The 57671-nt window shown below is 68.6% G+C and carries 46 protein-coding genes, 4 tRNA genes and 1 pseudogene (1 of these 51 only partly in view); 28 read left to right on the top strand and 23 right to left on the bottom strand.

Annotated features, from left to right (window positions below):
- Nucleotides 1–674 carry the 5' portion of a helix-turn-helix transcriptional regulator gene (locus tag AB0H62_RS21000; RefSeq protein ID WP_360587553.1) on the bottom strand. The gene continues 187 nt to the left of window position 1, outside the view, so 674 of the gene's 861 nt are visible here — the first part of the coding sequence; it begins with the start codon at nucleotides 672–674; its stop codon lies beyond the left edge, outside the window.
- Nucleotides 675–2125: 1451 nt separating this feature from the next.
- Here AB0H62_RS21000 and AB0H62_RS20995 point away from each other — a divergent pair.
- The gene (locus AB0H62_RS20995) at nucleotides 2126–2377 is read left to right on the top strand and encodes a hypothetical protein (RefSeq protein WP_220241405.1); all 252 of its coding nucleotides are present in this window, start codon (nucleotides 2126–2128) and stop codon (nucleotides 2375–2377) included.
- A gap of 306 nt (nucleotides 2378–2683) precedes the next feature.
- Here AB0H62_RS20995 and AB0H62_RS20990 read toward each other — a convergent pair whose 3' ends face one another.
- Nucleotides 2684–3352 carry a prepilin peptidase gene (locus AB0H62_RS20990; RefSeq protein ID WP_255638088.1) on the bottom strand — a complete coding sequence of 223 codons (669 nt, stop codon included), beginning with the start codon at nucleotides 3350–3352 and terminating at the stop codon, nucleotides 2684–2686.
- 203 nt (nucleotides 3353–3555) lie between these two features.
- Here AB0H62_RS20990 and AB0H62_RS20985 point away from each other — a divergent pair, with 203 nt between their 5' ends.
- The 18 genes from AB0H62_RS20985 to AB0H62_RS20900 all read left to right on the top strand — a co-directional run bounded on the left by AB0H62_RS20985 (nucleotide 3556) and on the right by AB0H62_RS20900 (nucleotide 22749).
- Entirely contained in the window at nucleotides 3556–4134 is a 579-nt protein-coding gene (locus AB0H62_RS20985; protein WP_255638087.1) for a hypothetical protein, read from the top strand.
- Between the two features lie 1089 nt (nucleotides 4135–5223).
- A complete protein-coding gene (locus AB0H62_RS20980) occupies nucleotides 5224–5928 on the top strand; it encodes a hypothetical protein (RefSeq protein WP_255638086.1) in 705 nt (234 codons plus the stop codon).
- Entirely contained in the window at nucleotides 5928–6851 is a 924-nt protein-coding gene (locus AB0H62_RS20975) for a carbon monoxide dehydrogenase maturation protein (RefSeq protein WP_220241404.1), read from the top strand. The genes AB0H62_RS20980 and AB0H62_RS20975 overlap by 1 nt, the downstream gene beginning before the upstream one ends.
- Nucleotides 6848–8218, top strand: coding sequence for an ATPase, T2SS/T4P/T4SS family (locus tag AB0H62_RS20970; RefSeq protein WP_220241403.1), 1371 nt, complete (start codon nucleotides 6848–6850; stop codon nucleotides 8216–8218). Before AB0H62_RS20975 ends, AB0H62_RS20970 begins: the two co-directional genes overlap by 4 nt.
- Nucleotides 8215–9126, top strand: a complete 912-nt coding sequence (locus AB0H62_RS20965) for a type II secretion system F family protein (protein ID WP_220241402.1) — start codon at nucleotides 8215–8217, stop codon at nucleotides 9124–9126. The genes AB0H62_RS20970 and AB0H62_RS20965 overlap by 4 nt, the downstream gene beginning before the upstream one ends.
- Nucleotides 9123–10013 carry a type II secretion system F family protein gene (locus AB0H62_RS20960; protein ID WP_220241401.1) on the top strand — a complete coding sequence of 297 codons (891 nt, stop codon included), beginning with the start codon at nucleotides 9123–9125 and terminating at the stop codon, nucleotides 10011–10013. Before AB0H62_RS20965 ends, AB0H62_RS20960 begins: the two co-directional genes overlap by 4 nt.
- Before the next feature lie 56 nt (nucleotides 10014–10069).
- A complete protein-coding gene (locus AB0H62_RS20955; protein WP_220241400.1) occupies nucleotides 10070–10264 on the top strand; it encodes a hypothetical protein in 195 nt (64 codons plus the stop codon).
- 17 nt (nucleotides 10265–10281) lie between these two features.
- Complete coding sequence (locus tag AB0H62_RS20950; protein ID WP_220241399.1) at nucleotides 10282–10692, top strand: TadE family protein; 411 nt, start codon at nucleotides 10282–10284, stop codon at nucleotides 10690–10692.
- Nucleotides 10693–10743: 51 nt separating this feature from the next.
- A complete protein-coding gene (locus AB0H62_RS20945) occupies nucleotides 10744–11691 on the top strand; it encodes a hypothetical protein (RefSeq protein ID WP_360587548.1) in 948 nt (315 codons plus the stop codon).
- Between the two features lie 59 nt (nucleotides 11692–11750).
- A complete protein-coding gene (locus AB0H62_RS20940) occupies nucleotides 11751–12152 on the top strand; it encodes a TadE/TadG family type IV pilus assembly protein (RefSeq protein ID WP_360587546.1) in 402 nt (133 codons plus the stop codon).
- Nucleotides 12149–12595 carry a pilus assembly protein TadG-related protein gene (locus AB0H62_RS20935; protein ID WP_220241396.1) on the top strand — a complete coding sequence of 149 codons (447 nt, stop codon included), beginning with the start codon at nucleotides 12149–12151 and terminating at the stop codon, nucleotides 12593–12595. Before AB0H62_RS20940 ends, AB0H62_RS20935 begins: the two co-directional genes overlap by 4 nt.
- A 41-nt stretch (nucleotides 12596–12636) precedes the next feature.
- Nucleotides 12637–13017, top strand: a complete 381-nt coding sequence (locus AB0H62_RS20930; protein ID WP_255638085.1) for a hypothetical protein — start codon at nucleotides 12637–12639, stop codon at nucleotides 13015–13017.
- Between the two features lie 53 nt (nucleotides 13018–13070).
- A complete protein-coding gene (locus AB0H62_RS20925) occupies nucleotides 13071–15926 on the top strand; it encodes a BTAD domain-containing putative transcriptional regulator (RefSeq protein ID WP_255638084.1) in 2856 nt (951 codons plus the stop codon).
- A gap of 1157 nt (nucleotides 15927–17083) precedes the next feature.
- Nucleotides 17084–18340 carry an AAA family ATPase gene (locus AB0H62_RS20920; RefSeq protein WP_220241394.1) on the top strand — a complete coding sequence of 419 codons (1257 nt, stop codon included), beginning with the start codon at nucleotides 17084–17086 and terminating at the stop codon, nucleotides 18338–18340.
- A gap of 45 nt (nucleotides 18341–18385) precedes the next feature.
- Nucleotides 18386–20143 (top strand): VWA domain-containing protein, encoded by a 1758-nt coding sequence (locus AB0H62_RS20915; protein WP_360587543.1) that lies wholly within the window; start codon nucleotides 18386–18388, stop codon nucleotides 20141–20143.
- Between the two features lie 528 nt (nucleotides 20144–20671).
- On the top strand, nucleotides 20672–21583 hold the full coding sequence (locus tag AB0H62_RS20910) for a hypothetical protein (protein WP_360587541.1): 912 nt from the start codon (nucleotides 20672–20674) through the stop codon (nucleotides 21581–21583).
- A 36-nt stretch (nucleotides 21584–21619) separates the two neighbouring features.
- The gene (locus AB0H62_RS20905) at nucleotides 21620–21781 is read left to right on the top strand and encodes a hypothetical protein (RefSeq protein ID WP_220241391.1); all 162 of its coding nucleotides are present in this window, start codon (nucleotides 21620–21622) and stop codon (nucleotides 21779–21781) included.
- Between the two features lie 530 nt (nucleotides 21782–22311).
- Nucleotides 22312–22749: a DUF4262 domain-containing protein gene (locus tag AB0H62_RS20900; RefSeq protein ID WP_255638082.1), complete on the top strand. Its 438-nt coding sequence runs from the start codon at nucleotides 22312–22314 to the stop codon at nucleotides 22747–22749.
- Between the two features lie 195 nt (nucleotides 22750–22944).
- On the opposite strand, the gene AB0H62_RS20895 is transcribed toward AB0H62_RS20900, so the two are convergent.
- The 9 genes from AB0H62_RS20895 to AB0H62_RS20855 all read right to left on the bottom strand — a co-directional run bounded on the left by AB0H62_RS20895 (nucleotide 22945) and on the right by AB0H62_RS20855 (nucleotide 35810).
- Nucleotides 22945–23781 carry a hypothetical protein gene (locus AB0H62_RS20895; protein ID WP_220241389.1) on the bottom strand — a complete coding sequence of 279 codons (837 nt, stop codon included), beginning with the start codon at nucleotides 23779–23781 and terminating at the stop codon, nucleotides 22945–22947.
- Nucleotides 23782–23993: 212 nt separating this feature from the next.
- Nucleotides 23994–24968, bottom strand: coding sequence for a C40 family peptidase (locus AB0H62_RS20890; RefSeq protein WP_220241388.1), 975 nt, complete (start codon nucleotides 24966–24968; stop codon nucleotides 23994–23996).
- A gap of 66 nt (nucleotides 24969–25034) precedes the next feature.
- Nucleotides 25035–26126 (bottom strand): replication-relaxation family protein, encoded by a 1092-nt coding sequence (locus tag AB0H62_RS20885; protein ID WP_220241387.1) that lies wholly within the window; start codon nucleotides 26124–26126, stop codon nucleotides 25035–25037.
- A gap of 34 nt (nucleotides 26127–26160) precedes the next feature.
- Nucleotides 26161–28740, bottom strand: coding sequence for a type IV secretion system DNA-binding domain-containing protein (locus AB0H62_RS20880; RefSeq protein WP_220241386.1), 2580 nt, complete (start codon nucleotides 28738–28740; stop codon nucleotides 26161–26163).
- A gap of 62 nt (nucleotides 28741–28802) precedes the next feature.
- Nucleotides 28803–30722 (bottom strand): DUF87 domain-containing protein, encoded by a 1920-nt coding sequence (locus AB0H62_RS20875; RefSeq protein WP_220241385.1) that lies wholly within the window; start codon nucleotides 30720–30722, stop codon nucleotides 28803–28805.
- A 7-nt stretch (nucleotides 30723–30729) separates the two neighbouring features.
- On the bottom strand, nucleotides 30730–31944 hold the full coding sequence (locus AB0H62_RS20870; RefSeq protein ID WP_220241384.1) for a PrgI family protein: 1215 nt from the start codon (nucleotides 31942–31944) through the stop codon (nucleotides 30730–30732).
- A 12-nt stretch (nucleotides 31945–31956) separates the two neighbouring features.
- The gene (locus AB0H62_RS20865; protein WP_255638081.1) at nucleotides 31957–34281 is read right to left on the bottom strand and encodes a hypothetical protein; all 2325 of its coding nucleotides are present in this window, start codon (nucleotides 34279–34281) and stop codon (nucleotides 31957–31959) included.
- A 3-nt stretch (nucleotides 34282–34284) separates the two neighbouring features.
- Nucleotides 34285–34608 carry a pilin gene (locus AB0H62_RS20860; RefSeq protein ID WP_255638080.1) on the bottom strand — a complete coding sequence of 108 codons (324 nt, stop codon included), beginning with the start codon at nucleotides 34606–34608 and terminating at the stop codon, nucleotides 34285–34287.
- 203 nt (nucleotides 34609–34811) lie between these two features.
- A complete protein-coding gene (locus AB0H62_RS20855) occupies nucleotides 34812–35810 on the bottom strand; it encodes a sigma-70 family RNA polymerase sigma factor (protein WP_255638079.1) in 999 nt (332 codons plus the stop codon).
- A 659-nt stretch (nucleotides 35811–36469) separates the two neighbouring features.
- Between AB0H62_RS20855 and AB0H62_RS20850 the strand changes: the two genes are divergently transcribed.
- Complete coding sequence (locus tag AB0H62_RS20850; RefSeq protein ID WP_255638078.1) at nucleotides 36470–37069, top strand: hypothetical protein; 600 nt, start codon at nucleotides 36470–36472, stop codon at nucleotides 37067–37069.
- A complete protein-coding gene (locus AB0H62_RS20845) occupies nucleotides 37066–38196 on the top strand; it encodes a DNA methyltransferase (protein ID WP_255638077.1) in 1131 nt (376 codons plus the stop codon). Before AB0H62_RS20850 ends, AB0H62_RS20845 begins: the two co-directional genes overlap by 4 nt.
- 200 nt (nucleotides 38197–38396) lie before the next feature.
- Here AB0H62_RS20845 and AB0H62_RS20840 read toward each other — a convergent pair whose 3' ends face one another.
- The 5 genes from AB0H62_RS20840 to AB0H62_RS20820 all read right to left on the bottom strand — a co-directional run bounded on the left by AB0H62_RS20840 (nucleotide 38397) and on the right by AB0H62_RS20820 (nucleotide 43527).
- Nucleotides 38397–39005 (bottom strand): DUF6192 family protein, encoded by a 609-nt coding sequence (locus AB0H62_RS20840; RefSeq protein ID WP_220241382.1) that lies wholly within the window; start codon nucleotides 39003–39005, stop codon nucleotides 38397–38399.
- A gap of 818 nt (nucleotides 39006–39823) precedes the next feature.
- Nucleotides 39824–40987: a hypothetical protein gene (locus AB0H62_RS20835; RefSeq protein WP_220241381.1), complete on the bottom strand. Its 1164-nt coding sequence runs from the start codon at nucleotides 40985–40987 to the stop codon at nucleotides 39824–39826.
- Nucleotides 40980–41225, bottom strand: a complete 246-nt coding sequence (locus tag AB0H62_RS20830; RefSeq protein WP_220241380.1) for a hypothetical protein — start codon at nucleotides 41223–41225, stop codon at nucleotides 40980–40982. The genes AB0H62_RS20835 and AB0H62_RS20830 overlap by 8 nt, the downstream gene beginning before the upstream one ends.
- Nucleotides 41226–41383: 158 nt before the next feature.
- Nucleotides 41384–42085: a hypothetical protein gene (locus AB0H62_RS20825; RefSeq protein ID WP_220241379.1), complete on the bottom strand. Its 702-nt coding sequence runs from the start codon at nucleotides 42083–42085 to the stop codon at nucleotides 41384–41386.
- Nucleotides 42086–42516: 431 nt separating this feature from the next.
- Nucleotides 42517–43527, bottom strand: coding sequence for a hypothetical protein (locus AB0H62_RS20820; protein WP_220241378.1), 1011 nt, complete (start codon nucleotides 43525–43527; stop codon nucleotides 42517–42519).
- A gap of 1217 nt (nucleotides 43528–44744) precedes the next feature.
- Between AB0H62_RS20820 and AB0H62_RS20815 the strand changes: the two genes are divergently transcribed.
- Together AB0H62_RS20815 and AB0H62_RS20810 are read left to right on the top strand one after the other, a co-directional pair.
- Nucleotides 44745–45755, top strand: a complete 1011-nt coding sequence (locus AB0H62_RS20815; protein ID WP_220241377.1) for a hypothetical protein — start codon at nucleotides 44745–44747, stop codon at nucleotides 45753–45755.
- 223 nt (nucleotides 45756–45978) lie between these two features.
- Nucleotides 45979–46275, top strand: coding sequence for a hypothetical protein (locus AB0H62_RS20810; RefSeq protein WP_220241376.1), 297 nt, complete (start codon nucleotides 45979–45981; stop codon nucleotides 46273–46275).
- A gap of 905 nt (nucleotides 46276–47180) precedes the next feature.
- Here the strand turns inward: AB0H62_RS20810 and AB0H62_RS20805 are convergent.
- Nucleotides 47181–48983 (bottom strand): UvrD-helicase domain-containing protein, encoded by a 1803-nt coding sequence (locus AB0H62_RS20805; RefSeq protein WP_220241374.1) that lies wholly within the window; start codon nucleotides 48981–48983, stop codon nucleotides 47181–47183.
- Complete coding sequence (locus AB0H62_RS20800; protein WP_360587532.1) at nucleotides 48980–50893, bottom strand: AAA family ATPase; 1914 nt, start codon at nucleotides 50891–50893, stop codon at nucleotides 48980–48982. The genes AB0H62_RS20805 and AB0H62_RS20800 overlap by 4 nt, the downstream gene beginning before the upstream one ends.
- A gap of 345 nt (nucleotides 50894–51238) precedes the next feature.
- Between AB0H62_RS20800 and AB0H62_RS20795 the strand changes: the two genes are divergently transcribed.
- Nucleotides 51239–51448: a hypothetical protein gene (locus AB0H62_RS20795; protein WP_304504335.1), complete on the top strand. Its 210-nt coding sequence runs from the start codon at nucleotides 51239–51241 to the stop codon at nucleotides 51446–51448.
- A gap of 2 nt (nucleotides 51449–51450) precedes the next feature.
- On the opposite strand, the pseudogene AB0H62_RS20790 reads toward AB0H62_RS20795, so the two are convergent.
- Nucleotides 51451–51738: pseudogene (locus tag AB0H62_RS20790) on the bottom strand (Lsr2 family protein); the annotation flags it as partial.
- Between the two features lie 227 nt (nucleotides 51739–51965).
- On the opposite strand from AB0H62_RS20790, the gene AB0H62_RS20785 reads away from it, so the two are divergent.
- A complete protein-coding gene (locus AB0H62_RS20785) occupies nucleotides 51966–52307 on the top strand; it encodes a helix-turn-helix domain-containing protein (protein WP_220241371.1) in 342 nt (113 codons plus the stop codon).
- A 153-nt stretch (nucleotides 52308–52460) separates the two neighbouring features.
- Nucleotides 52461–53672, top strand: coding sequence for an integrase (locus AB0H62_RS20780; RefSeq protein WP_220247784.1), 1212 nt, complete (start codon nucleotides 52461–52463; stop codon nucleotides 53670–53672).
- Nucleotides 53673–53721: 49 nt separating this feature from the next.
- Here AB0H62_RS20780 and AB0H62_RS20775 read toward each other — a convergent pair.
- From AB0H62_RS20775 to AB0H62_RS20760, 4 genes are all read right to left on the bottom strand, one after another.
- Nucleotides 53722–53796, bottom strand: a tRNA-Val gene (locus AB0H62_RS20775).
- Nucleotide 53797: 1 nt separating this feature from the next.
- Nucleotides 53798–53868, bottom strand: a tRNA-Cys gene (locus tag AB0H62_RS20770).
- A gap of 26 nt (nucleotides 53869–53894) precedes the next feature.
- A tRNA-Gly gene (locus tag AB0H62_RS20765) sits at nucleotides 53895–53967 on the bottom strand.
- Nucleotides 53968–54094: 127 nt separating this feature from the next.
- Nucleotides 54095–54520, bottom strand: a complete 426-nt coding sequence (locus tag AB0H62_RS20760) for an SsgA family sporulation/cell division regulator (protein ID WP_005159130.1) — start codon at nucleotides 54518–54520, stop codon at nucleotides 54095–54097.
- A 385-nt stretch (nucleotides 54521–54905) separates the two neighbouring features.
- Between AB0H62_RS20760 and AB0H62_RS20755 the strand changes: the two genes are divergently transcribed.
- Nucleotides 54906–54980 (top strand) — tRNA-Val (locus tag AB0H62_RS20755).
- Between the two features lie 994 nt (nucleotides 54981–55974).
- Entirely contained in the window at nucleotides 55975–57561 is a 1587-nt protein-coding gene (locus AB0H62_RS20750; RefSeq protein ID WP_220247783.1) for a sugar transferase, read from the top strand.
- The last annotated feature ends 110 nt before the right edge of the window (nucleotides 57562–57671 follow it).

The following is a 57671-nucleotide window of genomic DNA, read 5'->3' as shown; positions in this document are numbered from 1 at the left end:
TCGATCAGCGTGAATGCACCCTCCAACGCGGGATGCCAACCGCTGGTGAACGGCACCACCCGCACGTCGACATGTGGCCAGCTCGCGACCTTCAACAGGTAGTCCAGCTGCTCCACCATCATGTCCTTGGTCCCGATCACCTGCCGCAGGGCGGCCTCGCCAACCAGCACGACCAGGTTCGCGGGATTGGGCCTATCGATGCTCACGACTTCTCGGCGACCGAGGCGAGTTGCAACGCGGAGACTGACCTCGTCGGACGGCACCGTGCCACCGGACATGATCGCGCGGGTGTAATCCGGACTCTGCACCAGGCCGGGGATCAGCAGCGGCGCAACCTCGGTGATGGTGCCGGCCGCTGCTTCGAACTCGAGCAGGGCGGCGGTCTGTTGCCGTTGCTCTGGCAACGAGATCGCGAGCCACTGCGGGGCGTCAACATCGGCGAGCATGCCCATGATCTCGTCGTATAGGCCGTTGTTGACGCCGTAGTGACCCAAGATTCGGGCGACCGTCTCGGCCTTCGGGCCTCGCTCGCCGGTCTCGTAGCGAAGCAATGTGCGGGGATCGATGCCCAGGTCAGCCGCCGCAGCTCGGAGCGATTGGCGGCGATCTGTTCGCAGCTTCCTCAGCTTGGCGCCGACTGCTTTGGACTTGATTGTCGCCGTGTTGCCAGGCATGCAACACAGGATAGGGCAGTGGCGCCGTGAAGCGCACATCACCCGAACAGGTCATTGCCCTCCAATGTTTCCGGTGTTGACATTGATGCTGTCAACAAAGCAACGTTGGCAACGTTCGACGAAGGTGGACGGAACCGCGTAAGGGGTGGCCATGACCGGAGATGCCGTACACGACGCGGTGGCACCGGTCCTCCGTCCCGCGACGAGCCGCCGGCCCGCAGATGCGGCAGCCGGTTCCGGAGCGGATTCACCTCCTTCGAGTTCGCCCGGGCGACGCCTACCCGCAGAGGCGCCCGGGTTCATGAGGCGAGTGGCGGGGCGTGGAGACCAGCCCGTCGGCGGACCCCGGAGGCTGTGGTGCTCCGCTCCGCCGCTCGCTTCCCTCGGACGCGGCGGACCAGGCGGCGCATCCCCGGCCGCTGCCAGGTCCGTCGCCCTCAGTGCAGGAGGGGATTGATGAACGACGACCTCAACGCGCAGCAGACGAGGTGGCCAGGGCTGTGGAGCGGCAGGTTCCTCCACCTGGTTTTGCCTGGCAACGAAGAGCGGCTGTGCGGCGGCGGGCGGTTCTTTGGCCTATCGGAGTGCGGTGTCGCCTGCGTTCGAACCCGTTCCGCGCGCCCCGCGCTGGAGTACTGCCCGCAGTGCTTTCCTCTGTCATTGCAGGAGAGCGGCCTTGACCTTGAAGGTCCGATGCCGTTGTTGCCGAGGCGGGTTCCCGGTCGGGTGCCACCACCGGTTCCGAACCGACGCAACCCGAACAGCCCGTGGTTTTCGTCATTCGAGCCCCGCGTCGCCTCGGTAGTCCCGAACTTTGACGATGGGCGCCGGGCCGTGGCCACTCCGGTGGATGCACACTCAACGACGGTGGCGGTTCGAAAGCCAGGACTCGTGTCGAGCGCGAGCAACGATGAGGGACCAGTGATGCGCGCGAGGTCGGGCTCGTTGCTTCGGCGTGACGCCGAAGTGGGCGGTGACGGCGGGCAAGCGCGGTCGGCGCGGGCTCGGAAGGTGCGCAACCGGCATGGTGTTCTGGCTGTGTTGATCAGGGCTGGTTGGAAGGCTGGGCGACGCGCATGGGCCGTGTCGTGCCGTGACCGTGACGGACGACGCTCGTGCGTGCGGGTATCGATAGATGAACGAGGTCCGCGTTTGACGTTCGACGCGTCTGGTGCCGCGATTCTTCGCCCGTCGGAAGTGGGTCAGCTGCGTGCGCTGCTGCGAACGGCAATCGAGATACACGCGCGGCTGGACAGGTCAACACACGGGGGCGAGGTTACGCCTCGTAGCCATCCTGGGCCGTCGTCTGTTCCACTCCACGTGTACTCCGGTAGTCCACAGGGGACTGAACCGGCCAGTCGTGAGACTGTGCTGCTCGACAAGGAGTTTGGCGTGGCGCTCAGCGGTCAGCACGCGTCCGTCCGGTCCCGCCTGGTGGTCGGAGAAGCAGCGTGAACATAGAAGAAACAGAAATCGATGTGCCGTCCCAGCGCGCCCTGCGCCGAGTCGAGCGCGGAACTCTGCGTCGGTACGACGAGTTCTTCATCGCCGACGGAGGACAGGCGGTGGCGGACTGGGTTGCTCAGGCGTGCTCAAAGCTGATGGCGTCTGGTCACCTCGCCTCCGAACCGACGACCCAGCGACTTGAGCTCACGGCGTCTGGTGTTGAAGCGTCGGACAAGATTCGTCACCGGCGCGCGTGAGTGTGGGCCCTGCGCGGCCGGACTGCGTCGACCAGGTGACGCGATCAGATACGAAAACGATTTCCACCATGACACAACCGGCACAAAAGCGGCACAAAATCAGCACACCGCTGTGCTCGCCGTTCAGTTCCTTCACGGAGCTCGGCACCTCATCGTGGAGGTATGCGAGTCGAGTCATCTGTTCGAGCTGCCGATCCCGTCGGGGGGCCGGTAGGTCTGCGCTCGACATCGCGCGCTGGGGTGGCGCCCCTCCCTATTCGCGCCACCCCAGCCCTGGAAATCTCGGCGGGGCCCGTCGTCCCTGAGTTACGCGGCCGCCACAACCATCACGAGGGCTCCTGCGTAGAGACACGGCCCAAAGGGCACCAGAACCACACCCGCTGCGTTGCGTTGCCTGACTCCCGGGACGGCGACGAGGACGAGCGCCAGGACCGAGGCCGTCAGGAGAGCACCGCCGACGAACGGCCATCCGAGCCATCCCGTCACCAGCCCGACCACCGCAGCTGCGCTGATGTCCCCGGCTCCCACTTCTCCGGCAGTCACGAGGGCCAGGACGAGAAACAGGCCAGCGGCCGCTGCGAGTGCAGCGACGGCGCGGACACCAGGCGCGGAGTCGTTCCGTACGACACACAAGATCGAGAACCCGAGCAGAGCGCCGCCCAGCTGTGGCCACAACAGCGCGCGTGGCAACCGATGCTCGCACGAGTCGATGACTGCGAGCGGGACCGCCAGCACCGCCACGTATCCGTCGACCACGGGTTCGCCGCCGGCGCGAACGCGCCAGGCCACGAGTCCCAGCACAACAGCCGTGATCAGTGCCCCCAGCCACCACGACCTGGCGGCAACGTGGCCGGGCGGTACGAACCGGCGTGTGAGCAGGCTTCCTGCTGCCCCCAGTACGAGACCAACGACGACGGCGCCCAGCGTCGACCACCCACGGATTTGCGCGAACTGCACGGTGACCTCGGTTCTCACTTGATCAAGATGTACACAACAACCGCCGTTCGCGCTTCGCACATGGTCGTGCCCAGCCCATCGGGTGAACTTCACCGACGAGTTCACGAGTGCCGACCTCAAAACGGGAAAGTCGACCTTGCACGAATGCCAAGCCCGACGTGTTCCATCCGGGGAACGCGTGCACGTGCGGGCAACGGATACCAGCGACCTGGGGGCCAGCGATGACGCGTCTTTCGAGCAAGGGCATGCGCACGGCCGCGCTGGTCACGGTGATCGGGATCGGCCTGGGTGCGACCGCGTGCGGTTCTGGTGGAGCCTCAGCTCCCGCTTCCGCCAGGCCAAGCGTGCCAGCGTCGACCCCGAGCCGCGCAACTACGTCTCCTGCAGAAGCCGCGGCGCAAAACGCCACCACGGCGTACTTGGCGATGTGGGACGATGTCGCGGCGGTGGCGGCGACGTCTGACTGGCAGTCGTCGCGATTGGCTGATCACACGACGGGCGACGCGCTTTCGGTGCTGTCGCGCCAGATGTACGCCGACCACGCGAACCGCCTGATCACCAAGGGGCATCCTGTCGGTGTGCCGGTTGTTCAGTCTGTGGATTCGCAGAGCGCACCGAAGACCGTCATGATCCGTGACTGCTCAGACGCGAGCGGCTGGTTGAAGTACCGGACCGACACGGGCAAGCCAGCCGACAGTGAGCCCGGCGGCAAGCACCTGATCAACGCCGAGGTCAAACTGGGCATCGACGGATCCTGGCGGGTGACTCGGTTCGCGGTAGCGGGAACCGGATCATGCTGAGCGTCGAGCGAGCTGCTACAGCGGCGATGTTGACCTGCTCCGCAATGCTCGCGTGCGTGGGGCCTGCGTTTGCGGGCGACTGGTTCGGAGACGTCGATTGTGGTCAGGCGGCCTACGCGGGTTGTGCACTCGGTGCAGGGCAAGGCGGACGCGATGTTTCTCCAGCGCCGGGGCCAGGTGCACCGAGGTCGCCGCATGAACCCGAAGGACCAGCGCTTTCGGCACCGCCAGGCGACACCAAGGTCGGGCAAGACGATCGCGCGCGGTGCTCGTACGTGCGCAGCGACTATCAACTTCCGTCGGGCGTGAAGACCGCTAGCTACAGCTCGGGCGCGGGCGGCGTGAGTCTTGTGTCGTTGCGCTCGGCTGAACAGGGCCACGTGGTATCAGCGCAGGCCGAGAACGGGGGCGGCGCGTGGTACGTCTATCGCTGCTCGGGCACTGGGGCACGGGACGCGTTGTTCCGCGCGCCAGTGTGGATTCCGGATGGGCAAGCCCCAGGTGCGGCGCCGGTGCCGTCGCCGGAGGAGCTGGCGGCGCAGGCGCGGGCGCAGCTGCGGTTGCCGAGTCCGCTGATCGCATCGAGTCCGGCGGGGACGCAGTTGGTGCGGTTGCCAACGTGGTTGTGGCTCGATCGGGATGGGTGGTTGTCGAGGACGGCGACTGCGGCGGTGCCGGCGGTCTCGGTGACCGCGACAGCGACGCCGGTGTCGGTGGTGTGGTCGATGGGCGACGGCAGCACGGTGACGTGCACCGGGCCGGGCACGCCATTCACTAGTAGAGGTGATCCGAGGGCGGCGTCGCCGGACTGCGGTCACACGTACCAGCGGTCCTCGGCGGGAGCTCCGGGGGAACAATTTCGGGTGACTGCCACGGTTTCGTGGCGGATCGCGTGGGCCGGTGCGGGGGCGTCGGGGACATTCCCGGACCTGACGACCAGCGCGTCGGCGGCGTTGCGAGTCGCTGAAGCTCAAGCGCTGGGAACCGGCTAGGGCCGGAGAGTTCTCAATCGAATAGTCGTTCTTTTCCCCTCCTGACTGCGTTTTCGCGAATTCGTGGTGCAGGTGATCTATGCCTGGAGGTTGCATCATGACCAGCACGGATACCCCCACCCGGGGGCGCTCGTCGTCGAACGAGCTCCGAACGGTGTCGTGGCTTGACTCGTCGGGATCGCGCCGAGTTCCGGCGGCTCGACGCGGCCGGCGGCGACTGCCGCACCTGGTGGCCGGGGTGCTGCTGGTCGTGGTGTGCGTCGGCGGGTCGCTGTGGTGGGCCGGCAACAACGCCCACCGCGAGCCAGTGCTGGCTGTGGCGCGTCCGGTGGCGCTGGGGCACGTGCTGGTGCCGACGGACTTGCGTAGCGTCGACGTCTCGCCCGCGGCGGGGGTCATGGTCATCCCCGCGGGTCAGGCGTCCAGCGTCGTGGGTCGCCCGATGGCAACCAGCCTCGGCTCCGGCGCGCTGCTGACTCCGGACGCCGTCGGCGCTGCGGCGATTCCTGTGGGGCGTGCTGTGGTGGCGGTTGGGCTGGAGCCGGGCCAGTTCCCGCCGGAGCTCGCGGCTGGTGCCGCGGTCGCGGTGGTCGTCACGGCGGCCGGAACGCCAGGCGCCGGGGACCAGGCAACGGCGCCGGGCACATCGTGGTTGGCGACCATTCTCGGTGTCGCGCCTGCGGGCGCGGATTCGAGCTGCGTGGTGTCGCTTGAGCTCGACACTGCGAGCGCGGCGCAGCTGGCGCAGGCCTCGGCCGCGCAGTTGGCGTTGGTGCTTCAGCCTGCGGGTGGTGGTCGCTGATGCTGATCGCGTTGTGTTCGGTGAAGGGTTCGCCCGGCGTGACCACGCTGGCCATGGGCTTGGCCGCGCGGTGGCCGCACCCAGAGGCCACCTGCCGGCTGGTTGCTGAGGTCGACCCGTCCGGTGGCGACCTCGCGCTGCGGTTCGGGCTGCCGACCGCGCCGGGGTTGGTGAGCTTGGCGGCGGTCGTGCGTCGCGTGCAGGACCCGGCGGCGGTGTGGGAGCACACCCAGCCCCTGCCGGCCGGACCGCGGGTGCTGGTCGCCCCGCCCGGCGGGCCGCATGCGCGCGCTGCGTTGCACACGATGGTCACCGCGCACACCGGCCCGGTGCTGCACGTGCTCGCGCGGGTTCCGGGCGTGGTGGTGCTGGCCGATTGCGGCCGGGTTGACCGCGGCTCGCCGGCCGAGGCGATCGCCCGTCGGGCAGACGCCCTGATTCTGATGTGCCGGACTCGTGTCGAGGACCTCGCTCATGCCGCGGCGCGGCTGCCGGAACTGGCCGGCTGGACGGCGCGGCCCGGGCTGTTGCTGACCGGCCAGGGCTACGCGACCGCGGAGGTTGAGCGCGAGCTTGGCGTGTCGGCGATCGGGCGTATCCCGGATGACCCGGTCGGTGCCGCCGCGTTCAGCGGCCGGCGAACTTCCCGCGTCCGCCGACGCGGCTCCGGTGGGTTCGAGCAGTCGGTCACCGCGCTTGCCCGTGTTTTGGCTGCGACGGCGGCGCCACGGTCGCCGGCCGTCGCGGCGGTGGGCGTGCCGGGGGTGCCGGCGCAGCAGGTCCGTCTGCCCGGCGGGGAGGTGGTTCAGCTGCGTGAACCGCCGCTGGACCGACTCCGCCCGGTGCCGACGCCGCCAGCCTGGCCAACCACGCTGGAGAACAACGGTCATCACCTTCGGCTTGTCGGAACGGATCCGGCATGACCGCCATCGACCCGGCCCGCGTCAGCGCACAGCCAGCTGAGAGCGGCGCCGAGCAGCGCCTGCGGACACGACTGCGGACCGCACTGACCGCGAACCTCCCAGCGCGCATCGAGGGCGAGACTGCCAACGGCGCCCCGGTGAGCTCGGCGCGGCGGCGGGAGATCGGCCGCGAGGTGCTCGAGGCTGAAATGGTCGCGCACAGCGAAGCCGAGCTGCTCGCCGGCCGCGCGCTACCGACTGCCGCGACCGAGCAGGGTCTGGTCGAGCAGGTGTTGGATGAGGTGTTCGGCCTGGGCGGGTTGCAGCCGTTGCTGGCCGATCCGACGGTCGAGACCATCGTGGTCAACCGCTTCGACCGGGTGTTTCTCCAGCACACCGACGGCCGCCGTACCCAGGCCTCACCGGTTGCAGGATCGAATGAGGAGTTCACCGAGCAGATCCGCACGCTCGCGGCGCGCGCGTCCTCGGAGGAGCGGCGCTTCGACCGTGGCTCGCCCGCGCTGAACCTGCAGTTGCCCGGCGGGGAACGCCTCTTCGCTGTGCTGGGTCTGACGGCGGCCGGAGTGACGGCATGCACGATCCGCCGGCACGGCTACCTGACCACGTCGCTGGCGCAGCTGCGCCGCCGCGGCACAATCGACGCCGGGCTGGAGCGGTTCTTACGCGCGTTGGTGCGGGCGCGGAAGAACGTGCTGATCACCGGCGGCACGAGCGCGGGCAAGACCACTCTGCTGCGTGCGCTGGGCTCGGAGATGGACCCGGCGGAGCGGATCGTCACCATCGAGGACGCCTTCGAACTCGGGCTGGACCGCGATCCCCGATTGCACGCCGACGTCATCGCGCTGCAGGCCCGGGAGGCGAACGTCGAGGGCGAGGGCGCGATCGATCAGGCCGAGCTGGTCCGCTGGGGCCTGCGCATGAGCCCGGACCGCGTGATCGTCGGCGAGATCCGGGGGCCCGAGGTCATCCCGATGTGCAACGCGATGTCCCAAGGCAACGACGGCTCCATGGCCACGTTGCACGCGTCCAGCTCGAAGATCGCCTTCACCCGGCTGGCCTCCTACGCCGCCCAGGGCCCGGAACGACTGTCGCTGGAGGCGACCGCACTGCTGGTGGCGAGCGCGGTGCATTTCGTGGTCCACCTCGACCGCGCCGCCGACCGCACCACCCGGGTGATCGCCTCGATCCGCGAGGTCATCGACGCCGACGGCCCGGCGGTGATCTCCAACGAGATCTACCGCCGCGGACCCGACCGCCGCGCCGTGCCCGTGGCGGGCGCGCTGCGCGCCGACACGCTCGATGACCTCGTCGCCGCCGGCTTCGACCCGGCCCTGCTCACCCAGCCTGAGGGGTGGTGGACGTCATGACGATCAACCCCACCACCGTCATCGCCGCAGGTCTCGGTGCGGGCGCCGCCGGCGGCGTGCTGCTCATCCTCTCCGTCCCACGTCGTGACACGCCCACGAGCCTCAAGGTCGGCCGTATCCGGGCGCTCGCACGCCGGTTGCGGGATCGACGGGTGTTGCTGCGCCTGGCCGTGGCGCTGGGCGCGGGCATCGTGGCCGCAGCCGTGACCGGCTGGATGGTCGGCGTGGTGCTGGCCGCGGCGGCGGTCTGGTTCCTCCCTCGGCTCGTCGGCCCCGACCGCGTGCTCGCGCGCCGGATGGCGCGGATCGAGGCGATCGCCGGGTGGACGGAGATGCTGCGCGACGTCCTGTCCGCCGCCGCGGGGCTCGAGCAAGCCATCCTCGAAACCGCCCGCCTCGCCCCGCCCCCGATCCGCCCCGAGATCACCAGCCTCGCCGCCAGGTTGTCCAGCGGGCAGCGTCTGGCGCCGGCACTGCGGCAGCTGGCCGGGGAACTGGACCATCCGATGGCCGACCTCGTCCTCGCCGCCCTGGTGCTGGCCGCCGAGCGGCAGGCCCACCAGCTCACCGACCTGCTCAGCTCGCTCGCGACCACCGCGCGCGAGCAGGCGGCGACGTGGATGCGGATCGAGTCCGGCCGCGCCCGCATCCGCACCTCGGTCCGCGTGGTCGTCGCCACCACGCTGGTCTTCGCCGGCGGCGTCGTGGTGTTCGACCGCGCCTACCTCGACGTCTACAACACGGCCGGCGGCCAGCTTGTCCTCCTGCTCATCGGCGCCGTGTTCGCGACCGGGTTCGCCTGGCTCACGCAAATCGCCACCAGCACGGGCCAGAATCGCCCGCTCACCCTGGAAACACCGATCCCGAGCGTGGCCGAGGAACGGCCGGACGGGGGTGACCGCCGATGATTCCCGCGCTCCTGCTCGGCGTCGGCACAGGTGGCGGTTTCTGGCTGCTGCTGGCCTGGGTCCTGCCGCCCCACCCTGCGTTGGGCGAACGTCTCGCCGCGCTCGCACCACCATCCGCGGAGCCGATCACGACGACCCGTGACGCTGCGTGGGTCCGACGGTGGGGTCGGTTGGTCGTGCCGGCGCTGCGCGCCCTGGGCCTGCCCGGCGCTGCGATCGAGACCGACCTGCGGATCGTCGGCCGCGGCGCCGACACCCACCTCGCCGTCAAAGGCCTCCTCGCCCTCGCCGGGCTCCTGGCGCCGGGGCTGCTGCAGGCCCTGCTCGCCGCGGCCGGGACGGCGCTGAGCACCGAGGTGTCGCTGGCGGGAGGGATCGTCCTGGCCGCGCTGGGCTTCCTCCTGCCCGACCTCGATGTCCGGGCGAGGGCGGCTCGCAGCCGGCGCGAGTTTCGTGCTGCGCTCTCGGCGTTCCTCGACCTGGTGTGGATCACCCTCGCCGGCGGCGCCGGTGTCGAGGCTGCGTTGATCGACGCCGTCACCGTCGGCCACGGACCTGCGTTCGGCAAGGTCCGCCACGCCCTGCATGCCGCCCAGCTCACCCGCACCACCCCCTGGGCCGGCCTGCGCCAGCTCGGCGAAGAACTCGACATCACCGAGCTGGCCGAGCTCGCCGCCTCGCTCGCGCTGGCCGGCACCGAAGGCGCCCGTATCCGCGCGTCGCTCGCCGCGAAAGCGCGGGCCCTGCGCACCCACCAGCTCACCGACTCCGAAGCCGAGGCCCAAGCCGCCACCGAACGCATGGCCCTGCCCGTGGCTCTGCTGTTCCTCGGTTTCTTGACCTTCATTGCCTACCCAGCAGTACTCCAAGTCCTCAATGGACTCTAGCTGTGACGGCGCCATCTTGTTGGGACAAAAGGCATCGCGACAACGAAGGAAGTTTGATGTGGAGCCACATGCACACCCTGTGGACAGTCCTCTGCGCACGCATCACGGTGTTGCGGGCCGAGCCGGAGCGCGGGGAGATCACCACCACCGTCATCGTCACCGCATTGCTGGCCCTCGCCGCGATCGCCATTGTCGCGATCATCGTGGCCAAGCTGACCGCGAAAGCGAATTCGATCGACCTTGGCAGCTGACCGCGTCACCGCCCACGGTGACTGCGCGCCTCGAGCGCGCGCTGCGGGGTGACCGCGGCGAGGTCACCGCCGAGCTGGTCATCGTCATCCCGGTGCTGTTCCTGGCTCTGATGGCGATCATCCAGTTCGCGCTGTGGTCCCACGCCACTCACGTCGCCCAGGCCGCCACTGCCCAAGCCCTCGCCGCCGCGCGCACCCAGGATGGCACCGCCGACACCGGGCGCACGGCCGGGCAACAACTGCTCGACGACCTCGCCCACGGACCGCTGCAGAACCCGCAGCTGACCGTGTCCCGCGGACCGACGGCTGTGTCGGTCGTCGTCCAGGGCGAGGCCGCCGCGGTCGTGCCCGGCCTGCACCTGCACGTCCACGCCGAAGCCGCCGGCGTGGTCGAACGCTTCGTCCCCGACATCCCGGGAGCCCACTGACTCTTCACGCCGCAGCCACACAAGCGGCACGGCACGCGAACGGAAGATGCCATGACCACACGAATCACCACCACGCCGGTGCGCACCGGAACCTTCCACGACGGACCCGATACGCTGCTGCTCAACCCGCAGACACCACGTCGCCGATGGCACCGTGAACGCCTTCGTGCCTTGTTGCTGCCGCAGACCCTCCTCATCGGACTTGTCGGAGCTGCCGCGCCGGACGTGATCCATGCGCCGCCCGGATGGGCCGAGGTCATCGCGAACTTGAGCGTGCTCACCGCTGTGGGTGCCGGGGTCGTCCTGGCCGTCGGGGTCGGCCGGTTCCTGCGCATGCCCACCGACCACCGCCATCCGCCGGCCCGGCCGTGCCGTCTTGACCGCGTCCGCGGCGAATTCTTCTTCCGCAGCAGGGACTTCGCCGACCTCGGCCCCGACAGCCACCTGCTCGTGCGGAATCTGATCGCCGGCGTGGACGAGTTGCACCGCACCACGGCGCGCGTCTGGCTCGACCCGCAGCTCTGCGCCGAGGTGCATCACCTCGTGTGGCAGACCCTGGCCTGCTTGGACCGCATCCGCGCTGCCCGCAGCCTCGCCGCCGAACTCACCGCCGAGCCCGACACCGACACCGGCGCGCTCGTCGCCGCGGCACGCGAGGCCGTCGCCGTCATCGATGACGGCCTGGACCAGGTGGCCCGTCACCTGCACGGCTGCCTGGTGCTGACCCGCGCGTGGGAGGCCAAAGCCCGGTCCGCCGAGCTGACCACGCGCACCGACCAGGCTCTCGCTGAACTGCCCGGAAGCCACCTTCTGCACCAGCTGGCCGAGGTCGCCGAAGAACTCCCGCAACGCGTGTTCGCCTACATCACCGCCGCCCGCGACGTCACCGGCGCCGGCAGCTTTCCGTGGGAGCGGCCGCGCTCCACCTGGCCACACGCCGGCGGCGTCACCTCTCGGCGCGCCACCGGAGGTGCGGATGACAACGGGGGATCACCATGAGCCGCCTGGTCCCTGCCGTCTGGCGGCTGCGGCGGTGGTGGGCCGATGAGCAGGGGTCGGTGACCGTCGAGACGGTGATCTTGGCCCCGTTCTTGGTGATGCTGCTGGTGTTCGTCGCCGTGGTGGTTCACCGAGGGGTTGACGCGCGGCTGCGGCTGGACGACGCCGCCCACCAGGCCGCCCGCGCCGCCACCTTGCAACGCACCATCGCGGCCGCCACCACCGCGGCGGCCGACACCGCCAGCCACGCACTCGCCGAGGCGGGGATCGTGTGCCGCGAAATCACCACATCCCTGACTGGCACCCTCGCCCCGGCTAGCAGCGTCACGGCTACCGTGCGCTGCAGTGTCGACTTTGGCCAAGCCGCGCTCCTCGGCGTCCCCTCCACGAGGACGCTTATCTCCACCGCCAGCGAAGTCGTCGACACCTTCCGCTCCCAATCCACCGGAGCCACACCATGACCCGCCAGTCCGAGGGCGGATGGGGTTGCTGGTGGCGCGCCGAACGCGGCCAGGTGACCGTCCTGGTGGTCGTCCTGCTTGTCGCGCTGCTCGCCCTGGCCGGCCTGAGCTTGGACGGCGGCCTCGCGCTGGCCGGCAAGGTCCGCGCCGGCGGGCAAGCCGAGTCCGCCGCCCGCGCCGGCGCCCAAGCCCTCGACCTCACCGCCTACCGCACCACCGGTCAGGTCCGCCTCGACCCTGCCCGTGCGCACCAGCTCGCCCAGGCCTACCTCGCCGGCGTCGGCGCCACCGGGAGCGTCGAGGTCGGCGACGACACCGTGACCGTTGAGGTCACCGCCACCTACCGAACTCAGCTGATGTCGTTAGTCGGCGTGCGCGACATCCGCACGCACGGCCGCGGCACCGCCCACCCCCAACGCGGCGTGACCGCCATCGAGCCCTGACCTACACCACGAGTAGTCCACTGAACGAAGGGAGAACCGGCATGGTCACCTCCGAACAGGAGATCGCCCGTCGCATCGAGGAGACCGACTCCGCGCGCAGCGCCCGTCGGGCCGAGGCAGCCAACATGATCGGCGAGCTGGCCCGCCGCCACAGCGACCTCGCCGGCCAGCTCGCCGAGCTCGAACGAGAGCTCGGCGCCACCCTCACCTCAGCCGCGGACGTGATCGACGTTGCCGAGCTGGCCCAGATCACCGACATCCCCGCAGCCGACCTCGCCCGGTGGCACGGCCAGGCCGCCAAGCCCGTCCGCGGCCGCAAACGCAAGCGCACCGACCCGAAGACGAACGGCCTGCCAACCGCCGCACAGCCGCCGCAGCTCAGCTCAGCGGATCCTGTTGCCGCAGGCGCGGAACCCAGCTGATGCTCGCTCCTGGTCACCGTGCCGCGAGCACCGTCCGGTTCTTGGGTTGGACGGTGCGCGGCCTGCTTGCGACCGCATTGCTCGTGGCTCTACTGGCGGGGCTTCCGCTGGTGCTGATCTACGGCGTCGGGTGGCCGTTGCCCGATCACGTGCCGAGCCTCGACGAGCTCGAAGCGCTGCTGCGGACACCGATGTCGAGCACCTTCCTGCTCAACGCGCTCGCCTGCGTGGCGTGGCTGCTGTGGACGGTGTTCATCCTCGACGTCGCCGCGTGCGCGGTGGACGTGGTGCGTGGCGCGCGCCGGCCGCAGGACAGCGGGCCCGTGCGCCGCGTCGCTGCCGCGCTGGTCGGCACCCTGCTGGTCGCGCTGCTCGGCCGCACGGCCAACGCGGCACCCGCCAGCACACCCTCGCCCGGACATCTTCAGAGCTACGCCACGTCCGCCGCTGCGGCGGTCGACCGCGCCACCGCTGCAGACACCGAGGCAACACGGCCGGCGCAACCCGCGGGTCCTGGTGCTGAACGCGTGCGCGAGCCGGGCAACGGGGTCCACGACTCGCTGTGGCGCGTCGCGCAGCGCTGCCTCGGTGACGGCGACCGATGGCCGGAGATCTGGGCGCTCAACCGCGGCAGCACACAACCCGACGGACGAATTCTGCGCAACCCCAACCTGCTCCACCCGGGTGACCTTCTTCGCCTGCCCGCCGCCGAGCCGACCCCCAGCCCGGTCGCTCCTGCTCAACCCGCCGCTCCGCACCACCTCGCACCGACCCTCCCGAGCCCGGAGACGGGGCCATCCCCGCAGGCCGTCGCGCCGCCCGCCTCGGACGCCGCGCCGGGCCCGGAGATCGCGCGCACCGAGCACAGCGGGGGAGCGGTGACCTGGGGCGAGGGCGAGGTGTTCATCGGGCTCGGGCTGGCGACCGCAGTGAGTGCGCTGCTGCTGCTCGCCCGCCGGCGGCGCCACGCGCGCTACCAGCCCGGCAGCGGTCACCGCGGCGACGACCTTCCGGCCGCTCCGATCGTCTACCGGCTGCGCCAGGCCCACCTGCGCGCCCAGCGCGACAACGACCTCGAGGTCACCGACCCAGCGGACCCCGGCGACGACGACATTGATCCTGCCCTGGACACACGTCCCCCGGCTGAGCCGCACTGTGGCGACAACGAGTCCGTCGCCGGATCGGAGCTGACGGGGGGCCAGGGGAGCGGCGCCGCGCAGGTGCTCACGACCGGAGCTCGACGGGTGGTCGGCGCGAGCGCAGGAGCCGGCCCGACGAGAGTGCCCTCGGCAGTCGACCTTGCCGTCGCCGCATCTGGCGCGCGAACGAGCGGCGAGACGGGGGCTGCCGGATTCGGCGGCGGAATGCAGATCGCGCTCGACCTGGCCCAGGTGCACGGGCTCGGACTCGTCGGGCCCGGCGCCTATGCCGCGGCCCGAGCGTTGCTGCTCACTCTCCTCACCGCGCCGGCGCCCGCCGGGGACGCCGCGCCGGAGGTTCTGCTCCCCGCCGCCGACCTGACTCGCGTGGCTGGCCTGCCGATACCCGCCACGAGCCTGCCCCGGGCTATCACCGTCACGACCGACCTCGAGGCGGCTCTGACCCGGCTCGACACCGACCCCGCCGAGCTACACCGGCCCCGCATGCTGATCGCGACACCGCCGCAGGAGGCGAGCCGCCAAGCGCGCCTGCAGCAGCTGCTGGACAATCACGGCACCGCCGGAATGACCGCCGTGCTGCTGGGCCAGTGGCGCCCCGGCGTGACCGCCTACGTCACCGCCGCGGGCATCATCTCCGCCACCGATCCCGGCCCGGGCGAGTCGCTGCGCGGCACCCGAGCCTTCACCCTGCCCGACACAGCCGCCCGCGACCTGCTTTCCTTCCTGCACGCGGTCCAGCGCCGCACCGCCACCGAACCGGCCGACCCTCCCCCGAACACCAGCCCGCGCGCGCCCGCAGCACCGGCCATGACACCCGAACCCGCCGAAGCTTCCAATGGTCTGGAAACCACCGCCGGCTCGCACGACTCCCACTCGCCGACCAGCCCCGCGTCGCCTTCGTCTCCCGTGCCCCCGACCATCCCCGACGCGACGGTGTCCGACGCCTCGATCGAGCTGACCGTGTTCGGGGCCCCGACGTTGCGCTGGCGGACCGGCACCGAGCACCCCGAGGCGACCACCGACCTCACCAGCGCCCTCTCCGCGCGGCTGCTGGAGTTGGTCGTGTTCCTCGCGGTGCACCCCGCCGGCGTCGCTCGCGACGCGATCGTCGACGCCCTCTGGCCTGACGACCCACCTCGCAACCCGGCCAGCGTCCTGCGCACCGTGCTCTCCCGCATCCGCCGGGCGCTGGCGACCGCCACGGACGGCGCCATCGGCAACCTGGTGCTGATCGAGCACGGGCGCTACAGGCTCGACCCCGACCTCGTGAAGGTCGACTACTGGCGCTTCGCCACCGCCGTCACTCGCCGCCGCACCGCGACCGCACCAGTCGACCGCACCCACTCCTGCGAGATGGTCGTCGCCGGCTACGGTGGCACGCTGGCCGACGGGCTCGACAGTGAATGGCTCGTCTCCGCCCGCGAAGCCACCCGTCGCGACGCACTTGACGCCGTCGCCGCACTCGCGCGCGCTCGCGTCGCGGACGACCCCGACTACACCCTTGACCTGCTCGAGACGGCGCGTGCATTCGACCCCCACAATGAACTGCTCTACCGCGACATCATGCGCCTGCAACACACACTCGGTCGCCACGACGCCATCTCCCGCACCCTCAGCCTGCTCGAGACCCGGCTGACCGAAGTGGACACAGCACCGACCGCGGACACCATCGATCTCGCACGCCGGCTGCGCGACCACGCCCAGGGACTCCCGCTCACGGATACGACCGAACCGCCCCACTGTGCCTGAACGGGCAGGACACTCCCTTCCGTCTCTTGCCGAGAAGTATCCGGCTGAACTCGACCGACTCGATTGAGGCATTTTCGAGAAACACCAAAATGCCTCGATATCGTCCCGCTGTTCGCGGCGAGACGATGCTAGCGTCAATACGCGAGCGTCCGTCGACCGTGAAGAAAAAGAAAACTGTGGCACCATCTCCATTCGATTTTCGCCGTCGACGACGACGTTCCCCATTTCTCTGTGCACGTCAGGGACTCGTCCTCATCAATGTGTCACGTCGGGCTCGCTGCGTATCGCGCCCCGACGCTGTGCCATTCGCCCTAGGTCGAACTCGCTCCCGTGGCCAGCCCTCGCAGGCAAATTCGGCCGACCCGCCGCCCCGAGGACCAGGCGCCAACGCGGGTTCCGGCACCCCTACCGGCCCGGTACCCGCTCCAGCGACCGCCTAAGGCGGATCCACCCATCCGCGACGTTTCTGCAGGTCACCGTGCACGATCGGGGATCCAACGGTGTCCCAGACTCGCCTGACACCAAGCAGGAGAACACATCTGACCCCGGCGTCGCCGCAGCAGGGGGGTGGCGGTCGCTCGGTGGTCATCACCACGGCACTCAAATCACCTTCCCTGACTCCTCCTCATGGCGTCATATTCCTATTTCAAACAATTGTTTCTATGTATTCCTGTTCGAGGCCGGCCCGCCCGCGTCGAGCGAAGCTGATCCATCCTGACCTGCGTAAACAGAATGGAAATCGATATCCACATTCGAAAAAATCCCCCGAATTGGTCGCGGAAAACTGTTGTGCACCGCCCGGGGTCGAGTTACGTTTGATGTGTCACCGGGCCGGAAAACAAATAGCCACCGCCTCTGAATCGGGCTGCGCGACAGGTCATCCCGAAAACGCATCACGGAACGGGGAAACCATGTGCTACTCCGACACCATCACCAACCCCGACGGGACTGCCACCGCGTTTTGTAGCTGCTTTTGGCTGCAGGACCACGCCAAGACGCCGAAGCGGGCACGGACGGCGATCATCGGGCGGCTTAGGAACTTCCCCTTCCTTCCCGACCGCGACGCGTGAACGTTCGCACCGGCCCGCTCACACGATGCAACACCAATGACCCGACCCGCCACCGCACACCGGACACGGCCGAAAGGAACGCACAGGATGACCACGCCCACGCCGCCCGCTTCATCATCCGTCACCGCGCCCGCTGCACCGGCGGGCAGCGCAACAACCCGACTGCGCAACGGTGAATTGCGCGCCATGGTCGCCAAAGTCCTGGCCGACAACGCACACACCGAACTGAAACCGCGTGAGATCGCGAACGTCCTGCGCCGGTCATCCGGGGCGGTTGGCAACGCGTGCAAGGCACTCGCGGACCGGGGGGAAGCTGCGATCGCCGCCGCCACGCCGCTGATGTACCGGGCGACCGCAACCACGGCGGCCGTCGCCGCGTCTGTGATCGCCCCGGGGTCGCCCCGCGCACCCCACGCGTCCCGTAAATCCCGCGCGACACCGTCACGGCCGCCGACGGGCGCGCCGGGTGCCGCAGCAGCGACCGCGCCCGGATCGACTGGCACGGGCGTCACCACCACCAGCGCGGCGCACCTGGTGACCGGTCCCGTTATGCGCCCCAACGGCATGGACTACCACCCCCGGTTACTGTCCGGCGTGCCGGACGTGACCGCGTTGCGGCGGTTGCGGGACGCCAGCGTTGCGGCGCTGCTGTACGGGCCGCCGGGCACGGGCAAGACGTCGGTGGTGGAAGCGGCGTTTCCCGACTGCATCACGGTTCAGGGGGACGGCGACACCGTGGTAGCCGACTTCGTCGGCGACTACACCAAAACCCCAGACGGTGACTTCGTGTTCGTGCACGGCCCGTTGGTCCGCGCGATGCGCGACGGGGCGCCGCTATTCATTGACGACGCGACTCTGATCCCGCCGACCGTGCTGGCCGTGGTCTACCCCGCGATGGACGGACGTCGTCAGATCGTGATCAAGGCCAACGGCGGCGAGGTCGTCGACGCCACGCCCGGGTTCTATGTCGTCGCCGGTCACAACCCCGGCGTACATGGGGCGGTGCTCACCGATGCCCTGGCGTCCCGGTTCTCCGTGCAGGTTCAGGTGTCCAGCGACTACGACCTCGCCGACCAGCTGGGCGTGGACAAAAAAGCGGTGCGCGTAGCCCGCAACCTCGCCACCCGGCAGGAACGGGGCGAGGTCGGGTGGGCGCCACAACTACGCGAACTGTTGGCGTTCAAGAAGATCGCCGCCGTGCTGGGCGCGGACGCCGCCGCCGGGAACTTCGTCGGCATCGCACCCGAAGAGGACCGCGCCACCGTCGCCGCCGTCGTGCGTGATGCCTTCGGCCGCACCGTCGAGCCCCTTGCCCTCGGCGCACGCATTACCACCAAACCCTGACACCCCACCAAATCGACCCACAACCGCCGCGAAAGGACCTCAGACGTGACCACCCACATCACCATCGACCCGACCGCCACCGGACCCGCCGTGTTCCCCGCGCGGCCGGAATGGCTGACCCTGTCCGTGGCGCTGGCCGACGAAGTCCCGATCATCGCCGACCGCGACGACCTGCTGGTCAGCGTCGCTCCCGGCGCGGGCGGCGGCGCCCCGGCCTGCTTCTACCCCGCCCGCGCACTGATCGAGGTCGACGGCAACCACCTCGGCGTGGACCCCGCGACCATCGACCCCGCCAACCTGTCCGATCGTGCCCGCTACGCCCCGGCGTGGGGCGCCCTGACCCACGAATGCGGCCACGCCAAACACACCGCGTGGGAACCCCCGCACGACGCACCGCCCGCCGTGGTCGCCGCTGCGATGCTGCTGGAAGAGCCCCGCATGGAGGCCGCGCACGTGCGGCGCCGACCCGATGACCGGCACTGGTTGCGGGCGTGTGTGAAGGGCATCGTCGCCGCCGACTTACACCTGTTCGCCGACCCCGCCACCGCCCCGCAGCTGACTCCTGCGGACGCCGCACACACCGCCGCATTGCTACTGGGCCGCGCGGACGGTGGCGTGCTCACCCGCGCAGAGGTCGCCCAGGTCGCCAGCGTCGTCGAGGACGTCCTCGGGGCGGAGGTACTGGACAAGCTGCGGGCGGTGTGGCGGGAAGCGCTGTGCACCGCCGACGACGACGCCACGACCATGCTCGACCTCGGCCGCCGATGGTGCGAGATCCTCGGCACCGACCCCAACACGCCCGCCGAACCGGGCACGCCCCCCGACCCCTCCGGCACCCCCGATCCCGATGGACCCACGGCCGACCCTTCGCCTCTGGCCGACGCGATCGCCTCCGTCCTCAACGAAGTCGCCGCGAACGTTGCGCAGGAAAAGGCACCCGAGGACCCCGCCGCCGTCGCCGCCGCCGAGAGGGCAGCCGAGGACGCCGCAGAGCGGACCGCACGGAAGTCCGCGCGGCTGGTCTTCGCCGCCGGAGGCCCCCGCCGAGGAGGCACGAAAACGGCGGGAACCCGGCCGCCCGAACAGGACGAGCGCACCGCCGCACGAGTCTTGGCCCGGGCGCTGGACACCGCCGGAATCCGGGAACGCGTCGCGACGAAGTCCACTTCGGAGGTACCCCCGGGACGGTTGCGGATGCGCGGGGTGCGCGCCGCCGAAGCCCAGCGCGCCGCCGGGGCCGTCGTGACCGCCGAACCGTTCACCCGCGTCACCCGGACCCCCGTCATAGTGCCGCCGTTGCGGGTCGGGATCGCGTGCGACGTGTCCGGATCAATGGGATGGGCGCGAGCACACGTGGCCTCAGCGGCGTGGATTCTGGCCAATGCCGCCCGCCACACCAGGGTGCCCACACAGACCGCCAGCGTGATCTTCGGACGCCACGTCCGCCCGCTGACCCACCCCGGCAGGCCGCCCGCCGAGGTCACCGAGTTCTACTCCAACGACAACTGGGAGGACATCCCCGTGGCGCTGGACGCCCTCGACGGCGCCCTCGGCCTGTCCCGCCCCGGCGCGGCACGGCTGGTGGTCATCGTGTCCGACGGCGAATACCGGCATGAACCCCGCCGCAAGGGCCAGAAGAAGCTCGACCGGCTCCGAGAGTCCGGCTGCGCCGCGCTGTGGCTGACCACCAGCGCCAACGACAAACCGCTCAGCGGGGCGACCGTCCACGTACTGACTGACCACACGACGACCGCCCGTGCCATCGGGCACGCCGCCACCGCCGCCCTGCGCGCCGCCCGCTGACCGCACGGGGTCCGGGGCGGGACCACCGCACCAGACCCCGTGCGCACCGACCAACGACGTCGGCCGGGCGCGCCGCCTGGTGGCGATTCGATGGCCTCGGCCGGCGAGTCCATTTGCGGATTTTACTTCGACGACAAATGCAAAAGGAGCAGTGATGACGAACTACGACGGTGAGGTCGACATGGTGGCACGCACGTCCACCGAGAACGGCTGCCAGGTGACCACGATTATTGCCGATCGCGCCGACGCGCACGGGTCCTCTATCGCACGGTCACCCGTGAGGGCGCCTTCGTCGACAGTTACTGCTGCGTCGAGCGAATCCGCCAGACCGATTGGCGCATCGTCGCCGCCGACGGCAACCACGTCTGCATCGACGGCGTACCCGTACGCCCGCGAGACGAGGGCTCCGCCGTCGTCGTGCTGACCATGATCCTTACGGCACCCGTGCACGAAATCGCCCAACGCTTGCGGGACGCGACTCGGACCCCGCGCTGACCAACCACCCGCCTGCCCTCGAACGGAAACCTCGTGATCGACACAGCCGAGAACAACAGTCAACCCGCGCTCAAACGCGGCACCGACTCCCGCGAACGAGCCGGGTTCTTCAACGGACGCGGCCCCACGGCCAGTGCGGTCCGCGCCGTGATCGCCGCCGAAGGCTTCAACCCGCCGCCCGACCCGTCGACTCTCGTCGTGTTGCCCGCCGGGCGACGCATGCTCGAAGCATCGACGGTCGAGGAGTTCAACGAGGCCGTCGACACCCTTGTCCCCGTCTGGGCGGCGGCGGGGCTGGGCGGGGCGCCGGAGCACGCCGACCCCGACGCCCTGCGGGCGCTCACCGACGTCGCGCCCCGGGGTGACGACCGGTGCGACCTCCGATTGCACTGGCACGGGTACACGTTCGACGAAGGGCGCGTCCTCTACCACGCCCCCGATCGGTACGGCGTCACGAACGGCGGACTCTGGCACATCGTCACCCTCTCCGCGGAACGCCGGCCTCGCGTCAGCCTTTCGCCCGTGGACCGCGTATACGGCTCGCTCTACGCCGACACCGCTGCCCTCGACCTACAGGCGCTGGCCGTGTGGATCGTCAACGACGCGACGCGCCTGAGTCGCACACCGACGTCAGCGGTCTGGGCCCAAGCCCGATACGCCGCCGTCGCCAACACCGCCAGGGACGAGATCTGCCTCTACATCTACAACCTCGACAACGAAGCCGACAACAGCCCCAACCCCGCCCCGCGCGACCTCCAGGCATACGAGGAGATCCTCGCGGCGGCCGCCGCGCTCGACTGGACCAACCCTCACGACCGCGACGACCGCCGTTTCCGGCTGCTTCCCCGCGTCGTCGCCCCCGACCTCGTCGCTGACCTGCTGCTGGAAGGGCGCGGCCCCGGAACCGTGACCACCGTGGCCGAAACACACGCGTTCTGGGACTGACCCTCCACACACTCACCGATACCAGGAGGAAGACGAATGTTCTTCGACGAAACTTGGACGCCAGGCGTGTCCATCGGCGAACGCCGCTCCGACGACCCGGCGGCCTGCGATTCGTTCGGCGCCTTCGCGCACCGAATCCACCGTGACTTGCTCGCCGCCCGCAGCAATGGACGCATCCCCGAGCACGTCGAGGTGTGACAACCATGGAAGCCGAATTTCAAGCAGTTTTACATGGTGGACGTCCGTCGGGACGGACTCTAACGAGCCGCAGCACAAGGCCGTTCGTCGCGAGCTCGTCCCGGTCCGTGCGCAACATTGCTGACCTGCAACCCTCGGATGGCTTGGATTGGGCGCGGTTCCCCTGGGGGCTCGCGGGAGCGGTGTTTTTCGTCGACGGTGATGGACAACTGATCGATTACCTGGCACAGCATGAGGCGTAAGTCCCGACGGAGTCGTTGCCGTGCCGAGACCGCCACAGCGGAAGCGGCGCCGCGCGACCGGAAACACCGCCTCGTTTGGGCACTGCTGGCTATGGCGCTGCCCGGACCCTGGACCCCCGTTGTCATCGTCGCATACCTGCTACGTCGCGCCGAACGCGACGATGAACCGCACGAACGCCGCGCAGGTCCGGACGAGACAGCCGCGACGAACACTGAAGGCCCAGCACTGTCGATTGCAGACAAAGAGAGGAAGAGCGACCGATGTGTGCACGTCAAGAAGGATCGGATTTGTCGAGGTACATCGAGAAGGTACGCGCGAGGGTCGATGACTACGGGTGGTGCATTCAGCATGTACTGACGACAGGTTCTCGCCCGTCCTGGACGTACACGATCGGACTGACGGCTTGGCAGCTGCCCGAGCTGGTGGTGGCCGGACTGTCGCCCCTACAAGGACAGACGCTGCTGGCGACGACGGCCGAGAGGGTGGTGAGTGACGGGCCTCTGCAGCCCGGCGAGTACATCAGCGTGCGTGGCGTGGCGGAGGTGGAGGTCGTTGCCCTCGCGGAGCCGTCGGTTCATCTGAACGTCGCGGTGGCGATCTACGGCCCCACAGTCCGTGCGATGCAACTGGTGTATGCCGACGCGGCCGGGCGGTTCCCATGGTCTCCGGAGTATCAGAACGGCCACGGAGGACAACCGGTCCTGGGTCGCCGGACCGTTGAGTGAGAAGGCCTCGCGCACCGCCTGGCTCCGCGACGGTGGGTGCGAACGGCTGACACGCCGTTCGCACCCACCGTCGTTGTAACTGCCACATCGCCTTCTGCGTAACCCGTTCCGCTGTGGTGATGCCACGCGTCGGCACGAAAGAACGGGGTATAGCCGCCACATCGTGTGGCGGCCCTACCCTGTTCTTTCGTATTGTCAGGCCGTTTTGTCGTCGTCGGCGACGATGGCGGGTTGCGTGACGTCGGTCTTGCCCGGGTTGATCGTGAAGCGTTTCGGCGCCTCGCACGTTTTGAATGCGTATCCGTCGGCGGCGAGCTTTTCGAGGGCGTTGTTCACGGCGCCGCCCGAGTGGCCAAGCTCTTTGCCGATTTTGGCGGGTCCGAAGTCCTGGCCAGGGCGATCAGTCAGGTATTGCTGGACCAGCGCCCGCAGGGCGCCCTTGGGCAGGCGGCCGTTGGTAGTCGGACCGTCGCCCGTCGAATCTGCGGGCGCATTGCCAGCCGGGTATACGGCCGTGGTGCTGCCATCGGCCGGGCCGCCCGATGATTCGACGGGCAATGGTGTGGTGCTGTCACTGTCGGTGGAAGGGAGCGGACTGCTGACGGGAATGCCGTCGCCGGGGGACGATACGGCCGTCACGGGTGGCGCGTGGTCGTCTGCTTCGACGGGCCCGTCGTCGGTCTCGGTTGCGGAGCTGGCGTCGGATTTATCGATGGGCCCGACGGCGGGTTCGGGGCTTGCCGTGGGCGCGATTTTCCAGGTGCCGGGAGAGTTTTTGTCGCCGCCGGAGGTGCGCAGAGCGCGGCCCTCGTGGTCCCAGCGTGCCAGGATCTTCCCCGCTGTGGAGCGGCCGACCTGTGCCGCCTTCGCCAATGTGGCTGAGGTGGAGTCGGGGTTGGCGATCAGGGCCGCCAACACTTTGCTTTCTGCGTTCGACATGTTGTCTTGGCCGGATTGCGGCACGGCACGAAGGTGGCGCCCAGTGGTCGCGACCGAGGCTGTGCCGTGGGTGGCGTGATTGTTGGGGGACATGGCGAACTCCATGTAGGTGTCGGATGTGATGACGATTCGTGGCCCGGCTTGGGGTCTTGCCCGACGGGCGCTTCGGCGGCCACGTTCACTATGGACGCTCCGTGCGTGGCTGTATGTCAAGCGATTCGTCCAAACAAGACGTCTGTCTCGTGTGGACGCGCGGACGGCGTAGTGCGATGAACCATGCAAAGTGTTGTGTAGTAATGCGGCATTCACCGGGCGGGCCGCGTCGCGCCGAGGTAGTCGTCTCCGGAGTGCCGGTAGGGCTGGATCTGCACGACCTGGCCTTCGTCGGGTGCATCGATCATCGTCGAGCCGCCGAGGTAGAGGCCGACGTGATGGACGTGGGCAACGGTGCCGTAGAAAACGAGGTCGCCGGGGAGCAGCGGCGTTGTCGCCGGCAGTTGAGGCCCGGTGCGGTATTGGGCGTCGGCGGTGCGAGGCAGGGTGATGCGGGCGGCACGGTAGGCGGCTGTGGTGAGCCCGGAGCAGTCGAATCCGTGGTCTTGGGGCCCGTTGCCGCCCCACAGATATGGCAGGCCGCGCTGCCCACAGGCGTAGTTGATCGCGGCCAGCGCCGCCGGGTTGGGCGCCTGGATTGCGTCGCAGCTGCGGCCGGAGGAGCCGCCGGTGGGTGCGGGTTGGCACCGGACGCCGACGAGGGCGACCACGATCGCGCGGGCGCGCTGCTCGTGTTTGGCGTAGGTACCTGGGAATCCGGAGTGTTGGACGGCTTGGGCGGCGTCGGTGACGCTCATCTGCTGCCATCCGGGTGTGGTGGCGAGGCGCTGGTAGAACGCGGCGGCGGCGTAGGCGGGTGTGGTGATCTGGGCGGGGGTTCCCCAGCCCTGGGACGGTCGTTGCTGGAACAGCCCCAGTGAGTCGCGGTCGCCGTAGATGAGGTTGCGCAGCCCGGATTCTTGGAGGGCGGTGGCGACGGCGATGATCCATCCTTGTGGCGGCACGCCCTGTTTCTTGCCGACTGCCACGATGACGGCGGCGTTCGTCAGCTGCTCGGCGGTGAGGTCCGGCACGGTGCCGGTCGGCGATCCGTCGGGCGTGCATTCCGATGATGCGGAGGGTGTGGTGTCACTCGCGGCCTGGAGGACCGCGCCGGCGCCGCTACCGAACAGCGTGGCGAGGATAACGAAGAGAGCGCCCAGCCCTGCGGGGATCTTGTCTGCCATGCGGGTCCTCCGTTCGCGGCGACGCCGCAGGTGCGAGCCACGGCGGCGCGGGCCGCGTCGTGGGTTTCAGGCCTCGTGGCGGGTGAGGTGGTTCGGTGTGGCCGCCGGCGGCATTGGAAGCGGAGCGGGAAGTCGGTACGGCGTGGCCACGGCTGCCTCGCGTGGCTCGGCGCGGTCCTCGTCGCCGGGCTCGGCAGGCGGGGCGAGGCCGGGCCAGACCCGGGTGAGCTCGTCCAGGCCGTATCGGGGGCCGCCCCGCTCGGACCGTTCCGCGGTGAGGGGCAGCCACACTGCATCAGCAGGGCTGCGGAGCATGGAGGCGGGGTTGAGCAATGCGGCGGCCGCGGTGGCGACTGGGACGAGGTGGCGGCTGTCGAGGCCGGCGTGGACGCGGGCGAGGGCGGTGCGGGCCCCGGCTTCGCGGCGTGTGGTGGGCAGCCATACGAGCACGGGGGTGGCGATGCCGGTGGCCTCGGCGAGGCGGCTGTATCCGGCCAGTTTGCGGCCGAGTTTGGGGAGGGATTCGGTGCCGGTGTCGTACTCGAGGAACCACTCGAGCTCGGCCACGGGCTTGACACCGTGGTGGGTGCCGGCGCGCCAGCGTCCGTAGCTGTCGGGGATTACGAGGTCGCCGAAGTGGCGTGCGCAGCGGGCTTCGGACCACCAGGCGAGGGCGGTTTCGGTGGTGTGGGCGTGGCGGGCGTGGGCGATGAGGGAGGTGAAGAAGTCGTTGACGCCGATGGTGTGGGCGAGGCGCTGGTTGTGGGCGATGGCCATGGCCCGGTCGTGGCGGTAACCGAGATCGCGAACCTCGAGGCCGTGTTCGGCGGCGAGGACGGCGGCGCCCGCTGGGCCGAGCACGTAGTGCATCGGGGCGGAGCCGAGCTGTTGGAAAGGTTGGAACCGCGAGATCGCGCGCCAGAGGTAAAGCTCGCGCAGCCGTTTCCGCGTCGCGCGGCCGGAGGGGAAGGCGGCGTTCTGGATCTGGTGGCTGGTGAGCACGCGGTGTTCGTGCAGCAGGGCCAGCAGCCATTTGTCGCGGTGGGTGAGGCGGGCGGCGAGCATGGCTTGGTGTTCGATGGATCCGGCGCTGCGGCTGCTCGGGCGCCCGGGCAAGTGGGCGCGCAGGGTGTGCTGTCGGGTCGTGGTGGTGATCACGAGCGCCTCCCGGGGCTGTCGGTGGTCCGGTTGGTCAGGGGCGGCTGCGGCGCGGGTCGGTGGTGGGTGGCCTCGACGGCGCCACGCGACGGGTCGCGTCCGGGCGGGACGGTGTAGTCGCGGTCGCGGTCGCGGCGGCGGGGGCCGTGGCGACATGCGTGATAGGGGCGGCCTGCTGCGCTGTTCGTCGTTGTGCGCGGTGCGCGGCCCGGATTTCGCGTGCCCGTCCGGGAATCGCGGGAGGTAGGGGTGTGGTGGTCATGGTGAACGGTTCGGTTTGCTGTCCGTTTACGACCAGGCGCACGGCGGCGTGGAAGGCGTCGAGGTGGGAGAGGTCGTGGTCGGACAGTCGGGGCGCGGTGTGGCGGACGAGTTCGTGGGCGTCTTCGGGGGAGGCGGAGAGGTAGATCTTCGACCGGGCGTTGGTGGACACGCCTTCTTTGAGTTCGCGGGTGAGCTGCCCGAGGTGTTGGTGCGCGAGCACCATGCGTAGGCGGAATGCGCGGGCTTCGGCGAGCATGTCGTCGATGGGGTAGGGCAGGTTGAGGAAGTTGTGCATCTCGTCGATCGTGAGGCTGGCGTCGTGGCGCAGCCGTTGCGGGATGCGGGCGCGGGCGGTGGCGGCCTGCCAGGTGCTGGATACGATCAGCGAGCCGACCAGTCGGGTGGTTTCTTCTCCGAGGGAGCCTTTCGGGAGTCGGGCCAGGAGGATTCCGCCGTCGTCGAGTACGTGGGCCATGTCCACTGTGGAGCGTCCGCCGGCGATGGCTTCTTTGACGAAGGGTCGCAGCAGGAACGCGCGGAGTTTGTTCATCAGCGGGGAGATGACCTGAGAGCGGGAGCTTTCGGTGAGCTCGTCGTACCACTGCCAGAACCCGGCGAGGACGGGGTCGGTCAGGCCGGCGGTGATGCGGGTGCGAAAGGCCTCGTTGGTCAGCAGTTTGGGTAGGTCGGCCAGTGTCGCCACGCCTTCCTGGGCGCGCAGGGTCAGGCAGGCGGCGCGCATCAGGTCGTCGGTGCGTGGTCCCCAGAACGCGGAGTAGATGCGGCGGAAGACGGAGACGAGGTTGTCGACCTCCCGGTCGGTGTCGTGGCCGTCGAGGGGGTTGAGGATCGGCGGGCGGTGGCGGGAGTCGGCGTCGAAGAGCACGACTCGCTCGGCGACCGCGCGTGGCAGTCGGCTCAGGATGTCGGTGACCAGGTCGCCTTTCGGGTCGATGACCACGGCACCGCGGCCGTGGGCGGCGTCGTCGAGCACCATGCCGGCGAGCAGGGTCGACTTGCCGCTGCCGGTGGCGCCGAGCACGTGCAGGTGGTGGCGCCCGTCGGACACGCGCAGCCCGACGGGCCTGCGGTCCCCGGTGTCGGCGTGCCCGAGCGGGAGGACCTCGGGGCCGGGTACCGCGACCCCTGGCGGCGGGGCGACGGCTTTTGCCCCGGCGCGTTCGACCCCGGGGATTTCGGCGTCGGTGGGCAGGTGCGCCAGTGCCGCGAGCTCGGGTACAGACAGCAGATCCCCGCGATCGAGACGGCGCTCACGCAGCGCCGTGGCTGGGTGCCGGAGCCGGCTGCGGGTGTAGTGGTTGTGCTCGGTGTAGGCGGCGAACGCGGCTGCGAGTGCGTGCGCGCGGCCGCGGGCGGTGGCGCGGGCTTGCCGGGCACGTTCGACTCCGGCGTCGGCGGGCAGATCGGTGGCCGCGACGTAGCGGACGAGGGTCTCGTACTGGCTGCCGCGTTGTTTGGCGACGATGGCCTTGTTCTGTGCGGAGTACTCCAGCGACAGTCGCGGATTCTGGCTGATGCGCCGCGCCTCGGGGGTGCGTCCACGGCGGGTGGCGGAGGCGCCGGGGGTGAACGCGTCGAGGATCCGCCCGGCCAGCCGCCCGGTGCTGGCGTGGTTCACGCGGCGGGCGGCGCGACGGGCTTGGGCGACGCGGCGGCCGGTGACTGGGCGGGCGAGGATCTGCACGCAGGCGTGCTCGGCGCGCGATAGCCCGACCGGGGCGCCGAGCAGCGCGCGGATCGGGTCGGCGTCGAAGCCGGTGCGGAGGGGCAGGGCTTCGCTGCGGGCGAGGCGCAGGTGCCCGCCCAGGGTGAGGCGCCGGTGCCCAACGGTGAGGGCGGGCAGGGGCGAGGCGGCGGGGTGGGTGCGGGTGTGCGCGCCGGGCCAGGCGGATTCGATGGCGCGCTCGACCAGACCCGGCGGGATGACGCCGGGGACCCAGACTTGCACGGTTACCCCGTGCTCGCCGAACACGTACTCCAGGGCCAGATGCGGTTGGCCGGCCCACCAGCGTCGCCAGGCCGGGCGCAGCAACCCGACGAGGTTGGACCAGAGGGCGGCGCCGCCGGCGGGGTCGACCTGAGGTGGGGCGAGCACGGTGATCCGGCGCGCGTCCATCTGCAGCGCGGCCCGGCATCGCGCCCGCCACCAGCGGCGAGTGACGACCCAGGCCGCGATCACCAGCAGGGCAACGGGAATCGCGACCGGAGAGTACTGCGCCGCGGCATCGCGCAGCGCAGCGAGCAGCCTGAGCGTGGCGTGGGCGGGGTCGTGCAGGTAGTCCCCCACCCAGCCATTCTCGGCCGGGTCGGCGGCGGTGTGCAGTTGCATGGCGAGGTCACTTCCCAACGAAAACCAGTGGGAGAACACAAAAGTCTTCTGGCTGGGCTCGGTTAGTGGGTGTCGAGTGCGACCAGGTTGTCGCCGTCGGGGGCGGGTTCGGCGGGGCCGAGGTCGAGGTAGGCCTCGGCCAGGGAAGCGTCGACGGAGCCGGGGTCGTGCTCGGCTTGGCGGGCGAGCTCGGCGGGGTCGGTGGTGATCAGCTCGTGCTCGGCCGGGGAGGCCAGTCCCTCGAACGCGACCCGGTGGGTGCCGGCAACGAGCAGGCCCTGCCCCCGCCCGGCGGTGGCGATGAAATGGCGCTCCCCGGCGGAGAGATTCAGTGCGGCGGCGATCTCGGCGGCGGCCTGGGGCTGCTGGCCCATGACGATGACGGTGGCTGAGTTGTCCAGGATGGGTTTGCCCAAGGCGGCGGCGAGCAGATCGAGCCCGTTGGGGGTGGCCAGCATGAGCGCGATGAAGCGCTTGCGGCCGGACAGCCCGAACAGCAGCAAAAATCGCAGCGCGCTGGGCAGTCGCATCAGCAGCCAGGCCTCGTCGACCACGACCATGCGGGGCCGGCGGTGGGCGGGATTGCCGGCGCGGCGCCAGATCTCGTCGAGCACGAGCAGTGCCCCGACCGGGCGCAGCTCCTCGGGCAGGTCGCGCAGGCTGAACACGTTGAGGTGCCCGTCGGGGGTGGCGGTCGTGGGCCCGTCGAACAGGTCGCTGAAGGCGCCGTCGACGAACGGGTGCAGTCGCGCGGCGAGGTCGGCGGCGACCGGGTTGTGCGGGCCGGCTTCGGCGAGGCGGTCGCGCAGGTCGCGCAGCAGCGGCACCGGGCGGGTCCAGGTGCGCGGGTCGTCGGTGATTCCGACGTGGGCGTAGGCCGTGGTGATCGCGGTGTCGAGCACGGTGCGTTCGGCGGCGGTGATCTCGGCCCCGAACAGGACGCCGAGCACAGTGTGCAGGAACAGGCTGCGGCGTTTGAGCGCGTTTCGCGGGGCGGTGCGGTGCCCGCGCCCGTCGGTGAACACGGGTAGGTCGAAGGGGTTGAGTCGGATCCCGTTGGCCCCCAGGTGCAGGTAGGTGCCGCCGACCTGGGCGGACAGGCGGGCGTATTCGTCCTCGGGGTCCACGACGAACACTTGCACCCCCTCGGCGTCTTGGTTGTGGTCGCCGACGGTGCGGTAGAGGCTGCGCAGGATCTCGAGCTTGACCAGGTAGGACTTGCCCGAGCCGCTGCGTCCTAGGATCACGGAGTTGTAGTTGTCGCAGGCGAAGCGGTCCCAGTGCACCAGCCCGGAGGAGCCGAGGTTGTAGCCGTAGAGCACCCCGCCCGGCGCGCTGCCGGTCGTGGCGGGCGCGGGTAGGTCGGGGGAGGTGAACGGATAGGCCGCGGCAACGGCCGGGGTGTCGAAGGTGCGGGTCAGGCCCAGCTGGTCGAGTCCAAGGGGCAGGGTCGAGACCCAGCCTTGCAGCGCTCGGTAGGTGGTGGGTTTGGCGTCCAGCAGCAGCGACGCGCACAGCGACCGCAGCGCCGACACGTCCTCGGCCAACGTCTGTTCGTCCGGCGCGTGCACGGTGAGGTAGAGGCCGAACTTGAACAGTTTGCCCTCGCCGCGGGCGATCCGGCGCGACAGGGCGGCGGCGTCGTCGGCGGCAGCGTCGAGGTCGGGATCGTCGAGCCGGTCGTGGCGGATGTTGTGGCGGCGCGAGGATTCCAGCTTGGCGCGCTGCCGGCGTAGCCCGCTGGCGGCGGTGGCCGGGTCGACCGGCTGGATGTGCACCGACACGTCCAGGCGCGCCGGGTAGGTAAGCAGCGGCGCGAGCCAGCCGGGGAAGACCTCCTGCGGGTAGCCGGTGACGCCGAAGCTGGCGACGAACTCGTTGCCGACCTCCAGGTGCCGGGTGCCGACCGAGAGCGAGTCGGGGGTGAACGCCGCCGCCGAGCCGGACGGGCCGGGGCCGGGGAAGGTGCGGGTGCGTGCCATGGCTGACCTACCTGCTCTCGATCTCGTCGTCGTAGTCCCAGTCGTCGTCCTCGCCCAGCCACGGCCCGCCACGCCCCGGCGGCACGGCTGGCGCCGAGGGCCGCTGCGGTGGCACGGGCTGTGCTGGCCGGGGTGTGCGTGGTGTTGCGGTCGGGGTGTCGGGGTCGGGGCCGTAGAGGTCGGAGAACGAAGTGGTGGACGTGATGACCTCGTCGGCGGCGGCGAGTGCCGCCGAGGGCGGCAGGAGGGTGTCGGGGTTGCAGGCCGCGGCGAGTACCCCGGTCGCGGCGGCGGCGTCGAGGGGCGTGATCACGATCCCGGCCGCGCCGAGCAGGTCGGTGGCTTCGCCGAGGCGGCGCACCAGCCGTTGCTCGGCCGCCTGCCGGGCGCTCGCTGCGCGCGGCGCGGCCTCGGCACGGCGGCGCCAGGGCCACACCCTCTCCTGGGCCGGCGGTGCGGTCCGCAGGGGTTCGCGCAGCACGAGCAGCACCTGTCGGCGCAGCAGGTCGGTCTGGGCGGCCAGCTCGGTGAGGAAGTCGGCGTGGTCGCGGGCGGCGGCCTCGAGCGCCGGGTGCGGCAGCCCGCCGGCGCGAGCGCGCAGCGCTGCGATCTGCGGGGCGAGATCGATCCGCTCGGCGCGCACCAGGATCTGCACCGGCGCGGTCAGGCTGTGCAGGTATCGGGCGAAGGAGGCGACGAGGGTCTCTTGCTCGGACGGGGTGCGCAGCGAGAAGTTGACCGTCGAGCAGGTGGCGATGACCGTGAGCCCGTCGTCGCCGAGGTCGATGATCCCGGCGAGTGCGCCGGTGTCGTCGACGCTGTCGGCGGGCAGTTCCAGCGGAACCGGGGACACCGTCTCGACGGCTCCCGGTCCGCGCCGGTCGGCGTGCTGTCGGGCGGTCAGCCAGGCCGGTGCGGGGCGTACCCCGTCGGGGGCGGCGACCCGGTGCCTGGGTGAGAAACGCTGCCGGATCGCGGCGAGTGCCAGCATGTCCAGCGGTAGGCCGTCGCGGTGCCCGAGCGCGAGCACCGCCGCGGCGACGGCGAGCGGTACGGCCACGACGAGGAACACGGGCAGCGGCACGAGTGGGCGGGTCAGGGCGTGCAAGCCATACAGCAGCACCCCGGTGACGCCGAGGATCGCGAGCTGCCGGGCCGTCAGCGGCCCGAGGACCCTGTCGGGACGGTCGACGTCGGCAGGAACCCGCACGGGAGTGGTCATCGCGGGAGCACCTCACTTCTTCTTCGGGCCCCGGCGCAGGGGCAGATCGAGAGGCAGCTGGATGCCGACCCGCTTGCGCGGCACCGGCGCACCCGAGGCCGGGCCTGAGGGTGTGGTCGATGGTGTCGGTGTCGGAGACGGCGGGGTCGGGGCGTCCGCCGGCGGTGTGGGAGTGCTGCCGCGGCGGACGCCGAGAGGCAGGGGGTATTGGCCCGAGGCCATCGGCCGGTTGCCCGTGTAGGCGTCGCGCGGGTGCCGGCGGGTCGCGCGGGCGGCACGGTTGATCCGCCCGGACGGGGTAATCAGCGCAGGCCCGGTCTGCGTGGGCGGCGGTGCCGGGGCGGCGAGGTCGTCGGCCACGGTGCGCCGGGGCGTTCGGGCGAGGGAAGGCCGCAGGTGCAGCGGCAGCATCCCGGACTCCGGTGCGATCAACGCGTTCGGCACCTGCGCAAGCGGACGGGCGTTGCGGTTGATCCGTCCGTCCTCGGTGAGCAGACCGGGCTGCGCCACGGGCGGTGGCAGCCGGTCGCCGCGCTCGGCGAGCTCTTCCGCCAGGGACCGGCGTCCGGTGGCGTCGGGGTCGCGGCGGGTGGTGATCGGGAACCCGAGCTGATCGGCCGGCAGGGCACCGGGCAGCGGATTCGGCTGCACCGCGCGCGGGTTCACCGCGACCGTGCGGCGCGCACCGCCGGGCTTGCTCGCAGTGAACAGCGACTGCTGCCCGGGCCCGGGCCGGCGGTCGGTGCCGCGGGCGGTGTCAAGCACGTCGCTCAGGCGCGGGGAGCGGGGCGTGGGCCGGTGGCGGCGCAGTGTCATCGGCAGCATGAACTGGCCGGTGGGCGTGGCCGGGGGATCGGCCAGGGGCCGCTCGTCACCCGAGCGCGGCCCGCGGCCCCCGCCGCCGAGCAGGGAACTGGCGCCGCCGAGCAAGCCCATCGTCTTGTACGCGAGCAGCCCGCGCGCGAGCGAGCCGAACAGGGAGCGCCCGCTGCCGCGCACCGGCGCGAGGCACCAGAACGGGATCTTGATCAGCACCCACACCAGCCCGAGACACATCAGCAGGTTGATCAGCCCCGAGGCCGACGGCCCAAACTGGGTGAATCCGCCGGGAGCGAAGAACACCCGCATCGCCGTGGCCAGGGCCAGCGACTGGCCGAGCTGGATCGCGAGCAGACCGCCGAAGGCTTTCCACCACGTGCGGGCGATGCCCTCGGTGTGCGGCAGCGCGTGCCACATCAGGATGACCGGGGCGGCGGCGATCAACAGGATCGTCAGCATCGCCCGCACGATGAACGTGATGAGCAGGACCACGATCATTACCAGCAGTCCCAGACCGATGAAGATCAGCCACAACCCGCCGCCCTGCAGCGTCTTCAACACCATGTCGGTCAACGCGGTGCTCGCGGCCTCGGGATCGACCCCCTGGCCCATCACCGCCTGCGCGAGCCCGTTGGCCAGCGAGATCGCCTTGCCCGCGATGAACAACGACAACGTGCCCGCGAGGAACCCGACCGCGAGGCGCGGCGCGATCTCTTTGACGCTGTAGCGCGCCTGCAGGGTCTGATACGACATGAGGATCAACCCGGCGAGCAGCACGACGATCCCGTAGACCGCCAGCAGGATCTGCCACGACTCGGTCCACAGCTGCGCCAGCCCGGGCACCGAGGCCGGGTCCGGGGTGGCCAGCAGCGTCTTTCCCAACAGATCCAACAGCGGGTTCAGTGCGTCGGTGACCACGCCGCGGAAGAAGCTGCCCAACGCCTCAGTGACACACGCGCGCAGGTCGGTCAGGCCGCAGTCATCGGACTGATCATCGTCTCCGGCCGCCGGGCCGGGCGACTGGCCCGGCGTCGGGTAGAGCGGGACCGGTTGGGGGATGCAGTCCGGCCCGTCACACGATGGCGGTGGCGCGGACGTCGGCGGCCCGGGCGGTGTGCATTCGGACGTGATAGCACCGGGGAAACACGACGCCGACGGGGGCGCCGGGGGTGCTGGAACTGGCACCAGCGGTGTGCTCGGTAACCCGGTCGGCGGCGCCGGGGGCGGGCCGGGCAGCGTGCACACCGGGTCGGTCGAGCCCGGTTCACACGGGTCGGTCGTGGGCAATGGGATCGGCGGCGCGGGAGGCGGCGGTTGCGCGGGCGCGAACGCGGGGGCCGCGTCGACCGACCGAGCCGTCGCGGCCTCGGCGCGCGCCGCCATGCCGCCAAGCGCGGCCACGAGCACCAGCAGAACGGGGGCCGATCGCAACCAGCGGCGCCGCGGGCGCCGCGTCTTCGTACGCGAGTGCATCGACAGCAAGGTGGGTGCGACGAGGTTGGTGATGTGCGGGATCATCGTTCACACCCCGCCGCCGACGATGGCCTTGAAGGCGTCGACCACGATCGGGGCGAGGGCGGCGAGGCAGAAGCCGATGCCCGCGTGCTTGAACGCGCTCTTGGCTTTCTCGACCTCGCCGGGATCGCCGCCGGCCATCAAGTAGCGCAGCCCGCCGATCGTCAGGAACGCCGCCGCGATCGCGCTGAGGATCCCCAAGATCCAGTTACGGATGTTGTTCAAGACCTCGTCCACGGTCTTGGCCAGCGCGAGGTGCACCGTGGCGGCCTGCGCCGACGAGGAACTCAGCAGCACCCCCAGCGCCACCAGGACCGCTGCCAGCGCCACCCACCTGCCGCGACGGGCATCCGGCGGTCGCGGCGATGCGCCCGAGCGACGGGCACTGTCGCGACACGAGACGTGCCCTGTTGCCCCGCGACCGCGCCGTCGGCGGGTGGGGGAGGCGGTGGGCGAGCCGAGCCTGTCGTGGTCGGGGCGGCGGGTCGGCGGGCGTAGGCGAAGCCGGTGGTGGTGGGTGCGACGCGGGTGAGTCAGTCGCATGAGGACGCCTCCTGAACATCGCGCGGTCCGGACTCGGGCCGGGACGGGCGTGGGCGCTCGGGCGAGCGAGCCCCGCAGCCACCAACTCCGGGTTTCGCGGTGCGGGGAGACACCGGACGTCGTGCCCTCTCGGCCGCGCCGTTGGCTCGAGTGCGGTTCACGGGGTGGGTGCCGGCCGTGCCGCGTGGTCTAGTGGGCGTTACGTTCTGATCGTCGCGAAGGGACGTGAGGTAGGTGACGAGCCGCCGTTCGGCCCGATGGCGTGCTTGTTGCGTCGCCTTGTAGTTCTGGCCGCGAGCTTGCGCAGCGTCGGCCAATGAGAGTTCACCGAAGCGGGTCTCGCCGATCAACGCCGCCTCGGCGAGGGTGAGTACGCCGGCCTTCACGGCGGCGACCAGAACGAAGTCGGGGTGTCCGCCTGCGTGCTCGGGTGCTAATGCCCGAGCACCGAGATCCGCGACCGGCGACGCGGCGTCGAGCGCGTCGCGCAACGCGCGGTGGCCGGCGCGGTAGGCGGCCCACCGCAGCCGCACAAGGATCGCCGGCCGGGTGAGGTCGACGTCGGCGAGGGCTTCCAAGAATCCGGTGAGGACTGCGGAGTGGACATCGTGAACGTCGCCGCGGAACCGGTTGGTCAGCTTGGCGGCAACCGGCACCAGCACCGGCAGCGCGAGCCCGACACACGCGACCGTCCACGTCCCCGCTTCGGCACGCGAGCGCGTCACGAGCGCTGTCCAGACGGCATCTCGGGTCTCCTGTGGACACCCCTTGGTGATCAGCAGCGCGCCGACCTCGTCCAGCGGCATCAGGCGCGGCGGCAAGCCACGGATTCGGCGCCCGTCGAGGGCTACCGGATGCGGCCCGGTGACCAGCCATGCGAACGCGGTGCGGGCGGTGTCGAACACCCCGGGTTCGGCTCGGCGATCACGTAGGCGGTGTGCTGACGAGGTCGTTGCTGCGGCCTTCTTCGGTGACGACGGCAAGTCCATGACGGCACTCCTCAACGACGGAATGTGATGTCGACAGGAAGCCGGTCGGACCGCATCAAAACTGCTTCAAACGCAGGTCAGAGCCGTGTCAAAGTCGCTTCAACGGCGTGTCACGCCTGCGTATAGACCTACGAAATCGTGGCCATCGCCCGGCCGTGGGTAGGCGAACTGGACGATCGCGTTGGCGGGCGACGAGAACTCGGGTTCGGCGTCGCGACGTGTCTCATGCAGACCTCGTTTTCGGAGTTAGCCGGCGACAGCGCAGACATCGCCGACCCCGGTCTGTCGGCAACCCGCTTCCGGAGGTTCCGCTCGTGAATCGACGTCCACCGTCCCCGCACACGGGCCCGTCCAACCGAGACGACTCGACCCGTCCACAACGCACCCGACCGGCCAACGGCACCCCGTATCCGGGAGCACCCGAACCCGGCACATCGAGCCGCCGCCCACGCCACTCTGCGAAGCCGAAGACGCTCTCCACGAATGCACGCGAGCTGCCGCCGATCCCGCCGACCGTGTGGACAATCGGCCCGAACCAGATCGACCCGGCCGCGACGTGGCCCGCGCCGATCATCGAGTCAATCGTCACAAGCTTCTGCGCGCCTGGCTCTCGTGTCCTGCTCGCTCCCTGGCCAGCCGCGGAAACCGGGACGAGCGATATGACTGGCGACAGCGAGCTGGCCGCCGCACACGACGCGGTGCGCGCAGCAGGGCGAGACGTCGCGGTCACCCAGCTCGTCGTGGCGAGGTCTCCGAACGCCTCGTCGGCGAGCGACGCCACCTACCTGTGCGGCACCACGGCGCACGACGAACACGCGGAACTTGACGATGGCGAGCAGCCGTGCCCGGAGGCCACGGAACAGGTCGACTTGATCGTCACGGCGCTACCCGCGGACCGCCGAAACGATCCCTCGATCGAGGCCGTTGCGCTCGCGGCCGCTCGCAGGCTCACCTTCGGTGGCATCTTCGCCGTCTACACGCACGGCGATTGGACCACCGGGCGACTGCACGACCCGTCAAGGCTGATGATCGCCGCCGCGCAGAACGCGGACCTGCTCTACCTCCAGCACATCGTCACCCTGCACACACCCATCCGGAACGGCCGGCTCCAGCCGCCCGCGGCGAGCGTACGTCTGCTCGAGGAAACCGCAGTGCCTCGCGACGTCGGATCGCCGACGTCGCACGTCCGCGTGCACGGCGACGTGCTCGTGTTCGCCCAAGCGCACGCCGACGCCGGACAGCCCGAGGAACTCCGATGACCGAACGACCGGAAGCCAGGTACCGCGCCATGACCATCACGCCCCTCACACCGCAGTCGACGGTCGACGAGCCGACCGTGCCACTCCCACGCGCGTTCATCGACGCCCTCGACACCGCCCCACCCGCCGAGCGCGCGGACACGACCAGCACCCCGCCCGCCACCGCGCCGACCGACTGGGACGAGACACCGGTGTCGGTGTGGGCGACCGCCCAGACGTCGCCGGCCGCGCAGCGCAAAGGCCGATACGTGCCGGAGTCGACCGCACATCCGGCCAAGATGCTGCCCGCCGTCGCCGCGCACGCCATCGCGCACTACACCCGGCCCGGCGACGTCGTGCTCGACCCCATGTGCGGAATCGGCACCACGCTGGTCGAAGCGATCGACCTCGACCGCCGCGCGGTCGGCGTCGAATACGAGCCGCACTGGGCCGACATCGCCCGGGCGAATCTCCGCTTCGCCCGCCAGCGTGGTCATGACCACGACGCCCGGGTCGTTCGCGGCGACGCCCGCCAGCTCCAGACGCTGCTGCCGCCGGAGTACGTCGGGCAGGTCGCGCTGGTGGTGACGTCGCCGCCGTACGGACCGTCGGCACACGGGCTGGTGTCAACGGGCGAACAGACCGACGACGGGAAGGTCCGCAAGCACCACTACCGGTACGGGAGCGCGCTCGACCGCGGCAACCTCGCGAACATCGGTCACCACCGCCTGCTGGCCGGCTTCACCCGCATCCTCACCGCGTGCGCAGGTGTCTTGCGCCCGAGCGGCCACGTGGTGATCACGGTGAGGCCGTGGCGCGAGCACTCCGAGCTGATCGACCTGCCTTCACAAGTCATTGCCTGTGGGATCGCCGCCGGTTTGGTTCCGGCTGAGCGGTGCGTTGCCCTGCTCGCACGGGCCGCGGACACCGAGCTGATCGCGCGCGGCAGTTTCTTCCAACGTGACTTCATCCGTAAACAGCGCGCGGCAGGGCTACCGCTGCACCTGATCACTCACGAAGACGTGATCGTCCTGCGAGCTCCGGACGATCAGGATGTCGTCGACCAGCGTTCAGCCGCGGGAGCGGCGCGTCCGATTTCCATACATCACGAGTACGGGATGATCGGGCCCGGTCACTGGGCCGCCTGACCGGCACGTGCTGATCAGATATACGAGCTGGACGGTGCCGCTGTGAGCACGTTGACGAGGTGCTGGGCGCACGGATACCTCCGCGAAGCCCGCACGTCCTGACACCACTTCCGCACGGTGCCGCGCGGCCCCGCCCGGAATCAGGGGCGGGGCCGTTGCGCGCCAGAGGCTCCCGGTCTCGTCTTCAGGGCTGGACCGCTTCACCTGCCCGCGTCGATGCGCCGGTTTCCAACTGCCGCACGATCGTGGTCGGCTTGGGCTCGATAGAGCTGGCGGCGGGTGTCGGGGTTGGCCATCACCCGTCCGGCGACCTCCGGCCTCCGCAGCAGCTGCCCGGCTACTGCGGAGGCCACGTGCTCGTCCCGCGTCAGTTCCTGCACACGCGCCGCCCGTTCCTCGGGTTTGTCCTCCGGTCGTCGGTGCGGCGCCCGGTTCGCGGCACGCTCAGCGGCGCTGACGGTCCAGGTTCGCGTGCCCAACCGGTCGTTGAACGGCGGGTCTTTGATGACCTTGAACCGGTCGGGCAGGTACGCCATCCGCTGATACACGCTCCAGCTGGCCTTGACCGAGCGGCGCTGTTGGGGCCAGGCCGCGGCCACCGCGCGGTAGTCCAGCAGGGTACGGAACTCCAGCCCGATGTCGTCTGCGAAGACCTGTAGCGCCTCATAGACACCACCGTTGCCACCAGACTGCGACCGCATAGGTTCGAGTTCCAGTGCCATGTCCCCGAGCGCGAATTGACTGGCGGCCTGGTCCTCGAGGTGCTTGCTCGCTCGCTTGGCCAGCGGCCTATAACGGCGCTTGCTCACGTGGCCGATCGTCTCCACAGTGCAGGCCTCCGAACGGTCGTGGCGCTGCCACGATCCCGTCCCCCATCGGGCAACGCCAAAGGTCGAGGGGTGTCACGCGTACCTGTGAACAGGTCACTGTCACCGGTTCTGAGCATGCGTGGGTCCCGTCCATGACCACAACCCCTCACCCCAGGCCAGCAACGGGGTCACGTCATGACCGGCGCGGTGCGTGCCCGGCTCGCCAGGTCACGACGCCTTCTTTCAGTCTCTGACCACCACCGCCGGCCGGGTGGTTCTAACCAGTCGGGATTTTCACATCCACCGGTCGGCCAGCAGGGCGTGACGGTGGTTCCCGCTCGCTCGGATCCGGCCGGGTTCTGCGGGTCAGTCCGGGTAGCGACGACCGAGCCGCTTCCAATGTTCGGCCAGCGCCGGCCGCGCCGGAGCCGCGAGGACCGCGCCGAACTCCTCGTCCAGCTCGCGGGCGCGTGCTCGGTGTCGGCCCGGATCGGTTCGTCGAGCCGCTCGTTCTCCTCAGCCCAGCCTGGGATCAGCTGTTCCGTCGTACGGCTGCTGGTGCTTGAGTGGAGCTTGGCTTGCGCCTCGTCCAAGGCGGTCTGGCTGTTGCGCAGCTCGTCGGCAGAGCCCAACTCCGCGGTGTCGATGACGATGCCCGTCCGCGTCCGCACGCCGTGGCGCACGGCGACTCGCAGAACGTCGTTGCTGAAGGAGCGGGCCTCAGCGGGCTGCCACAGCAGGCGGTCGAAGTCGACGTCTGTTCGGGCCGCACCCGTGCTCGCGTTACAGCACCTTCGTCGGTCGGCGGAACGCCAGCACTACGAATCGGACGACGCCGTCTGGCTGGTCGGAGCGTCCGATTCGTCTCCATCGGTTTGGACGGTTTCTGGCGCATCGTCGCTCGCTGCTGGGCCCGAGAGTTCGTTCGCTGAAATGCTCGCAGCTCCCGTCGAGCGGGGTGCCGCGCGGCGTCGGCCGCGGATCGACAGCCTGGTGGCGAGGTGTGCCATGTACAGCACGAGCACGAGCAACGAGGACCCGAAAAGCCAGCCGAGTGCCTTGATTCCACTGGTGAACGTGGTCGGTCCGCCGCTCATGGCGAGCACCGGCAGCACGATGCTCACGATGGTGGGGTAGAGCAGCACACCGAAACCGATCCACAACTGCGTGTCTGGGCGCACGATCGCGTCGCGGCGTTCCCTCAGCCGTACGACCTCCGCCTCTGCATCTTCCCTCTGCTGGTCAGCGCGTTCCGTGCCCGTTGCCAGCCGGCTGCGGACGTCTTCCACCCGCCGCGCAGCCTGATTTGAGTTCAGCGTGCGGCTGACGGCGTCGCCGATCGTGGATGGCGAAGGGAAGTAGGCCATGTTCGCGGCCGCGAAGCCCAGAACCGATCCCGCACCTCGGCGTTCCTCCCGTTCTTGTTCTTCCTGCCGCCCTCGCTCCTCCGCACGTGCATCGACCAGGGCGCTAAAAGCGGTCTCCCAGATGTAGGAACGTTCGATCTGCGGCAACCGGTCTCGCATGAGCGAGCGGAAATCCGTCCAATCAACCTGGCGCCATTGTTGCGAGCTCAGCAACTCGGCTGGCTCCAACTCCGCATCGATGAACTCGCGGGCGCGGTCGTACTCGTCGCCGGCCGCCTGGAAGTGTGGCTGCAGCTCGCTCGCGGTGAGCGGGTTGAGGACGTCAACCGTGCTTACCAGCACGTCCATTTGCCGGGTCCCGGCCTGGATCGCGGCAAGCACGTCTGCGTTCGCGAGGAAGTCAGCAATCCAGAACAACGTCCATTCCTGCCGCGCGTCCCGGGCACGAGCCCTTGCGGTGGCCAGACGTTGTTCGGCATGCTCAAGCACGGCTTGAGCTCCTTGTTGCTCGCTGTCGAGCCCGACGAAGCGGTTGACCGGCAGACCGCCGACGATCGCAACAAGCCCAGCGCTGGCCCCGGTGACGGTGGATGGGAACGGGGTTGGGTCAGCCACGAGCGACCTCCTTCTGCCCGAACACCGCGAACTGATCAGCCCGGTTCACGACCGATCTCCGCCCAGGCGAACAGTGCGGCACGGTCGCCGTCTGGTCCTGGAGCTCGGCGAGATTGCGGCGCGCGATGGTGAGCCCGTCGCGGACGGGGCGGCTGATGCGTTGTTGCCCAGCAGCGATCTGTTCCCAGCTTCCGACGGTGCGCTCGTCGAGGGCGAGGCGGTCGACCAGCGCCGGCACGCGGGTGCCAGAGGCCTCGGCCAGGGCCCACAGGCGGTGGGAGCGGTCGCTGACCGAGCGCCGCTCCGTCTGCGGGTCCGTGCGGGCCGGCCCGCATGGACCCGGTGTCGGCGAGGGCACCTCGCCCCGCGCGGCCTGGCAGCGGCGGACCCAGGCGTCTAGCTCGGCCGAGGCCGCGGCGGGGTCGAGCGCCGCCGGCGCCAGGCGATACCGGATCTCCCCGAACTCCCCGCTGTAATGCGGGTTTCGGGGGAGAGCAGCTCGTCGTGGAACCGGGAGACATCGTCGCCGAAGCGTTCGTGCGTGGTCTGCGGGGTCACCTCGAGCGCCTGGCCGACCTCGGCCCAGGTCACGTCGCGGAGACGCGCCGTCACCACCGCCTGCTCCATCACCCCCCCGTGCCTGGGACACGAGCCCAGCAGCCTCGGCGATAGTCCAGCGGCCAAGGGTGCGGACCCGTCGGCGCGCGACGCGTCGCGATATATAGGGACGAAGCTGGCGTCCAGATCCGACAGCTCGGCCAACTGGGCTGCGAGGGCGATTCGCACCCGGGTCGCCTCTGCGAACGGCGGCGCCTGAGGATCTTCCTCCGACGCTGCCGCGGAAGCGTCGGAGGCGGTCGCGATCGCGTCGTTCTTTCGCAAGTAATACGGCAACCCCTCCGGCGTGGGGACCGTGCTCAGGGCCAGGGAGCGGTGCTCGCTTGCCATCCCCGCGCCCCGTCCCCAACCGAGATGCTCGACGTCGAGCCCGCTCAGCAGAAGATCGCGGGCAGCGTCGTCGGGAAGCCCGACGAGCACCGGCTTGTCCTCGGGCGTCGCCTCCCACAGCCGGCGCAACTGCCCCGCGGTGATCGGCAACAGCTGCGCAGGCCGGCCCGAAGGCCTCGACCGTGTCGTCGTCGGTCATGAAGTCCCGTCTCGAGGAAGTTACGGGGCTGGGCGGCCGTGGTACTGGACACCTCCGCCGTCAATGAGGCTAACCCTTCCTATCAGCAGTTTCAGGGAAATCCTGAAAACACCCAACTAGGCGAAGCGGGGGATCTTTGGTGGCAGGGCGGCGGATTCAGCGGCGACGAGTCCGCGCCGCCGTCTAGACCTCGATCTGCTCCACCGACGGCCAACCGGCTGCTGATTGAGCAGATCGGCAATCATAGGTTGCCGATGGGCATGCATCCACTCGACGCGCAAAGGTTGCGGTCCGCACCACATTGGCACCGTCCGTGGCGAGACGCTGGCGTAGACCACAGCAGGTTGTAGATCAACGATCTTGCTCGGCGAGCGTCGGTCATTCAGTCTTCGCCCACCAGGTCGTTCAGGCAGTCGGTGCAGATCACGTCGTCGGGGTCGGAGGTGGTACGACCGCACCGTCCGCAGGAGCCGAGGTCCGCATCCGTGACGAAGCCGCAATAGAAGCAGGCGTGGGTGAGGAAGCTGTTGGGGTCTGTGCGGGTGGCGACGGCGATGAGCGCTTCGAGCTCGCATTCCGGGCAGTCGGAAATCGACCATCCGCTCCGACCTTTTGCCGCCAGGTAGCGTGATTCGCCCAGGACGGATGTGACGTAGTCTTCCGCGGCATCGGTGCCGTCGACTTGGCTCCAGTCTTGACCGCAGAACAGGCAGCGCGAGGTCTCCTCGAAGGGCGCGAAGGTCCAGGCCACCTGCATGCATTCGGGGCAATGGATGACGATGCTCGGCCACGCCTCGAGTTCGGGGGCGAGTCGGTCCAGCCTTGCCCGGTTGACCGCCGCGATGGTCGTGAGCGCGGCGCCGATGATTTCCTCTGCTTGCTCGAGGTGCTCGATCTCGTCGTCCGGGGCGTCCGGAACGAGGTGTTGCCGGATGAACTCGGACAGCACGTCAAGGGCTGCAGCGGCGCGAGCGGTCACGACTTCGTGGTTGCTGGTCGAGCCGAAGTGCTGGAGCTTGTTGCGTTCCTTGTTGAGGAAGTCCAGGGCGTCGCGTTGAGTGGCCGTAAGCTGGACGCCGGCAACCTTGGCGAGCCGCTTGATCGCTGCGTTGAGCGTGACGCTGCGGAAGGCTCCCTGCCTTAGCTTGTTCTCGTCGGCGCTGTAGGGGTCCTCGAAGATGTGCTCGATGCCCTCGCGCTGCAGGCGGACCTTGACGAGGATCTCGATCGCGGCCTGCAGGTGCAGTACCGCGTACTTCAAGCGGCGCGGATCCGCGGATTCGGCCAGATGAGAGATCGCGCTGTCGAGGAAGTCGACACCGTTGACGATCGGGTCGAATTCCAGACTGTTCCCGGACGGACCACTTTCTGCGCCACCGTGTGAATCGCTCATTGCCTGCCCCTCGTCGTCGCAGGAGGCGCGTCGATCCGCCCATCTTCTGCGTCAGCCTTGATGTGGTCGCTCTTGAAGTATCCGGGACATCTGCGAACGACACACCAGGCAGGTGGGCCATGAGGTCGTCCCAAGGTCGGCGGGCAGGAAGCCGCCCTCGGAGTCGTGATAGTTGCGCACCCACAAGCGCGCGGGTCCCGCCGACGTCCGGACCAATGAACCGGACCGAGAAGCGATGCGTGTCTCGGGTCGGCCTGGGCGTTCTCGTCGGCCCCTGATTCCAGCTGCCACGCGGCCTCGTCCCACACCACGGTGGGTACCCCGGCTGCCAGCGCTGCAAGGGCGCGGGCCGACCAGTAGACGTCTTCCTTGGCCTCGGGCTGGTCGGGCTCGTGGCTCGCGTCAGGATCGTGTCGAGCGGTCATGGACGTCCTCAATCTACGAGGGCAAGGCATGGTGCACACCAGGGCCAAGGGCGTCGCCCGCCGTCAGGGATTCCGTGCGGCGTGGCGCCTTGCTCGTTCGTCGCGATCCCACTGGTCCCGATACTCCTCCAGCTCCGGCATCCGTTCCTGCGCGCTCCACGCCGCGCGAGCCGCGACGGTTTCCGCCAGGATTGCGTGCTCGAAGCCCCCTTCGTTGACTGCGTGTTCCGATGATCGGGAACGGCGAATTTTGTCACCCCCTGTTCCGCTCCTCGGGAATGTTTTGACGCGGCGCAATCGGGAGATGTTCATGGTTTTGTCAAAGTTTTGCGCAGTCTGTAGATGGGAATATAGCCGATTTCGTGAAAAGTTCCTCGGGAATATTCGCAAACCGCCCAAAGTGTACGTGTTTCCCTCAGAGTGTTTGTCAACCCGATTGGATCAAGATTTCACCGTTGCACTCCTGATAGCGTCGCTCGGTCCGCAAATTCGCGCGGGTACTCAAATGGGGAGAAAATGCGTAAAGGAAGATCGCCCTCGACTGCCCTGGTCCTAATTGGAGCTATTCTGGTTGTGGCTGCCCTGTCGGCTTCGAGTTATGCTACCGCTTCCGCGAGTGTGTTATCGGGAAGCCGGTTGGATGCCATCTCCCGCGACCCAGGCTCACAGCTGCAGCTTCAGAAGTGTCGCCAGCAAGCGGAACGGTCGGCACATTACGCCGGCGTCCTTGACTGCCTCGTCGCAGTGAAAAGGTCCACGGAGAAGAGGCAAGAGAATTACCAGGCGTCGACGATGGCTGGTCCTGTAGGTAATCTTGTTCCGAGAGGAAAGGCGTCGCCGAATAACGGGGTTTCTCAGGCGTGTCTGTCAGACGCTTCCAATCCTGATCGGTTCGTCTCATGTTCGTACGAAGGCTGGACCGTCAACCATATACATGAGGTTGATGGTGTAGACGAAGTCGTTGGTTGGATTGACTTGAATATCTACTCTTCGATTGACTTTGATCAGAGTCGCGCTGCATCTTGGGAGCTCAACGCTGAGATTTTCGTTCCCGATACCGAGGGAACACTGCAGGATGGAACAACGGCGCAAATGTGGACCGGGTGCATGGATCATCCTGACAAATGCATTACTTCGCAGCTTGAAGGAACCGATGCGGAGAATGAGCCTGTCCAGCTTGCCCCGCAGGCCTTGATCAACAAGACATACACCCAGTACACGGATCTTCCACAGGCGGGCCAGACCACCGTCCTCAATGGCAACCTGGGCGTGGCGCTCGAGGTCGCGGTCCCGGGTGCTTCTACTACTATAGCTGATCATGAATCCAACACTCTTGTAGGCCGTTGCGACAGTCTGTCAAACAACTATGGGCAAGGATGTGTAGACCAGAACGGTCCGGCATATGTGGAGTATAATTCAATCGACAACCCGAAAGTGACAGAGGTGGCGAAGCATGTATTCACTGCAATTCGCACACTTCCGAGCCATTGGGGTAATCCGTCTCTGAGCCATCCGTTGACTCGGCTCACTGATGGCAAGAAAGACGACGCCAACCGCGCATTTGCGTGCGCGGGAGTGGTTGTTGATCCAGGCGTTACGAGCTGTGATGAGTACCCGTTGGCCAGTACCTACCAGGGCGGCCCTGCCTCTGCTGCCAACGATCGTTCGACCGCCGTCGTGCCGAAAGCGGCCAATGATAGTCAAGGCGGGCTCACCCAAGGGTATTACGACTATTATCGGATCCTTGACAGTGACCCGTTCTGGGTGCAGGCTGTGTTGCCAGACGGTACGAAAGTCTGGTAACGACCGGTAAGCGGTGTGTGAATTGCCTGGTGGAAATCTATACTCGACGGTTCTAACCTTCCGACCTCGGGACGGCCAGTATCACGTCCGAGCAAGCCCGGGCGTGGAGAACATGTGGCCGGAGTCAGTTGACGGATTGACCACAGGAGAAGACAACTGGATCGCAATAATTTGCGGTGCGGAGTTTGGAACTGTGGACATAGCAATTGAGGTGATGGCCTCGATGCCGACCCTGGAAGAGGGGTGGGACATGGTGGTCGAACGCGACATTGAAGTCGAGGATGAAGGCCTTAACTTTCGCGAACTGTACGTTCTCGACACGCCCGAATCGGTTCCTGTCGGAGCCGGCTGGAACCGTGTCCGGGTCGCGGTGCGGGATCGCCTCGCAGCTGCCCGGCAAAGCCCGCCGACGGACATGTCGATCGAGAAGCACCGCATCCAGGTCTGGCCTGTAGACGAACCCTCCGAACCCCGTGTGGTCGTCGGTCCAGACGAGTACGCCCGGCGCTACCTCAGCTGAATCTACCGACGATCAGCGCTGAAGACAGGAGTGTTTCCGCTGGGCGACGACCGCAGGATGGCCGTCGCCCAGCTTTGTCAATGCGCCCGTCGGCAGCGCGACGCACCTGGTGTCAGCTCCCGGGCGGCATTAGGTGAACGGGCGTACCGGATGCCGGCGGCATGGTCGGCAAGTGACCGGGAAGATGGCGAGCGGTTGCCCTGTCTGAACCTGGTGTCGTGTCGGTTCTACCCGGATTGGCGGGCGACAACGCGACGAACATGGTCACGGCCAGCGCAGCGAGGACGATCGCTCCCACCAGCAGGAGCCCCGAACGTGACGTCACGCTGTCACCTCGTAAAGACAACGCGTCGTGGCGTGTGCGTCGGTCCTGCTCCCAGAGCTGATCTTCATCGCCCACGGATGATATCAGAATTGAAGCGGCGGCCAGTGCGTAAGACTGGAGCCGACGAGTTGAGTATTTCGCAGATTCGGACGAGCCCGCACATCAACGAGGCCACCTGGTTCAGCGTGGCTCGTTGGCGCCAGCGGGAGGTACCTGGCGACCTCGTTCCGACCCAGGGCTTAGGCGAACCGATGCCGCTGACCACTTCGTCGTCAGCATCTCGGCGATCCGTTTCACGCTGCTGGAACTTGTCAACGACGCTTGGTCAAGAAATCGTTCTGCACAGGTACCCGAGTACGGGGCCATCGAACGTTGCGGCGTGCGCCTGATGCTCGAGCCGCTGCGTGTTCGCGCGCCAGCTTGCCGACCGCCGGGACCTGACGGCAGGAGGGCATCACGGCCATTTTCACCATCGCCGGCGTTTTGGTCAGCCTTGGTTGAACCGTCTCCTGTGACGCCGCCTCGGCGATCTCGCCCACTGGGGAAGGCTGATGAGCACGTGTTCTGCCATCGGCTCGCATCAGGTCGTTGTCAGCTCGAACGCCACGTCTTTCAGCTCAAGTAGTGCTGCAACGCGTTTCTGAGCGTCCTCGGGCATGGCGATCGCCAATAGGCGTCGTGCCCGCGTGGCGGCGACGTAGAGTACGCGCAGGTTCTCTGCGACATCGGGCGGGTGGCTGCCAGCTATCCACGCGTCGACGAGGCCATCGGTGCGGGCATTCGAAGGCACGATGACGAGTACGGCCTCTTCTTCCTCACCCTTGACCTGATGGATGACGCTCGTCCGTACTGGGGTCATCGAATCCGACGAGATAACCCCGGCCGCGGCGCGGGGGGTCTTGTCTTTGAGCGCGGCTACAGCGCTCAAGCGGCCGGACGTGTCCAGCCGCAACATGCCGGGGGCTGGCGGCAGCAATTTGAGCTGGTTGGTTGCCTCCCGGCACCAGTCGGCGAAGGTGCCGTGGTCGACGTCGGGTAAGGCTACTGCCAGTTTTCCCGCGAGCTGACGGAGCCGCCAAGGGTCAACGTCGACGCTGGCACAGATTGCCTCGACGGAGCGATCGGCGGTGTCTGCTTCTGTGTACCAGTAGCGGAGGATTGCCCGTTGGAGGATGTCGTACGCCAGGTGGCGCAAGGACGGGTTCCTGTGATTCGACTTGGCGATTGTCGCGGCCCATGCCACTCGGGCCGGGTAGTTGGCGGGAGGTTGTGTGGCTGGTGTAGCCGTCGTCGAGGGCAGGGTCGTTCCGGCGTGTGCCAGCACCACGCGTCTCTCGGTGGCGATGCCCAGTTTGTCGGCGTGATCGTTGAACACGGCGAGCGCTTCGTCGGGCTGCGAACCTTTCGTGCCGATGAGCAAGATACCCGCCGGCTCGTCGCGGTTCGGTCCAACGGGTGAGTCGGCCGGCCTCGCTACGGTCGCGGGCCGAAGTGTGGCGGCAAGGCCGCAAATGGCCGGGCTGCTGCGCCAGTTTCCCTGGAGGTCGACTCGTGCGCCGAGTGACTCCCCGAACGCGCGGATATTGGCGGGCTGCGCTCCGCGAAACTCGTAGATGGCCTGGTCTGGATCACACACGAAGACCAAGGGGATCCCGGCGTCGTGCAGCAAGCCGAGGATGGCGAGATCATGAGCCGAGCAGTCCTGAGCCTCGTCGACGACGATCTCGTCGAATCGCCCGGACAGCATCGCGACGGCCTCGGTGTGTCTCCGCCGTAAGGTCTGCAGGGCGAGAACTCTGATTTCATGCCCAGTGACGTAGCCCTGGTCGATGAGGGTTTTTCTCTTTCGCACCACCGCCAGAGCGGCTTCATCGAGGCGGCCTTGCTTGGCCAGGGCGGTATAGCTCTTGATGGCCCGCTTCTTTGGTTGAAGCTGTGCGGTGCACTGTCGCGCGTCCGGGTCCCGGCTCCAGTTGAAGTCGTTCAGGAACACCTTGTGCTGGTTCGTGCCAAATCCCACCTCGACAGTGGCATCGATGCGATCCCAGGACTCGATACGGTGCCAGATCCTGCCGGGCGTGAGGAACGGCCGGACGAGGTAGCGCCAGAGGAAGGTGTCGATGGTCCCGACATAGTTCGGGAACGCGGCGAGCTCCGGCTTGCCGGCTTGGCGGCAACGCCGTGCGACCTCATCGCAAGCGACGTTCGTAAAAGACAAGACGGCCCGGCCTCGAGCGCCTCGCCGGTCGGCCAAGTGCCGATCGACGATGACTCTGGTCTTTCCAGCGCCGGGGCAGGCTGAAACGTAGAGTGGCGCCGGGTGTCGAACCGCCTGTTCCTGTTGCCGAGTTGCGGCCGCCGTGCGCGGGTCTGGTCCGGTCACGACTGCAGCTCCACAATCCAGGTGATGGCCGCCCTCAGGTAGGCGGGGACGACGACGTCCTCGGTCTGCATGCTGAGCTCGGCGAAGTCCTGAGCGAAGTCGCCCTTGCGAAGGTCCTTGTCCTTGAACTCCTTCTGGAACCGGGTGATGCGTTCCTCCTTGTCGGCCATGGCGTTGATCTCGGTCCACACCTTCGGGCCGACTTGGGGCTTCTGCCGATTGAAGGCCTGCTCCGCGACAGCCACGTTCGCGGGACCCGCGCGCAGTAGTTCGGGCTCCAGGGTCGGGTCCGCCACGAAGACACCGAGCCGGTCCTCGGCGCCGAGGCTCTTGGCCAGCTTCAAGAGGTTCGCCCGACGGTCGTAGTTAAGGTCAGGATCCTTGTCGGTGATCACCGCAACTCTCTCGGCGATACGGCCGCAGCCGGCGTCGGTGAGCAGTACCCGTATATACGGGGCGAAGTCCACACCGTCGATCGCGACGATCGTGGTACCGACGAACCGTGCCCAGCTCGCGCGGGCGAGGTCGGCATCGTTCGCTTCGGCAGCTGAGACTGAAGGGGCACGAAACAACGGCGAGGCGGTAGGACGGGGCAGAACCTTCCGCGCGAACACCGGCAGGAGCAGGGACTCCGCGATACCTTCGACCAGGACGACGCGGGGCCCGAACAGCATGGCACTGCGCGTCGCGTCGAGGTAACGCTTCAACTTCCCATGGCCACCGTCGAGATCGAGTTCGGCCAGAGCGATCGCCTTGGATTCGTAGCGACTCTCAGCCGCCGCAAGTGGTTCTTCGTACGATTCACCAGTCGCCGGAACGACCGTGGCCTCCTCCGCGATGACCGGCAACGGGTGACGCTTGAGAACCACGAGATCCTCGACCGCCACTGAAGCGGCTATCAGCGGTGAGTGCGTCGTGACGACCACTTGGACGCGGCCGGCGTAGTCGGCGGAGGCCGGAGCGCTCGCCGACGCTTCAGCGGCGTCGCGCAAATACTCGACGAGCAGGCTCTGCAGCTGAGGGTGCAGGTGAGCCTCGGGCTCCTCGACCAGGAAGACCGTCAGGTCGTGATCGCGTGCAGCACGAAGTTCCGCGACCACGGTCGCGATGTAGAGCAGGTTCGCGTAGCCGAGCCCGGATCCTCGGATGTCTCGAGGGCTCAGTCCCCGGTCGTTCATACGGATTCGAAGCGACCGCGCGATGGACAACAGGTCGGGATCGGCGAACGAGATGTCGGCGACTTGCGGACTCGCGCCCGAGGTGACGTCTGAAAGCGGAGCCCGTACGGCGTTCTCAGCGCCGTCGAGGACCACACCCGTTTCCTTGGTTGACCTGAGGGCGTCCAGGTTCTTCTTCACGGCGCCGACGAAATCTTCGATCGGGACTGCGTGCTCGTTGAGCAGGTAGTTCAGGATCACTCGCAAGCGGTTGCCTGATCCCGAGTTCAGCTCCCGTTGCGCGTCGCGAAGCGGTGGGAGGTAGACGTGCCGCAAGCGTCCGCGTGCTTCGGGCTCGGGGTCGCGGTCGCTCGACCTGCTCTCGCCCGCGACCCACGTCAACTTGCCTCGGGTTTCCGTGCCGACGGGTTGCGTGTAGGCGACCTGGTACCGCACCGACGCCATGTCGTCGAGGACGCCTTGGCTGTAGATGCCGAGCTGATCGGGAGAAGTCAGCGCAAAGGTTGCGCTCAGCTCGGTTGCTCCGCCCCCGGGCATCCGCGCGACATCGTCAACGTCCCAGTACCGGTCGCGGCGTCCATCGAGCGGATCCGTCAGCAGCCGCACGACATCCAGCAAGTTCGACTTGCCGCCGTTGTTCTCGCCGATCACCACCGTCAAGTGCTCACGTATCGGAACTCGAAGATCCCGCAACGAACGAAAGTTCCGCGCCTCGACCGAGGTCAATCGCACTGTGCCCCCACCTGCCCGGCGAACTCCAGCAGCCCGAGGAGGCTCTGGAGTGTCGTAAGTCGATCAATCGCCAGAAAGATCGCGCGTCGACTACGTGTTGTTACAGAAGGTGAGTTTGGTTCGCTCGATCGAGTACTCAGGTCGCGGTGTTGTCGGACAGCGAGGTCGTTTGAGTGAGCGATTTACCCAGTGGCTTGCGGGTCGGTACACGGATGACTGCTCTGGACTACATACCTCGATGGACGGCGGGTGGGCGGAGTGGGGCCTGTCCGCAGCCGGCGGCGTAGGAGCCGAGAAGTTGGTCGTAACTTGTCTCCAAGCGAGCGGATTTCCGGAGTTAAACGGGTGAAAGAAGCCGCGTTCGGCGCCGAAACGCTACTAGCGGAGGATGATGATGGCTCGTACGTCGAGCGCTATTTGCTGCGCGTGGATCGTTGCCTTTTCTTCGCTCGGGTTCGAGTGTTTGGCGAGGTCCTCGGACTACTCGTCGCGCGCGACGCCTGGTATGCGTCGACGACCGGGCGAGCGATCCGTCCGTGTGTGGCGACGGCGTAGCCATTGTTCTGTGCCCACGAGCGAATATGCTGAGTTGTCGAGTGCGCGTCGGCGGGTTGTGGTTCCTTGCTCGTGTCCTCGGATGACTGACCGACTGCGAGTTTGACTCGGCGGCCTCCGGTACGGCGGGCAACCGCCACGTACGGCTGTAGTGCTGACCGCAGTGCTTCTGCGTTCGAGGCGGAGAGGTCGATCTCGTAGGTCACTCCATCAAGTCCAAAAGGGACGGTCTGGTCGGCTGGGGAGCCGTCGGTGTCGTCGGAGATCTCGATCGTGACTTTCTTGGCCATCTGTATCGCCCTTAGTTGAGTTGTCCGGTGATGTGTCGGTTCGTTGAATAGTAACGTCCCGAAATTACGTTCACGTGACCGGTATCTGTCAGGACGAGGTTCTCTATTTTTCTTTCGAGGTACTATTGACGGCTTGTTGGATTGTTGGCATGAATAGTTGTGTGCTGCGGCGAACACTTCCCTGAAGAGGCTGTGAGCGGCAACTCAAAATTGCGTTGGAGTGTGTGATGGAAGTCGAGAGTGGGGTAGACCGTGCCCATGGTTGCGTCGCAGTCGCTGCCGCGATCAGAGAGGTTGCGGCGGCGGTGCGTGCAGCCGCGCCGGATCCGCCGGCGGACCCGGATGCGTTGCTGACGGCGGAAGACGTGGGGGAGTTGCTGCAGCTGTCGCCGCGGACGTTGAAGGACCATGCTGCCGCCGGTGTTCTGCCGCATCACCGGTTTGGCAAGCACTACCGGTTCACCCGCGGGGATGTGGCCGAGATCGTGCGGCTGGGCGCCGCCGAGGTGAAGCGGGCGCGACGGCGGGTGCCGCTGGAGGGCCTTGCGCAGGACTTCCGCGCCGCGTGAAGCGGGGCGGAGTAATAGAGAAAGGAAGTTGAGATGGCCTTCGGCCAGAAAGAGCCCGGCACGGGTGAGTGGCGTGCCCGGTACAAGCGTCCCGATGGGACGTGGGGGAACAGGTCAGGGTTTCCCACGAAGAAGGCTGCCGAGGACTGGGGCGTGGAGCAGGAGGCGCTGATCCGACGGAACCTGTGGCTGGATCCGCGTGATGGCGAAACCCGGTTTGCCGACTTCGCCGAGGCGTGGTTGGACGCTGTGCGTCCGCGGCTGGAGCTGAACACGGCCGCGAAGTACCGATCGTTCCTCGACAACCAGCTGCTCCCGCAGTGGCAGGCGTGGCCCTTGATCGCGATCTTCAACGGCTATGTCGAGATCGAGCGGTGGCTCTCGGAGCTGCATGAGGATTACGCGGAGTCGTCGGTGTCGTCGTACTTCGCGTTGTTCTCGACCATCCTCAACGGCGCTGTCCGTGCGCGGATGATCCCAGCCAACCCGTGCAGCGGGGTCCGCGTGACCAGTGGCGAGTTCGACACCGAGCGGCTGGTCGCCAGTCCGGCCCAGGCGCTGCGGGCTGCCATGCGTCTCTACGAGATGGGTCTGGGGATGTCGGGGTTCGTGTTGTGCCTGATGGACTTCTACACCGGTGCCCGATGGGGTGAACTTGTTGGGCAGCAGCGGCACGAGTACGACGCCGAACGCCGCGGGATCGAGATCCGGACACCGCTGAAGGAAGTCGGTGGGAAGGTCTACAAGGGAGGCCGGAAGAGTAATGATCACCACTTGGACGGTCGCTCGCGGCCGCCGACGAGGCGTGGGAACACCCGGCCGAAGAAGGGGCGGACGAAGACTCCGGCGGGGACTCGGTTCGTGGCGCTGCCGTCGGGGATCGCGGTGCTCTACGAGGAGCTGATGGACAGCCACCGTGATCCCTTCGTGTTGTCCACGCCGGAGGGGCGCCCCTGGCGGCGGTCGAATTTCCGGATCCGGTTCTGGCGGCCGGCGTGGGACGGGATCGAGTTGGACGACGCTGGGGCGGGGGAGCGGCGACCGCCGATTCTGCCGACATTCACTTTCCACGAGGGCCGGCACACGCACAGCACGTGGCTGACCGAGGACGGGATCCCGGAGGTGGCGCGGCGGGCGCGGCTGGGGCAGAAGATGAAGGGGATTGCGCGGGTTTACGACCATGTGACTCCGGCGATGGTGAACGAGATCCTGGATGCGTTGGAGGAGCGCTGGCTGCGGTCGCTGGCTTCGCTGTATCCGGGGGAGCGGGCGAAGCTGGTGTCGTGGTTCCCGCACCTGCGGTCTCGACGGACGATCGGGCCCGGGCCTGGGGCCATCGCCGGATCATCGCCGTCTGACGACTGAAGCTCCGCCCCTCCGGGGAGGGACAGGGCTTCTGACCTGCGGTTTTGGCTGGTGCGCGATACTGGGATTGAACCAGTGACCTCTTCCGTGTCAGGGAAGCGCTCTCCCGCTGAGCTAATCGCGCGAGGTGGAGACGGGATTCGAACCCGTGTACACGGCTTTGCAGGCCGTTGCCTCGCCTCTCGGCCACTCCACCGTGCAAGGCCTCGAAAGAGCCTTTCGAGCGGACGACGGGATTCGAACCCGCGACCCTCACCTTGGCAAGGTGATGCGCTACCAGCTGCGCTACGTCCGCACTCTCCGCGGGTCCCGAATGCCCGGCCTGTGGCCCGGCACCCCGTCGCCGTGGTGTGTGAGAACCATATCGGACCCCGAAAACCGCCCCGTCACCGGGGGGCCATCTCCCGGTTGCGGGGCTGTGATCAGGCGAGATCGTTGGGGATGAGGTGGGTCAGGGCGTCGTCGACGTCGACCCACAGGTGTTCGTTGCCGGGGAGCACCACGTCGTACGTGCGGTCGAGGAAGTCGGCGAGCTCCTGGGCGGAGGCCTCGAACATGGCGTGCCCGGAGGGTGAGTTGAGCTCGATGAGCACGGACTCGGGGTCTTCGACGGAGGGGCGGATTCGCACGTCGCCGTCGCCGGCGTCGGCGAGGAGGCCGTCGGCGAGGAGGTCGCGGGCGTAGACCCACTCGACCCAGCCCGCGCGGCCGGTGCGGAAGGCGGCGACGACCGCGTAGGGGTCGCGAGTGTCGTAGCGCAGTTCAACCTTGACCGGAACCGCCGGGGTTCGCGGCGCCAGCAGGTCGAAAACCGCCGTCGAGCGGAGCGTCACGTGATCGTTGCGCATCGTCCTACCCTTCGTCTCCCTTCCCGGCCCGGACGACCGAGGACGACGATGAGACGCTCCGGAAAGCCGATTCCGTCGCGGGTTTTCCGGAGATCACCCGTCCGTGGTCGGCAGTACCGTTCCGTCCTTCGTCGCCCGCGCCGCGCAGCCCTCCGCGGGCGCCCGCTGGGCAACCACACGTACATACTGCGCGGTTCGACCGTCGCGCGATAGCACCGTCGCACGGATGACGAAGCCGGGCGCGAGCGGCCCCACCGCGGCACAACCCCGGCTAGCTCGGGGTTGTTCGCTCCGTATTCGCTGGTAGACGCAGGGTGTTCGCCGCCAACCACCCGTTTGCAGGCCCTCGAAAGTCGTGTTGTAGAGTTGTCCTCACTCCACGAGCGGGCGATTAGCTCAGGGGGAGAGCGCTTCGTTCACACCGAAGAGGTCACTGGTTCGATCCCAGTATCGCCCACCACATCGAGGCCCCGGATCCCACGATCCGGGGCCTCGAGTGTTTTTCGCGCAAGAATCTTCGCAGGTCAGCACCTCGCGGTGGCGCGACCCGGCCCGGCGGTCGGGAGACCCGGTCCGATCCGGTCGATCACAGCTCCACAACGGTCTCGGCACAGGTTCCTGACCTGCAATTTGCAGGTCGCACGCGGACAAATGACATTCGCCGTACGGGTCGCGGCATTTTTGTGGCAAGCGGGCCCGCGCCGGCGCCGAGAATGTGATCCTGAGCACTTTCTCGATCACGTCGGTGTTCGGACCACCCGAACGGCCGCACGCAGTTCGCCGGCGCTCCGACCGCGGGTCGGCTGCGCAGTCCGCCGACGTTCGAAGGTTTCCGTCCGAGGCGCGGCCGTTCCGGTGAATCTGCCGCGCTTCCGAGGCGCCCCAACGACCTCGTGCGCCGGCGGGCGCGGTTCGGCAAGACGGGTGAACGAGGCGATCCCGCGGTGGGAGCACGGCGTGATCGACGCGCCGGCGCGCGCACCCCGGGGGAGTATGGGGCCCGGCCGAGACTTCGCGTGTGACGAAAACCCGACGCCGTGACACCGTGAAGCAGAATGTCACCCCCGGCGCGGCCCGATCCGCCGGAACTCCGGGAAAATCCACAGTGGACGCGTCCGGACCGGAGTGTCCACAGTGGAACATCCCGGTGGCCGGGACGCCCCGGCCACAGCGCCGAGGATGGTGGAAGAGTGACTACATTCCGTAGTTATCGGTAGGTTGCCACTTATTACTCATCGTCATCATCCCGTTATCATCAAGCCATTCATTTGCGTGAAAGAGCAGCAGGATGTGGCTGGAATCCTTGTAACGAGTCCCGGATAGCCGCCGATACCTTGGCGTGTGTCGCTCCTTTGGTGGCTGAATCGGGTACGGGTCTTGATCACGCTCCGAGATCAAACTCGTTCACGCAGCGTGCCGGCGGAGACCTTCGAACCATGCTCCTGGGAGGTCTGATGGAAGAGTCGGTGCGGCCCACATCCACGGTCAGCGAACCGCCGCCGCACATCGACCTCCAGGCGATGCCGGAGATCCCCGCGATTCCCGAACCCGCCGGCGCCGGGAGGGTGAAGACCGCGACGGCCGCGGATGCCGCGCGGGCCTCGCACGCGACCCGGCCCGCGCCCGTCGAGTCGACCACGGCCAAATCGCATCCCGCTTCGTGGGAGAAGCGTTACCGCGCCTGGGTCATCGCCAGTGACATCGTCGCCGCCTTCGTGGTGATCGGCGTCAGCGCCTTCGTGATCGACCGCGTGGCACCGCAGGACATGCACGCGTTCGGCACGGCCCTGGCGGTGCTGTGCGCGCTGCCGGTCAGCCGCGCGTGGAGCCCGCGCGTGCTCGGCGAAGGACCCGAGGAGTACCGGACGCTCGGGCGCGGCCTCATCACCGCCGCCGTGCTGGTTGCGCTCGGCGGCCTGCTCTTCCGCGCGCTCGACGTGCAGCCGTGGGTGTTCATCGTGGTGCCCGTGATCGCGCTGTTCGCCTTCCCCCAGCGCTACCTGCTGCGCCAGGTCCTGCACCGCAAGCGCCGCCGCGGCCTGTGCCTGCTGCCCGTGATGGCGGCCGGCAGCCCCGGGACGGTGGCCGACCTCATCGCCCGCACGAAGACCGAGGCGCACGTCGGCTGGCGCGTGGAAGCGGTCTGCACGGTCGACGGCGGCACGGACCGCGGCAGCGGCGAGATCGACGGCGTGCCCGTGGTGGGCCGGCTCGAGGAACTCTCCCGGCACGTGCGCCGCGGTGGCTACCGCGTGGTCGCCATCACCGCGGACCAGTACTGGACGCCGAAGCGGTTGCAGCGCCTCGCGTGGGACCTCGAAGGCACCGCCGCGGAGCTGGTCGTGGCGCCGGTGCTGATGGAGGTCGCGGGGCCGCGGCTCAACGTCTCGGGTGTGCTCGGCATGCCGCTGCTGCGGGTCACGGCGCCGCGGTTCACCGGTGGCCGACGGCTCGTCAAGGAGGTCGTCGACCGCTGTGGCGCGGCGTTCCTCCTGACGCTGTTCTCCCCGCTGCTGCTGGCGATCGCGCTCGCCGTGAAGCTCGGCGACCGCGGCCCGGTGATCTACCGGCAGCGCCGCGTCGGCAAGGACGGCAAGAACTTCACGATGCTGAAGTTCCGCACGATGGTCCCGAACGCCGACAAGATCCGCCAGAACCTCGAAGCCGACAACGAAGGCGCCGGGCCGCTGTTCAAGATGAAGCGCGACCCGCGCGTGACCCGCGTCGGCGGGCTGCTGCGCCGCTATTCGCTCGACGAGCTGCCCCAGCTGTTCAACGTGCTCGCGGGACGCATGTCGCTCGTCGGCCCGCGCCCGCCGCTGCCGGAGGAGACGCGGCAGTACGCGCCCGACGCCCGCCGCCGGCTGCTCGTGAAGCCCGGCCTCACCGGCCTGTGGCAGGTCAGCGGCCGCAGCGACCTGTCCTGGGCCGACAGCATCCGGCTCGACCTGCGCTACGTCGAGGACTGGTCGCTCGCGCTGGACCTGGTGATCATGTGGAAGACCTTCCGGGCCGTCGTCGGCGGGGACGGCGCCTACTGAGCGCCCGACGAGGTCCGTCGAAGCGGGCCCCCAACACCCCGGCGGCGGCCGCGTGCGGGGTGGGGGGGGACGAGGCCGGGCGAGCCGCCCCGGGTAGCGCCCACCCGCGG

This window comes from Amycolatopsis sp. NPDC050768, assembly GCF_040654155.1.
GTDB lineage: Bacteria > Actinomycetota > Actinomycetes > Mycobacteriales > Pseudonocardiaceae > Amycolatopsis.
This window is presented reverse-complemented; position numbering and strand designations above follow the sequence as displayed.

Bases quoted from the DNA above. Each gene is read 5' to 3' on its own strand.
- AB0H62_RS20985 (WP_255638087.1), top strand. From the start codon at position 3,556: ATGACGCGTCTTTCGAGCAAGGGCATGCGCACGGCCGCGCTGGTCACG.
- AB0H62_RS20980 (WP_255638086.1), top strand. From the start codon at position 5,224: ATGACCAGCACGGATACCCCCACCCGGGGGCGCTCGTCGTCGAACGAG.
- AB0H62_RS20975 (WP_220241404.1), top strand. From the start codon at position 5,928: ATGCTGATCGCGTTGTGTTCGGTGAAGGGTTCGCCCGGCGTGACCACG.
- AB0H62_RS20970 (WP_220241403.1), top strand. From the start codon at position 6,848: ATGACCGCCATCGACCCGGCCCGCGTCAGCGCACAGCCAGCTGAGAGC.
- AB0H62_RS20965 (WP_220241402.1), top strand. From the start codon at position 8,215: ATGACGATCAACCCCACCACCGTCATCGCCGCAGGTCTCGGTGCGGGC.
- AB0H62_RS20960 (WP_220241401.1), top strand. From the start codon at position 9,123: ATGATTCCCGCGCTCCTGCTCGGCGTCGGCACAGGTGGCGGTTTCTGG.
- AB0H62_RS20955 (WP_220241400.1), top strand. From the start codon at position 10,070: ATGTGGAGCCACATGCACACCCTGTGGACAGTCCTCTGCGCACGCATC.
- AB0H62_RS20945 (WP_360587548.1), top strand. From the start codon at position 10,744: ATGACCACACGAATCACCACCACGCCGGTGCGCACCGGAACCTTCCAC.
- AB0H62_RS20935 (WP_220241396.1), top strand. From the start codon at position 12,149: ATGACCCGCCAGTCCGAGGGCGGATGGGGTTGCTGGTGGCGCGCCGAA.
- AB0H62_RS20930 (WP_255638085.1), top strand. From the start codon at position 12,637: ATGGTCACCTCCGAACAGGAGATCGCCCGTCGCATCGAGGAGACCGAC.
- AB0H62_RS20920 (WP_220241394.1), top strand. From the start codon at position 17,084: ATGACCACGCCCACGCCGCCCGCTTCATCATCCGTCACCGCGCCCGCT.
- AB0H62_RS20905 (WP_220241391.1), top strand. From the start codon at position 21,620: ATGTTCTTCGACGAAACTTGGACGCCAGGCGTGTCCATCGGCGAACGC.
- AB0H62_RS20895 (WP_220241389.1), bottom strand. From the start codon at position 23,781: ATGTCCCCCAACAATCACGCCACCCACGGCACAGCCTCGGTCGCGACC.
- AB0H62_RS20890 (WP_220241388.1), bottom strand. From the start codon at position 24,968: ATGGCAGACAAGATCCCCGCAGGGCTGGGCGCTCTCTTCGTTATCCTC.
- AB0H62_RS20880 (WP_220241386.1), bottom strand. From the start codon at position 28,740: ATGCAACTGCACACCGCCGCCGACCCGGCCGAGAATGGCTGGGTGGGG.
- AB0H62_RS20875 (WP_220241385.1), bottom strand. From the start codon at position 30,722: ATGGCACGCACCCGCACCTTCCCCGGCCCCGGCCCGTCCGGCTCGGCG.
- AB0H62_RS20870 (WP_220241384.1), bottom strand. From the start codon at position 31,944: ATGACCACTCCCGTGCGGGTTCCTGCCGACGTCGACCGTCCCGACAGG.
- AB0H62_RS20865 (WP_255638081.1), bottom strand. From the start codon at position 34,281: ATGATCCCGCACATCACCAACCTCGTCGCACCCACCTTGCTGTCGATG.
- AB0H62_RS20855 (WP_255638079.1), bottom strand. From the start codon at position 35,810: ATGGACTTGCCGTCGTCACCGAAGAAGGCCGCAGCAACGACCTCGTCA.
- AB0H62_RS20850 (WP_255638078.1), top strand. From the start codon at position 36,470: ATGACTGGCGACAGCGAGCTGGCCGCCGCACACGACGCGGTGCGCGCA.
- AB0H62_RS20845 (WP_255638077.1), top strand. From the start codon at position 37,066: ATGACCGAACGACCGGAAGCCAGGTACCGCGCCATGACCATCACGCCC.
- AB0H62_RS20820 (WP_220241378.1), bottom strand. From the start codon at position 43,527: ATGAGCGATTCACACGGTGGCGCAGAAAGTGGTCCGTCCGGGAACAGT.
- AB0H62_RS20815 (WP_220241377.1), top strand. From the start codon at position 44,745: ATGGCTGGTCCTGTAGGTAATCTTGTTCCGAGAGGAAAGGCGTCGCCG.
- AB0H62_RS20810 (WP_220241376.1), top strand. From the start codon at position 45,979: ATGCCGACCCTGGAAGAGGGGTGGGACATGGTGGTCGAACGCGACATT.
- AB0H62_RS20785 (WP_220241371.1), top strand. From the start codon at position 51,966: ATGGAAGTCGAGAGTGGGGTAGACCGTGCCCATGGTTGCGTCGCAGTC.
- AB0H62_RS20760 (WP_005159130.1), bottom strand. From the start codon at position 54,520: ATGCGCAACGATCACGTGACGCTCCGCTCGACGGCGGTTTTCGACCTG.
- AB0H62_RS20750 (WP_220247783.1), top strand. From the start codon at position 55,975: ATGGAAGAGTCGGTGCGGCCCACATCCACGGTCAGCGAACCGCCGCCG.